The organism is Micromonospora sp. NBRC 110037 (assembly GCF_001652995.1).
Classification (GTDB): Bacteria; Actinomycetota; Actinomycetes; order Mycobacteriales; family Micromonosporaceae; genus Micromonospora; species Micromonospora chalcea.
On sequence record NZ_BBVA01000002.1, the window covers coordinates 169,140 to 225,873 of the forward strand.

Annotated in this window: 53 protein-coding genes, 1 tRNA gene and 1 pseudogene (2 of these 55 only partly in view); 34 read left to right on the forward strand and 21 right to left on the reverse strand. The window is 72.9% G+C overall.

Translation table 11 applies throughout. The features are described 5' to 3' along the window. Window positions 1-312, forward strand: the final stretch of a protein-coding gene (gene trpA, locus A4R25_RS00805) for a tryptophan synthase subunit alpha (protein WP_043329522.1). Its footprint begins 492 nt before the window's first position; the window shows 312 of its 804 coding nt (coding positions 493-804); its start codon lies off the left edge, out of view; the stop codon is at window positions 310-312. Between the two features lie 202 nt (window positions 313-514). Here trpA and A4R25_RS00810 read toward each other — a convergent pair whose 3' ends face one another. Next, on the reverse strand, window positions 515-1,066 hold the full coding sequence (locus A4R25_RS00810) for an NUDIX hydrolase (RefSeq protein ID WP_064445253.1): 552 nt from the start codon (window positions 1,064-1,066) through the stop codon (window positions 515-517). 102 nt (window positions 1,067-1,168) lie between these two features. Between A4R25_RS00810 and lgt the strand changes: the two genes are divergently transcribed. Then, on the forward strand, window positions 1,169-2,398 hold the full coding sequence (gene lgt / locus A4R25_RS00815) for a prolipoprotein diacylglyceryl transferase (protein ID WP_064445254.1): 1,230 nt from the start codon (window positions 1,169-1,171) through the stop codon (window positions 2,396-2,398). Window positions 2,399-2,409: 11 nt separating this feature from the next. Then, the gene (locus tag A4R25_RS00820) at window positions 2,410-3,597 is read left to right on the forward strand and encodes an NAD(P)/FAD-dependent oxidoreductase (RefSeq protein ID WP_064445255.1); all 1,188 of its coding nucleotides are present in this window, start codon (window positions 2,410-2,412) and stop codon (window positions 3,595-3,597) included. 17 nt (window positions 3,598-3,614) lie between these two features. Here A4R25_RS00820 and A4R25_RS00825 read toward each other — a convergent pair whose 3' ends face one another. Then, window positions 3,615-4,457: a GNAT family N-acetyltransferase gene (locus A4R25_RS00825; protein WP_064445256.1), complete on the reverse strand. Its 843-nt coding sequence runs from the start codon at window positions 4,455-4,457 to the stop codon at window positions 3,615-3,617. 145 nt (window positions 4,458-4,602) lie between these two features. Between A4R25_RS00825 and gltB the strand changes: the two genes are divergently transcribed. From gltB to A4R25_RS00840, 3 genes are all read left to right on the forward strand, one after another. Continuing rightward, window positions 4,603-9,261, forward strand: a complete 4,659-nt coding sequence (gene gltB, locus A4R25_RS00830; RefSeq protein ID WP_064445257.1) for a glutamate synthase large subunit — start codon at window positions 4,603-4,605, stop codon at window positions 9,259-9,261. Then, window positions 9,254-10,759, forward strand: coding sequence for a glutamate synthase subunit beta (locus A4R25_RS00835; RefSeq protein ID WP_064445258.1), 1,506 nt, complete (start codon window positions 9,254-9,256; stop codon window positions 10,757-10,759). Before gltB ends, A4R25_RS00835 begins: the two co-directional genes overlap by 8 nt. A gap of 145 nt (window positions 10,760-10,904) precedes the next feature. Continuing rightward, complete coding sequence (locus A4R25_RS00840) at window positions 10,905-11,432, forward strand: hypothetical protein (protein ID WP_043329534.1); 528 nt, start codon at window positions 10,905-10,907, stop codon at window positions 11,430-11,432. A gap of 52 nt (window positions 11,433-11,484) precedes the next feature. Here A4R25_RS00840 and A4R25_RS00845 read toward each other — a convergent pair whose 3' ends face one another. Then, window positions 11,485-13,020 (reverse strand): M1 family metallopeptidase, encoded by a 1,536-nt coding sequence (locus A4R25_RS00845; protein WP_064445259.1) that lies wholly within the window; start codon window positions 13,018-13,020, stop codon window positions 11,485-11,487. 195 nt (window positions 13,021-13,215) lie between these two features. Between A4R25_RS00845 and A4R25_RS00850 the strand changes: the two genes are divergently transcribed. Then, window positions 13,216-14,001: an SGNH/GDSL hydrolase family protein gene (locus A4R25_RS00850; protein ID WP_043329537.1), complete on the forward strand. Its 786-nt coding sequence runs from the start codon at window positions 13,216-13,218 to the stop codon at window positions 13,999-14,001. 66 nt (window positions 14,002-14,067) lie between these two features. Here the strand turns inward: A4R25_RS00850 and A4R25_RS00855 are convergent, their stop codons facing one another. Beyond that, a complete protein-coding gene (locus A4R25_RS00855) occupies window positions 14,068-15,522 on the reverse strand; it encodes an MFS transporter (RefSeq protein WP_064445260.1) in 1,455 nt (484 codons plus the stop codon). A gap of 182 nt (window positions 15,523-15,704) precedes the next feature. On the opposite strand from A4R25_RS00855, the gene A4R25_RS00860 reads away from it, so the two are divergent. Beyond that, window positions 15,705-16,286 (forward strand): TetR/AcrR family transcriptional regulator, encoded by a 582-nt coding sequence (locus A4R25_RS00860; protein ID WP_043331116.1) that lies wholly within the window; start codon window positions 15,705-15,707, stop codon window positions 16,284-16,286. Between the two features lie 37 nt (window positions 16,287-16,323). On the opposite strand, the gene A4R25_RS31635 is transcribed toward A4R25_RS00860, so the two are convergent. Both A4R25_RS31635 and A4R25_RS00865 read right to left on the reverse strand, forming a co-directional pair. Beyond that, window positions 16,324-16,578, reverse strand: a complete 255-nt coding sequence (locus A4R25_RS31635) for a hypothetical protein (RefSeq protein ID WP_082930966.1) — start codon at window positions 16,576-16,578, stop codon at window positions 16,324-16,326. Between the two features lie 26 nt (window positions 16,579-16,604). Then, window positions 16,605-16,940, reverse strand: a complete 336-nt coding sequence (locus A4R25_RS00865) for a hypothetical protein (protein WP_064445261.1) — start codon at window positions 16,938-16,940, stop codon at window positions 16,605-16,607. Between the two features lie 185 nt (window positions 16,941-17,125). Between A4R25_RS00865 and A4R25_RS00870 the strand changes: the two genes are divergently transcribed. Both A4R25_RS00870 and A4R25_RS00875 read left to right on the forward strand, forming a co-directional pair. Then, window positions 17,126-17,893 (forward strand): DUF5753 domain-containing protein, encoded by a 768-nt coding sequence (locus A4R25_RS00870; protein ID WP_064445262.1) that lies wholly within the window; start codon window positions 17,126-17,128, stop codon window positions 17,891-17,893. Continuing rightward, a complete protein-coding gene (locus A4R25_RS00875) occupies window positions 17,884-18,090 on the forward strand; it encodes a DUF397 domain-containing protein (RefSeq protein WP_082930880.1) in 207 nt (68 codons plus the stop codon). The genes A4R25_RS00870 and A4R25_RS00875 overlap by 10 nt, the downstream gene beginning before the upstream one ends. 207 nt (window positions 18,091-18,297) lie before the next feature. On the opposite strand, the gene A4R25_RS32075 is transcribed toward A4R25_RS00875, so the two are convergent. Together A4R25_RS32075 and A4R25_RS00885 are read right to left on the reverse strand one after the other, a co-directional pair. Next, the gene (locus tag A4R25_RS32075; protein ID WP_064445263.1) at window positions 18,298-18,507 is read right to left on the reverse strand and encodes a Fic family protein; all 210 of its coding nucleotides are present in this window, start codon (window positions 18,505-18,507) and stop codon (window positions 18,298-18,300) included. Between the two features lie 113 nt (window positions 18,508-18,620). After that, complete coding sequence (locus A4R25_RS00885) at window positions 18,621-20,030, reverse strand: alkaline phosphatase PhoX (protein ID WP_064445264.1); 1,410 nt, start codon at window positions 20,028-20,030, stop codon at window positions 18,621-18,623. A gap of 185 nt (window positions 20,031-20,215) precedes the next feature. Here A4R25_RS00885 and A4R25_RS00890 point away from each other — a divergent pair, with 185 nt between their 5' ends. The 4 genes from A4R25_RS00890 (at window position 20,216) to A4R25_RS00905 (ending at window position 24,940) form a co-directional block, all read left to right on the forward strand. Further along, window positions 20,216-22,732: an FtsK/SpoIIIE domain-containing protein gene (locus A4R25_RS00890; RefSeq protein WP_082930881.1), complete on the forward strand. Its 2,517-nt coding sequence runs from the start codon at window positions 20,216-20,218 to the stop codon at window positions 22,730-22,732. Further along, a complete protein-coding gene (locus A4R25_RS00895; RefSeq protein WP_064445266.1) occupies window positions 22,729-23,556 on the forward strand; it encodes a hypothetical protein in 828 nt (275 codons plus the stop codon). The genes A4R25_RS00890 and A4R25_RS00895 overlap by 4 nt, the downstream gene beginning before the upstream one ends. Window positions 23,557-23,702: 146 nt before the next feature. Then, a complete protein-coding gene (locus A4R25_RS00900) occupies window positions 23,703-23,966 on the forward strand; it encodes a DUF6244 family protein (RefSeq protein ID WP_013287536.1) in 264 nt (87 codons plus the stop codon). 170 nt (window positions 23,967-24,136) lie between these two features. After that, window positions 24,137-24,940 carry an alpha/beta fold hydrolase gene (locus A4R25_RS00905; protein WP_064445267.1) on the forward strand — a complete coding sequence of 268 codons (804 nt, stop codon included), beginning with the start codon at window positions 24,137-24,139 and terminating at the stop codon, window positions 24,938-24,940. Window positions 24,941-24,981: 41 nt separating this feature from the next. Here the strand turns inward: A4R25_RS00905 and A4R25_RS00910 are convergent, their stop codons facing one another. Beyond that, window positions 24,982-26,574, reverse strand: coding sequence for a GMC family oxidoreductase (locus tag A4R25_RS00910; RefSeq protein ID WP_064445268.1), 1,593 nt, complete (start codon window positions 26,572-26,574; stop codon window positions 24,982-24,984). Window positions 26,575-26,653: 79 nt separating this feature from the next. Beyond that, the gene (locus tag A4R25_RS00915; RefSeq protein ID WP_064445269.1) at window positions 26,654-27,520 is read right to left on the reverse strand and encodes an aldo/keto reductase; all 867 of its coding nucleotides are present in this window, start codon (window positions 27,518-27,520) and stop codon (window positions 26,654-26,656) included. A gap of 163 nt (window positions 27,521-27,683) precedes the next feature. Between A4R25_RS00915 and A4R25_RS00920 the strand changes: the two genes are divergently transcribed. From A4R25_RS00920 to A4R25_RS00945, 7 genes are all read left to right on the forward strand, one after another. Beyond that, window positions 27,684-28,049, forward strand: a complete 366-nt coding sequence (locus tag A4R25_RS00920) for a YciI family protein (RefSeq protein WP_043329557.1) — start codon at window positions 27,684-27,686, stop codon at window positions 28,047-28,049. A gap of 406 nt (window positions 28,050-28,455) precedes the next feature. Next, entirely contained in the window at window positions 28,456-29,904 is a 1,449-nt protein-coding gene (gene pyk, locus A4R25_RS00925; protein WP_043329559.1) for a pyruvate kinase, read from the forward strand. Then, complete coding sequence (locus tag A4R25_RS00930) at window positions 29,901-30,779, forward strand: acyl-CoA thioesterase II (RefSeq protein WP_043329561.1); 879 nt, start codon at window positions 29,901-29,903, stop codon at window positions 30,777-30,779. The genes pyk and A4R25_RS00930 overlap by 4 nt, the downstream gene beginning before the upstream one ends. Before the next feature lie 70 nt (window positions 30,780-30,849). Next, the gene (locus A4R25_RS00935; RefSeq protein ID WP_043329564.1) at window positions 30,850-31,317 is read left to right on the forward strand and encodes an Rrf2 family transcriptional regulator; all 468 of its coding nucleotides are present in this window, start codon (window positions 30,850-30,852) and stop codon (window positions 31,315-31,317) included. Between the two features lie 111 nt (window positions 31,318-31,428). Beyond that, a complete protein-coding gene (locus A4R25_RS00940) occupies window positions 31,429-32,574 on the forward strand; it encodes a sulfite exporter TauE/SafE family protein (protein ID WP_064445270.1) in 1,146 nt (381 codons plus the stop codon). 166 nt (window positions 32,575-32,740) lie between these two features. Further along, window positions 32,741-33,001 (forward strand): hypothetical protein, encoded by a 261-nt coding sequence (locus A4R25_RS30990; RefSeq protein ID WP_157538968.1) that lies wholly within the window; start codon window positions 32,741-32,743, stop codon window positions 32,999-33,001. Window positions 33,002-33,134: 133 nt separating this feature from the next. Further along, the gene (locus A4R25_RS00945; RefSeq protein ID WP_064445271.1) at window positions 33,135-35,450 is read left to right on the forward strand and encodes a cellulose binding domain-containing protein; all 2,316 of its coding nucleotides are present in this window, start codon (window positions 33,135-33,137) and stop codon (window positions 35,448-35,450) included. 167 nt (window positions 35,451-35,617) lie between these two features. Here A4R25_RS00945 and A4R25_RS00950 read toward each other — a convergent pair whose 3' ends face one another. After that, window positions 35,618-36,613, reverse strand: coding sequence for an LLM class flavin-dependent oxidoreductase (locus A4R25_RS00950; protein ID WP_187694485.1), 996 nt, complete (start codon window positions 36,611-36,613; stop codon window positions 35,618-35,620). Between the two features lie 61 nt (window positions 36,614-36,674). Continuing rightward, on the reverse strand, window positions 36,675-37,154 hold the full coding sequence (locus tag A4R25_RS00955) for an Lrp/AsnC family transcriptional regulator (protein WP_030503801.1): 480 nt from the start codon (window positions 37,152-37,154) through the stop codon (window positions 36,675-36,677). An 83-nt stretch (window positions 37,155-37,237) separates the two neighbouring features. Between A4R25_RS00955 and A4R25_RS00960 the strand changes: the two genes are divergently transcribed. After that, complete coding sequence (locus tag A4R25_RS00960; protein WP_064445273.1) at window positions 37,238-38,413, forward strand: PLP-dependent aspartate aminotransferase family protein; 1,176 nt, start codon at window positions 37,238-37,240, stop codon at window positions 38,411-38,413. Window positions 38,414-38,449: 36 nt separating this feature from the next. Here the strand turns inward: A4R25_RS00960 and A4R25_RS00965 are convergent, their stop codons facing one another. Then, on the reverse strand, window positions 38,450-39,199 hold the full coding sequence (locus tag A4R25_RS00965) for a hypothetical protein (protein WP_064445274.1): 750 nt from the start codon (window positions 39,197-39,199) through the stop codon (window positions 38,450-38,452). A 35-nt stretch (window positions 39,200-39,234) separates the two neighbouring features. Beyond that, window positions 39,235-39,308 (reverse strand) — tRNA-Leu (locus tag A4R25_RS00970). 104 nt (window positions 39,309-39,412) lie between these two features. Here A4R25_RS00970 and A4R25_RS00975 point away from each other — a divergent pair. The 11 genes from A4R25_RS00975 (at window position 39,413) to polA (ending at window position 51,960) form a co-directional block, all read left to right on the forward strand. Then, the gene (locus tag A4R25_RS00975) at window positions 39,413-40,033 is read left to right on the forward strand and encodes an ANTAR domain-containing response regulator (RefSeq protein ID WP_043331122.1); all 621 of its coding nucleotides are present in this window, start codon (window positions 39,413-39,415) and stop codon (window positions 40,031-40,033) included. A 36-nt stretch (window positions 40,034-40,069) separates the two neighbouring features. Beyond that, on the forward strand, window positions 40,070-41,314 hold the full coding sequence (locus A4R25_RS00980; protein WP_064445275.1) for a hypothetical protein: 1,245 nt from the start codon (window positions 40,070-40,072) through the stop codon (window positions 41,312-41,314). A 257-nt stretch (window positions 41,315-41,571) separates the two neighbouring features. Then, on the forward strand, window positions 41,572-42,732 hold the full coding sequence (locus A4R25_RS00985) for a branched-chain amino acid ABC transporter substrate-binding protein (protein ID WP_064445276.1): 1,161 nt from the start codon (window positions 41,572-41,574) through the stop codon (window positions 42,730-42,732). Window positions 42,733-42,837: 105 nt separating this feature from the next. Continuing rightward, the gene (locus tag A4R25_RS00990; protein ID WP_043329571.1) at window positions 42,838-43,788 is read left to right on the forward strand and encodes a branched-chain amino acid ABC transporter permease; all 951 of its coding nucleotides are present in this window, start codon (window positions 42,838-42,840) and stop codon (window positions 43,786-43,788) included. Continuing rightward, window positions 43,785-44,924, forward strand: a complete 1,140-nt coding sequence (locus tag A4R25_RS00995) for a branched-chain amino acid ABC transporter permease (RefSeq protein WP_030503807.1) — start codon at window positions 43,785-43,787, stop codon at window positions 44,922-44,924. Before A4R25_RS00990 ends, A4R25_RS00995 begins: the two co-directional genes overlap by 4 nt. After that, window positions 44,917-45,762 carry an ABC transporter ATP-binding protein gene (locus A4R25_RS01000; protein ID WP_030503808.1) on the forward strand — a complete coding sequence of 282 codons (846 nt, stop codon included), beginning with the start codon at window positions 44,917-44,919 and terminating at the stop codon, window positions 45,760-45,762. The genes A4R25_RS00995 and A4R25_RS01000 overlap by 8 nt, the downstream gene beginning before the upstream one ends. After that, window positions 45,752-46,462, forward strand: a complete 711-nt coding sequence (locus A4R25_RS01005; protein WP_043329572.1) for an ABC transporter ATP-binding protein — start codon at window positions 45,752-45,754, stop codon at window positions 46,460-46,462. The genes A4R25_RS01000 and A4R25_RS01005 overlap by 11 nt, the downstream gene beginning before the upstream one ends. A gap of 32 nt (window positions 46,463-46,494) precedes the next feature. Then, entirely contained in the window at window positions 46,495-47,400 is a 906-nt protein-coding gene (locus A4R25_RS01010) for an ABC transporter substrate-binding protein (protein ID WP_064445277.1), read from the forward strand. 4 nt (window positions 47,401-47,404) lie between these two features. Next, window positions 47,405-48,382, forward strand: coding sequence for an amino acid ABC transporter permease (locus tag A4R25_RS01015; protein WP_064445278.1), 978 nt, complete (start codon window positions 47,405-47,407; stop codon window positions 48,380-48,382). A 53-nt stretch (window positions 48,383-48,435) separates the two neighbouring features. Continuing rightward, window positions 48,436-49,188 carry an amino acid ABC transporter ATP-binding protein gene (locus A4R25_RS01020; RefSeq protein ID WP_166456915.1) on the forward strand — a complete coding sequence of 251 codons (753 nt, stop codon included), beginning with the start codon at window positions 48,436-48,438 and terminating at the stop codon, window positions 49,186-49,188. 72 nt (window positions 49,189-49,260) lie between these two features. Continuing rightward, a complete protein-coding gene (polA, locus tag A4R25_RS01025; protein WP_064445280.1) occupies window positions 49,261-51,960 on the forward strand; it encodes a DNA polymerase I in 2,700 nt (899 codons plus the stop codon). A 101-nt stretch (window positions 51,961-52,061) separates the two neighbouring features. On the opposite strand, the gene A4R25_RS01030 is transcribed toward polA, so the two are convergent. From A4R25_RS01030 to A4R25_RS01060, 7 genes and pseudogenes are all read right to left on the reverse strand, one after another. Continuing rightward, the gene (locus A4R25_RS01030; protein ID WP_082930882.1) at window positions 52,062-52,463 is read right to left on the reverse strand and encodes a MerR family transcriptional regulator; all 402 of its coding nucleotides are present in this window, start codon (window positions 52,461-52,463) and stop codon (window positions 52,062-52,064) included. A 7-nt stretch (window positions 52,464-52,470) separates the two neighbouring features. Further along, complete coding sequence (locus tag A4R25_RS01035) at window positions 52,471-53,220, reverse strand: SDR family NAD(P)-dependent oxidoreductase (protein ID WP_064445281.1); 750 nt, start codon at window positions 53,218-53,220, stop codon at window positions 52,471-52,473. 40 nt (window positions 53,221-53,260) lie between these two features. Next, the gene (locus A4R25_RS01040) at window positions 53,261-54,127 is read right to left on the reverse strand and encodes a CPBP family intramembrane glutamic endopeptidase (RefSeq protein ID WP_064445282.1); all 867 of its coding nucleotides are present in this window, start codon (window positions 54,125-54,127) and stop codon (window positions 53,261-53,263) included. Between the two features lie 44 nt (window positions 54,128-54,171). Next, window positions 54,172-54,516 (reverse strand): annotated as a pseudogene (locus tag A4R25_RS01045) (DUF3140 domain-containing protein); the annotation flags it as partial. Then, window positions 54,503-54,721, reverse strand: a complete 219-nt coding sequence (locus A4R25_RS01050) for a DUF2945 domain-containing protein (RefSeq protein ID WP_043329581.1) — start codon at window positions 54,719-54,721, stop codon at window positions 54,503-54,505. The gene A4R25_RS01050 and the pseudogene A4R25_RS01045, both read right to left, overlap by 14 nt. Before the next feature lie 41 nt (window positions 54,722-54,762). Then, window positions 54,763-55,179 carry a Uma2 family endonuclease gene (locus A4R25_RS30425; protein WP_231915474.1) on the reverse strand — a complete coding sequence of 139 codons (417 nt, stop codon included), beginning with the start codon at window positions 55,177-55,179 and terminating at the stop codon, window positions 54,763-54,765. A 160-nt stretch (window positions 55,180-55,339) separates the two neighbouring features. After that, window positions 55,340-56,143, reverse strand: a complete 804-nt coding sequence (locus A4R25_RS01060) for a class I SAM-dependent methyltransferase (RefSeq protein WP_064445284.1) — start codon at window positions 56,141-56,143, stop codon at window positions 55,340-55,342. 312 nt (window positions 56,144-56,455) lie between these two features. On the opposite strand from A4R25_RS01060, the gene rpsA reads away from it, so the two are divergent. Continuing rightward, a protein-coding gene (gene rpsA / locus A4R25_RS01065) for a 30S ribosomal protein S1 (protein ID WP_051611429.1) crosses the window boundary here: on the forward strand, window positions 56,456-56,734 show its beginning. It continues 1,251 nt past the right edge of the window; 279 of the gene's 1,530 nt are visible here — the first part of the coding sequence; the start codon lies at window positions 56,456-56,458; its stop codon lies beyond the right edge, outside the window.

The window sequence follows — 56,734 nt, forward strand, 5'->3', positions numbered from 1 at the left end:
GCCGAGCACTGCCGCGGCTTCGTCTACGCCACCGCGATCATGGGCGTCACCGGCGCCCGCGCGCAGACCTCCGAGGCGGCCCCGGTCCTGGTCTCCCGGCTGCGCGAGGTCACCGACATCCCGGTCGGCGTCGGGCTGGGCGTGGGCACCGGCGCGCAGGCCGCCACCGTCGCCGGGTACGCCGACGCGGTGATCGTGGGCAGCGCGCTGGTCCGCTGCGTGCTGGACGCCCCGGACCAGGCCGCCGGCCTGACCGCGCTGCGCAAGCTGAGCGCCGAACTGGCCGAGGGCGTCCGCAACCCGGCCCGCTGACGCCCGGCTCGCCACCTGCTTGATCGACTCCATTTCGCCGAGCTGGCGTGGTCCAGGACGCCGGGATACCGCCACTTCGCCGAACTGGTGTCGATCAAGCGCGAGCGCGACCCGGCCGCCCGAGATCTTGGTACGAAACGGCCCTCATAGGGGCCGAAACGTACCAAGATCTTCAAGGTGTCCCGCGTGAGCGGGCGGGCGGTCAGCGGCTACTGCTGTCGACCTGCTCGGAGGCGCGCTGGCCGGGCGGGGCGGGCTGCCCGTCGCCGGGCTGCCCGTCGCCGGGTGGCGTGAGCGCGTCGGCGGCGGTCGTGTGCCGCAGCACGCCGGCGCGGCCGGCGAGCGCGTCCGCGATCGCCGCGCGCGTCGTGGGGGTCAGCACGTCGGGCAGCTCTTGCGGCGGCCACCACCGAGGCAGGCACCCGGTCGCCGGTTCGCCCGCCGGTCCGGCGTCGGCCGGTCCGGCGCGGAACACGTGCACCAGCACGTCTGGGCGCGCGCCGCACCGCCCGGCCGGTGGGGCGGGCACCGGTGGACCGGTGACCCGGTAGAGGCCGACCAGGTCGGCGGGCGCCACCGCCCAGCCGGTCTCCGTGCGGACCGCCCGGACGACGGCATCCACCGGGCTCTCGTCGTGGCGCAGCCGCCCGCCCGGCAGGCCCCAGCGCCGGGCCCCCTCGGACCGGCCGCAGAGCAGCAGCCGCCCGGATGCGTCGGTGACGACAGCGGCGGCCGCCCAGGTGAGCGGGCTCATGGACAAACAGCCTACGACCGTGCAAACCAGAAGTCATCCGACCCGCGCGGCAGGCGGCCCGGGGTGCCGCACACACAGTCCGCACCGGTACCGTGTGCACCCGTGACCCTCGCCCCGATGACCCCACTGGCGGCCATGCCCAGCCCCAGCACCGCCGTCTGGCAGCTCGGTCCGGTTCCGATCCGGGCGTACGCGCTCTGCATCATCCTCGGCATCGTGGTGGCCTGCGTGGTCACCGAGTACCGGCTGCGCCGCCGCGGTGTGGCGCCGGGCGCGGTGCTCGACATCGCCGTCTGGGCGGTGCCGGCGGGCATCATCGGCGCGCGGATCTACCACGTGATCACGTCGCCGGAGAAATACTTCGGCGCCGGCGGTGAGCCGATCAAGGCGCTCTACATCTGGGAGGGCGGGCTCGGCATCTGGGGCGCGGTGGCCGGTGGCGCGGTCGGCGCGTGGCTGGCCGCCCGGCAGCTCGGCATCCCGTTCCCGGTGATCGCCGACGCGCTGGCGCCCGGGCTGCCGCTGGCTCAGGCCGTGGGCCGGCTGGGCAACTGGTTCAACAACGAGCTGTACGGCGGGCGGACCACGCTGCCGTGGGGCCTGGAAGTGCACGTGATGGACCCGGACAACCCGGGTCATGCACTGCGCGACGACGCCGGCAACCCGGTGCTCCAGCCGGGGCTCTACCACCCGACGTTCCTCTACGAGGCGCTCTGGAACATCGGCGTCGCCGCGCTGGTGCTCTACCTCGACCGCAAGCTGCGGCTCGGGCGCGGCCGGGCGTTCGCGCTCTACGTGATGGGCTACACGGCGGGCCGGTTCTGGATCGAGCTGATGCGCACCGACGAGGCGAACCTGATCCTCGGAGTACGCCTCAACGTCTGGACCGCCGTGCTGGTCTTCCTCGGCGCGCTGGCCTACTTCGTCCGGGTGCGGGGACCCCGTGAATACCTGGTGCCGGTGGGCGAACCGGCCGCCGCGCCCACCCCGTCCGGGGACGTCTCCCAGGTCGACCTCTCCGCCCGGGAGGCCGCCGCGCGGCCGGCCCCGCCCGAGGGCTACCGGGTGGTGAGCGAGGAACAGTTCGACGCGTACCGGAAGACCGGCGTGCTGCCCCCGGTGGAGCCGGCGGCCGACGACGACCGGCCGGAGACCCCCGACGGTGCCACCGACGGCGACGCGGAGCAGGCCGACCGCACGGACACCGACCCCGCCGCCACCGACGGCGCCGACGCGGACGGCACCGACGCCGACCCGGAACGGACGAACGCCGAGCGCACGAACGCGGGCCGGGCCGACGCCGCCGCGCGCCCCACCGACCGGGACAGCTGAGCGGGGGAGTCATGCGCAGCGCGGTGGTGGTCGGCGCCGGCCTCGGCGGGATGGCGGTGGCCGGCGTGCTGGCCCGCTCGGGATGGCAGGTCACGCTGCTGGAACGCGCCGACCGGGTCCGGCCGGTGGCGACCGCCGTGGTGCTCTGGCCCAACGGGGTACGCGCGCTGCGCGCCCTCGGGCTGGGCGACGGGCTGGACGCGATCGCCACCCCGCTGCCCGACGGCGGCGTGCGCCGCCCGGACGGGCACTGGCTGGTGCAGGCCCGGTCCACGCCGGCCGAGCGGATGCCGGTGGTGGTGCACCGGGAGGACCTGCACGACGCGCTCATCGCCGGCCTGGGTGACCGGGTCGAGCTGCGTACCGGCGTGAGCGTGCGGACGGTGCGCGCCGCGTCCGGTGAGCGTCCGGCGGTGGGCGACGGCCGGCACACCTACGAGGCGGACCTGGTGGTGGCCGCCGACGGCACCGACAGCGAGATCCGCCGGCAGTTGGCGCCGGAGACCTCGGTGGTCAGCTCCGGGTGCGCGGCGTGGCGGGCGGTCATCCCCTGGTACCGGGCCCCGCAACTGCCCGACGACCAGCCGCTGCAGGGGGAGACGCTGGGCGCCGGCTACCGGTTCCTGGCCGCCTCGCTCGGCGAGCGGGGCAACGCCGGGGCGTCCCGCCGGGGCGGCGTCTACTGGGTGGCCACGGCGGCGGGCGCGCCCCGCCCGGAGCCGCCCGAGGTCCAGCTCGCGCTGCTCAAGCGCTGGTTCGCGGGCTGGCCCGCGCCGATCGGCACGCTGCTGGACGCGACCGACCCGGACGACGTGGTGCAGCAGGAGATCCGCGAGCTGCGTCCGCTGCCCAAGGCGTACGGCTTCCCGGCCGGGCCGGGCGGCGTGGTGCTGCTCGGCGACGCGGCGCACGCCATGCCGCCGCACCTCGGCCAGGGCGCCTGCCTGGCGTTCGAGGACGCGGCGACGCTGGCCGGACTGCTGCGGGAGTCGCGGCTGCCGGACGCGGTGACCGCGTACGACAGGCTGCGCCGGCCCCGCGCGGCCACGATGGTCCGGCAGACCCGGCGGATGTCGGCGGTCCTGCAGGCCCGGGGCCGGCTGGCGCTGCGCGCCCGCGACGCCGCCCTCGGCACGATCAGCCCGCGCCTGCGTAACACGGCCGCCGCGGCGGCCGCCGCCTGGCAGCCGCCGTCCTGACCTCCGCCGCGGCGGCCTCAGATGACCGCGGCGGGCTCGGCGATGCAGGCGGTGCCGATCCGGCGGAACCCGACCCGCAGGTAGACCCGGGCGATGTCCTCGCTGCCGGCGCTGAGGAAGATCAGGTCGGTGCCGGCGGCCCGCAGTTCCCGAGCGAGGGTGGCGGTCACCGCCGCGCCGAGGCCGCGCCGCCGCGCGGACGGCAGCGTGGCCACCCCGGCGATCTCCGCCACGTCGCCGACCCGCATGGCCATGCCGCCGGCGAGCGCGCCTTCCTCGGGCGTGCCGGCGAGGACGGAGATGCGCCGGCCGTCGGCGACCCGGGTCGCCTCCTCCTCCAGCGCGGCCACGTCCAGCCCGGAGACGGCGGCGTCCCGCTCGGCCGGTCCGGCCTCGCCGCGCGCGGTGCCGCCGTTGGCGAAGCCGACCGCGGCGACGGCCCGCCGCAGCGCGATGTCCGCGGCGAAGCCCGCGTCGCCGGGGTCCAGCACCCGCACCGGTACGTCGCTGAACGTCCCCGGTTCGGGCAGGCGCTCCGGTTCCAGCAGCATCAGCGGCGCCTCCAGCACGCTCAGCCCGGCTGAGCGGGCCACCGCCAGCAGCTCCGGTTGGTGCTCGTGCACCCATTCGAACGCCTCCGGCAGGCCCAGTTCCTGCTGCCGGGTGCGTACCGCGTTGACATCGGCGAGGGTGGGGTGCTCGGTGGCGTCGAGCCGGGGCCGGGCGTAGAACGGCCATCCGGCGCCTTCCCGGACGAAGAGCACCAGGGCGCCGTACTCCTCGGTCCGGGCCCCGTCGCGGGGCACCGCGTCGTAGAACCGCTCCAACCGGTCGAGTACGTCAGCGCGTGCGAGATCCACCGCGCGAGACTACATGTCCCAGCATCTGGAAGTGTGATCAATCTGAACTGGCCTTGCGCCGGAAGCCCTAACGTAGACTCAATAAACCGCAGAGGGCCGACGTCGTCCCCATCATGATCCATCCTGAGTGACGACAGGAGGCCCGGTGGCCTTTCCGTACCCTCACAGCCCGCAGTCGGCCCCACCGGCGACCGGGCTCTACGACCCCGCGTACGAGCATGACGCCTGCGGTGTGGCCTTCGTGGCCGACCTGCACGGGCGGCGCTCGCACCAGGTCGTCGCGAACGGCCTCGGGGCGCTGTGCCGGCTGGACCACCGGGGCGCCCGGGGCGCGGAGCACAACACCGGGGACGGCGCCGGCATCATGATCCAGGTGCCGGACGCGTTCCTGCGCGCCACCGTCGACTTCCCGCTGCCCCCGGCCGGCCAGTACGCCACCGGCCTGGTGTTCCTGCCCGACGACGACGCGGCCGAGACCCGTGCCCGCCAGGTGGTCGACAAGTACGCGCTGGTCGAGGGCGCCGACGTGCTCGGCTGGCGTGAGGTGCCGACCGACCCGTCCGGCCTGGGCGAGACGGCGCTCGCGGCGATGCCCCGGGTCCGGCAGCTCTTCGTGGCTGCGCGCCGGCTGACCGGCTCGCCGGCCGGCCCGGCCGGTTCCCCGCTGACCGGGCTGGACCTGGACCGGGTGGCGTTCTGCCTGCGCAAGCAGGTCGAGCGGGAGACCGCCGAGCGGGGCGTGCCGGCGTACTTCCCGTCGCTGTCCGGCCGCACCATGGTGTGGAAGGGCATGCTCACCCCGGACCAGCTTCCGGAGTTCTACCCGGAGCTGACCGACGAGCGGGTGGTCAGCGCCATCGCGCTGGTGCACTCGCGCTTCTCCACGAACACGTTCCCGTCCTGGCCGCTGGCGCACCCGTACCGGTTCATCGCGCACAACGGCGAGATCAACACGATTCGCGGCAACCGCAACTGGATGCAGGCCCGCGAGGCGCTGCTGCGCAGCCCGAACCTGCCCGGCAACATCCGCCGGGTCTTCCCGGTGTGCACCCCGGCCGCGTCCGACTCGGCGAACTTCGACGAGGTCCTGGAGCTGCTGCACCTGGCCGGGCGGAGCCTGCCGCACGCGGTGCTCATGATGATCCCCGAGGCGTGGGAGAACGACCCGGACATGCGCGCCGACAAGCGCGCCTTCTACCGCTTCCACGCCAGCCTGATGGAGCCGTGGGACGGCCCGGCCTCGGTCGCCTTCACCGACGGCGAGATCGTCGGCGCGGTGCTCGACCGCAACGGGCTGCGCCCGGGCCGCTGGTGGCACACCGCCGACGGGCTGGTGGTGCTTGGTAGCGAGGCGGGCGTGCTCGACCTGGACCCGTCCACCGTGATCGCCAAGGGCCGGCTCCAGCCGGGCCGGATGTTCCTGGTCGACACCGTCAACGGCCGGATCGTCTCCGACGACGAGATCAAGACCGAGCTGGCCGCCGAGCAGCCGTACCAGGAGTGGCTGCATGCGGGCCTGATCGAGCTGGACGACCTGCCGGCCCGCGAGCACATCGTCTACACCCACGACTCGGTACGCCGCCGCCAGCAGGTGTTCGGCTACACCGAGGAGGAGCTGAAGATCCTGCTCGGCCCGATGGCCCGCAGCGGCGCGGAGCCGATCGGCTCGATGGGCACCGACACGCCCATCGCCCCGCTGTCCACCCGGCCGCGGCTGCTCTACGACTACTTCCATCAGCTCTTCGCGCAGGTCACCAACCCGCCGCTGGACGCCATCCGGGAGGAGCTGGTGACCAGCCTGGCGTCCACCATCGGGCCGGAGGGCAACCTGCTCGACCCGGGTCCGGCGAGCTGCCGGCAGATCGTGCTGCCGTACCCGGTGATCGACAACGACGAGCTGGCCAAGATCCTCTCCATCGACGAGGACGGCGACCTGCCCGGCTTCAAGGCGGTCCGGGTCTCCGGTCTCTACCGCCTGCGCGACGGCGGCGCCGGCATCAAGGCCCGGCTGACCGAGATCTGCCGGCACGTCTCCGAGGCGATCGAGGACGGCGTACGCATCCTGGTGCTCTCCGACCGGGACTCCAACGCCGACCTGGCCCCGATCCCGTCGCTGCTGCTCACCGCCGCGGTGCACCAGCACCTGGTACGCGAGCAGACCCGCACCCAGGTCGCGCTGATCGTCGAGTCCGGCGACTGCCGCGAGGTGCACCATGCGGCGGTGCTGATCGGGTACGGCGCGGCGGCGGTCAACCCGTACCTGGCCTTCGAGTCGGTCGAGGACATGATCTCCACCGGCGTGCTGGCCGGCGTCGACCGGGTCAAGGCGGTCCGCAACTACGTCAAGGCGCTCGGCAAGGGCGTCCTGAAGATCATGTCCAAGATGGGCATCTCGACCGTGTCGTCGTACTGCGGGGCGCAGGTCTTCGAGGCGGTCGGCCTGGAGACCCGCCTGGTCGACAGGTACTTCCGGGGCACGCCGAGCACCATCGGCGGCATCGGGCTGGCCGAGATCCACGCCGAGGTGGCGGCCCGGCACGCGCGGGCCTGGCCGGCGCCGGGCGCGCAGGCCACGGACCGGCTGGAGGTCGGCGGCGAGTACCAGTGGCGCCGCGAGGGCGAGCTGCACCTGTTCAACCCGGAGACCGTCTTCCTGCTCCAGCACGCCACCCGCAGCCGCCAGTACGACGTGTTCCGGCAGTACACCGCCAAGGTCGACGAGCTGGCCGCGCAGGCCGGCTCGCTGCGCGGGCTGTTCACGCTGCGCACCGGCGTACGTCCGGCGGTGCCGCTGGACGAGGTCGAGCCGGCCAGCGAGATCGTCAAGCGCTTCGCCACCGGCGCCATGTCGTACGGGTCGATCTCGGCGGAGGCGCACGAGACGCTCGCGATCGCGATGAACCGGCTCGGCGGCAAGTCCAACACCGGCGAGGGCGGCGAGGACGTCGAGCGGCTGCACGACCCGGCGCGGCGCTCCGCGGTCAAGCAGATCGCCAGCGGCCGCTTCGGCGTGACCAGCGAATACCTCGTCAACGCCGACGACCTCCAGATCAAGATGGCGCAGGGCGCGAAGCCCGGCGAGGGCGGGCAGCTACCCGGCAACAAGGTCTGGCCGTGGATCGCCCGGACCCGGCACGCCACCCCCGGTGTCGGCCTGATCTCCCCGCCGCCGCACCACGACATCTACTCCATCGAGGACCTGGCCCAGCTCGTCCACGACCTGAAGTGCGTCAACCCGGCCGCCCGGGTGCACGTCAAGCTGGTCAGCGAGGTCGGCGTGGGCACCGTCGCAGCGGGCGTGGCCAAGCTCAAGGCCGACGTCATCCTGATCTCCGGCCACGACGGCGGCACCGGCGCGTCCCCGCTCAACTCGCTCAAGCACGCCGGCACCCCGTGGGAGCTGGGCCTGGCCGAGGCACAGCAGACGCTGTTGCTGAACAAGCTGCGCGACCGGGTGACGGTGCAGGTCGACGGCCAGCTCAAGACCGGCCGGGACGTGCTGATCGCGGCGCTGCTCGGCGCCGAGGAGTTCGGCTTCGCCACCGCCCCGCTGATCGTCGAGGGCTGCGTGATGATGCGGGTGTGCCACCTGGACACCTGTCCGGTCGGCATCGCCACCCAGAACCCGGTGCTGCGCGAGCGCTTCACCGGCCGCCCCGAGTTCGTGGAGAACTTCTTCCTCTTCCTCGCCGAGGAGGTCCGCGGCTACCTGGCCGAGCTGGGCTTCCGCAGCATCGACGAGGCGATCGGGCACACCGAGCTGCTCGACGTGGCTGGCGCGATCGACCACTGGAAGGGCCACGGGCTCGACCTGAGCCGTGTGCTGCACCTGCCCGAGCTGCCCGAGGGCGCGGCCCGCCGGGGCGTACGCGCCCAGGACCACGGCCTCGACGCGGCGCTGGACAACCGGCTCATCGAGCTGGCCGGGCCGGCGCTGCGGGAGCGCACCCCGGTCCGGGTCGAGGTCGAGGTGCGCAACGAGCACCGCAGCGTCGGCGCGATGCTCGGCGGCGAGGTGACCCGCCGCTTCGGCGGCGCCGGCCTGCCCGACGACACGATCGAGTTCCTGCTGCGCGGCACCGCCGGCCAGTCGTTCGGCGCGTTCCTGCCGCGCGGCGTCACGCTGCGCCTGCACGGCGACGCCAACGACTACGTCGGCAAGGGACTGTCCGGCGGACGCATCGTGGTGCGGCCGGACGCCGACGCGCCGTTCGTCGGCGTGGACGCCGCGCCCGGCCGCCGGGCCGAGGACCAGATCATCGCCGGCAACACCATCCTGTACGGCGCGACCGGCGGCGAGGTCTACCTGCGCGGCCGGGTGGGGGAGCGGTTCGCGGTGCGCAACTCCGGCGCGGTCGCGGTGGTCGAGGGCCTCGGCGACCACGGTTGCGAGTACATGACCGGCGGCACCGTCGTGGTGCTCGGGCCGACCGGGCGCAACTTCGCCGCCGGCATGTCCGGCGGCACCGCGTTCGTGCACCGGCTCGACCGGCGACTGGTCAACACCGAGCTGGTCGACCTGTCGTCGCTGCGCGACGAGGAACGCGACCGGCTGCACGAGCTGGTCCAGCGGCACTTCGCCGAGACGGACTCGGCGGTCGCCGAGGACCTGCTCAAGCGCTGGCCGCAGGCGGTGGAGGAGTTCACCGCGGTGGTGCCCCGGGACTACCGCCGGGTCATGGAGATCATGCGGGCCGCCGAAGCCGCCGGCCGAGACGTCGACGACGCGGTGATGAGCGCCCTCTCGCCCGCGCCGGTACCGCCCGCGCCCCGGGCGGTCGCCCAGGAGGTGGCTCGTGCCTGACCCGAACGGTTTCCTGCGCTACGACCGGCGGCTGCCGGCCCGCCGTCCGGTGCCGGTGCGCATCTCCGACTGGCGGGAGGTGTACCCGCCGGCCGGTGAGGAGCTGATCCGCGAGCAGGCCACCCGGTGCATGGACTGCGGCATCCCGTTCTGCCACGACGGCTGCCCGCTGGGCAACCGCATCCCGGACTGGAACGACCTGGTCCGCACCGGCAACTGGGACGCGGCGGTGGACTCGCTGCACGCCACCAACAACTTCCCCGAGTTCACCGGCCGGCTCTGCCCGGCGCCGTGCGAGGCGGCCTGCGTGCTCGGCCTGGGCGGCCAGCAGCCGGTCACCATCAAGCAGGTCGAGGTGGAGATCGCCGACGCGGCGGTGGCCCGCGACGGCCTGCGGCCCCGGCCCGCGTCCGTGTCCACCGGCCGGTCGGTGGCCGTGGTCGGCTCCGGCCCGGCCGGGCTGGCCGCCGCGCAGCAGCTCGCCCGCGCCGGTCACACGGTCACCGTGTACGAGCGCGACGACGCGATCGGCGGCCTGCTCCGCTACGGCATCCCCGACTTCAAGCTGGAGAAGCAGCACATCGACAAGCGGCTGGCCCAGCTCACCGCCGAGGGCGTGCGGTTCCGCACCGGCGTCGAGGTCGGCGTCGACGTGACCGCCGAGCAGTTGCGCGCCGAGCACGACGCGGTGCTGCTTGCCTGCGGCGCGTTGCAGGGCCGGGACACCCCGGAGACGCCCGGCCGGGCGCTGCGCGGCGTGCACCAGGCGATGGCGCACCTGGTCGCCGCGAACCGGGTGGTGGCCGCCGCCGGGGACGGGAAGCCCGCCCCCGCGACGCTGCCCGACGGTACGCCGATCGACGCCGCCGGCAAGCACGTGGTGATCATCGGTGGTGGCGACACCGCCGCCGACTGCCTCGGCGTGGCGCACCGGCAGGGCGCGGCCGGCGTACATCAGCTCGACCTCTACCCGGAGCCGCCGGCCGAGCGGGACGCGGCGCGGGACCCGTGGCCGACCTGGCCGTGGGTGCTGCGCAACTACCCGGCGCACGAGGAGGGCGGCGAGCGGGTCTTCGCCGTCGCCGTGCAGGAGTTCGTGGACGACGGCACCGGCCAGGTCCGCGCGGTCCGGATCGCCGAGGTGACAGTGGAGAAGGTGGACGGTCGCCGCATCGTCACCGCGCTGACCGGCTCCGAGCGCGAGATCCCGGCCGACCTGGTGCTGCTCGCCATCGGCTTCGAGGGCACCGAGGAGCAGCCGCTGCTGGCCCAGTTCGGGGTGACCCGCAACGGCCGGGGCGCGATCGACTCCGGCCCGGACTGGCAGGCCACCGACGGCGTCTTCGTCGCCGGTGACATGCACCGGGGCGCCTCGCTGATCGTCTGGGCGATCGCCGAGGGACGCGCCGCCGCGGCGGCGATCCACACGTACCTGGGTGGGGTGGGCGACCTGCCCGCCCCGGTCGACCCGGCCCGCCAGCCGCTCGCCGCCAGGTGAAAGGAAGGGCCCCCTCTTAACGCCTCAGGTAGAGGAGGGGGCCCTTCTTAACACCCGCCGCCGCCGCGCGGCCGTCCGGGAAGGGTGGCCCAGGTCATGCCGGACGGGGCCCCGGCGGCACGACGACCGTCGTTAGGCTGCGGCCATGGACGTCGAGGTACGCCTGCGGCGCATCCGCCGCTGGCTCTGGCTGGTGGTGGCGGGGCTCTTCCTCAGCGGGGTGACCGCGTTCCCGCTGGAGGTCGAGGTGCGCTGGCTGCTGGCGGCGTCCGACCCGCTCGCCGGGCAGTTCCCGGCGCTGGTCGACTGGATCGAGCGGGTCCACGTCGGACTGGTGGCGGCCGGTGAGGACTACCCGTTCCTGCGGTACGGCACCGACTGGCTGGCCTTCGCGCACCTGGTGCTCGCGGTGGCGTTCTGGGGGCCGCTGCGTGACCCGGTCCGCAACGTGTGGGTGGTCCAGGTCGGAATGATCGCCTGCGCCGGCATCGTGCCGCTGGCGGTGATCTGCGGTCCGATCCGGGACATCCCCTGGTTCTGGACGCTCGTCGACCTCTCGTTCGCGGTCGGCGCGTTCCCGCCGCTCTGGTTCGCCTACCGCCACATCCGCGCGGTCGAGGCGGCGCAGCCCTGGACGGCGTCGACTGCGGCACCCGTGCCGACCGCCGGTTGACCGGCCGGCCGGGCCGCCCCCGTCGTGGGGGAGCGGCCCAGCCGGCACCCGGTCAGCGGCCGAGCAGGTCGTGCGCCGCGCGGATCTTCGTCCACGAGGCCGGCTGCGCCGGTGCGGCGCTCGTCCGCGCGGCGGCGGTCACGTCGGGGCGGCCGGGCGTGAACAGCCAGGTGGTGAACACCGCGTCGAGGTCCCGCCCGGAGATCCGCTCGGCGAGCGCCTGGAACTGCGCGACGGTGCCGTTGGCGTACTGCCGCTTGGCCGTCCAGGTGCGCAGGATGCGGAAGAACGCGGCGTCGCCGACGGCGAGCCGGATCTGGTGCAGCGCCATCGCGCCCCGGTCGTAGACGGCGTCGTCGAAGATCCCGCTCGGGCCCGGGTCGCCGGGGCGCACCTGCCAGAACTCGGAGTCGGCCGGGTAGCTGTCGTAGGCGAAGTCGAACAGCTCCTGCGCGGTGCCCTCGCCCTGCTCCTCGGACCAGAGCCACTCGGCGTACGAGGCGAAGCCCTCGTTGAGCCAGATGTGCCGCCAGTCCGCCACCGACACCGAGTCGCCGAACCACTGGTGGGCGTTCTCGTGCACCACCACGTACGGGTTGGCGCCGCGCCGCCAGAAGCCGGGGCCGTACACCGGGCGGGTCTGCGTCTCCAGCGCGAAGCCGATGCCGTCGACCGGCCCGGCCACGCCGCCCTGCGCCTCGAACGGGTACGGGCCGAACAGCCCGCTCTCCCAGTCGACGATCTCGGCGGTGCGTTCGATGCTGGCCCGCGCGGCGGGCAGGCGCTCGCCGAGCGTGGTGCTGTACGCGTTCACCACCGGCTGGCCGTTCGGCGCGACGTCGGTGACGATGTCGTACTGCCCGATGGTCAGGAACGCCTGGTACGTGGCGCCGGGCTTGACGCTGCGCCAGCTCCACCGGGTGCGGTTGCCGGCCTCGGGCAGCGGGTCGCGCGGCTGCACGCCGTTGCTGATCACCTCGACGCCGGTCGGCACCGAGACGGAGATGTCCCAGGTGGCCTTGTCCTTCGGGTGGTCGTTGCTCGGGTACCACCACCAGGCCGACTCGGGCTCGTTGACGGCGAGCGCCCCGTCGGCGGTACGGGTCCACGCGGTGTAGCCCTGGACCGTGGTCTGCGACGGCACGCCCGCGTACTTCACCACGACGGTGAGCTGCTGCCCCTTGGTCAGCGGCCGGGCCGGGGTGATCACCAGCTCGTGGTCGCCGGCTCGGGTGTACGTGGCGACCCAGCCGTTCACGCGCATCGACTCGACGGCGAGGACGAAGTCCAGGTTGAACCGGGACAGGTCCTTGGTGGCGGTGGCCAGGATCGTGGTGGTGCCGGTGAGCCGGTCGGTGGCCGGCTCGTAGCGTAGCCGGATGTCGTAGTGCCCGACGTCGTAGCCGCCGTTGCCGTAGTCGGGGAAGTAGCTGTCGCCCAGCCCGGGGCTGCCGGGCGTCGGGGTGGCCGCCGCGGGTTGCGGCCGGCCCCATCCGGCCGGGGCGGCCTGGCCGGGCGCGCCGGTCACTGTGGTGCCGGCCGCGGTGAGGGTCAGGGCGGCGATGGCCGCCGTGAGTGCGCGTCGCACGGGGGACTCCCTCCGTCGGGTGTCGTCACCGCCAAGCTAATCGACGCATGTGAACGCATCTGTCCCGTCCGGCCGATCTCGACTATTCAATTTCGGCAAATGTTTCGATAGCATTACCGACCAGTAACAGCACTGATCCCTCGGCCACGCGCGCGGTCAACGGGCTCCACCACCCTGCCCCGTGGAGGCTCTGCCATGCCCCGTCGCGTCCGTACCGTGTTCGCCGCCGTCCTGGCGGCCGTCCTCGGCGCCGTGCTCCTGCCCGGCGCCGCCCGGGCGGCCACCGTCAACTACGTCGCTCTCGGCGACTCCTACTCCTCCGGAGTGGGCGCCGGCCCGTACGACCTGTCCACCTGCCTGCGCAGCCAGAAGTCGTACGCCCCGCTCTGGGCCGCCGCCCACTCGGTCACCAGCTTCAAGTTCCCGGCCTGCGGCGGCGCGGTCACCGCCGACGTGCTCAACAACCAGGTCGGCCAGCTCAGCAGCAGCACCACGCTGGTCACCATCACCATCGGCGGCAACGACGCCGGCTTCGCCGACGTGATGACCAGTTGCCGGTTCGGCAGCACGTCGAGCTGCGAGAGCGCTGTGAACGAGTCGAAGGCGTTCGCCACCGCGACGCTGCCCGCCCGGCTCGACGCCACGTACACCGCGATCCGCAACCGGGCCCCGAACGCCCGGCTGGTGGTGCTCGGCTACCCGCGGCTGTTCGAGACCGGCTCCTGCGGCCTGCTCGCCATGAGCAGCTACAAGCGCACCATCCTCAACCAGGCCGCCGACACGCTCAACGGCGTCATCTCCGGCCGGGCCGCCGCGGCCGGGGGCACGTTCGTCGACGCGCGGCCGTTCTTCGCCGGGCACGGCGTGTGCGCCGCCGACCCGTGGATCCGTGACGTCAGCGGCGTGATCGAGGCGTACCACCCGAACGCCAGCGGCTACCGCTACGGCTACCTGGCGGCGCTGACCGCCGCCATCGGCTGACCGGCACGGCGAAGCCCCGCCCGGCACCGGCGCCGGGCGGGGCTTCCGTCCGCGTACCCCATGGGGTCAGCGGGCCGGGACCAGCTCCGGCGCCGGCGCCAGGTCCGGCACCGCCGGCCCGATCCGTCGCCGCGGCCACCGGCGGCGGCCGGAGGGTACGGCGAGCGCGGCCAGCGCCGCGGCCACCGAGATGCCGGTGAGCAGCAGGAAGCCCGCCGTGAAACCGGCCTCCCGGGGCAGCCCGCTCGGCTGCGGATTCGCAGTGATCACGGCACTGGCGAGCGCCGCGCCGATCGCGCCGCCGATGGTACGGATGTTGGCGTTCATGCCGGTCGCCGCGCCGGTCTGCCCGGCCGGCACGTTCGCCACGATCAGGTTGGCCATCGAGGCGAACGCCAGCCCGATGCCGAGGCCGACCAGGCCACCGGCGACACCGACCTGCCAGCGGGTGTCGTGCGCGACGGTCAGCATGGCGGCGGCCGCGACGTTGAACACCGCGCCGGTGCTCAGCTGCGCCTTGGCGCTGAACCGGGACTGCAGCCGTCCGGCCAGCAGGCCGGCCACGAACATGCCGACGAGCATCGGCAGCATCAGCAGCCCGGCCTGGGTGACGCTGGCGCCGAAGCCGTAGCCGGCGCTGGTCGGGATCTGCGCGAACTGCGGCAGGAAGGCGTAGACGGCGAACATCGAGGCGCCGTAGAGCAACCCCACGAGGTTCGTGGTCCAGACCGCCGGCAGGCGCATCATCCGCAGGTCGATCAGCGGGTTCGCAGCCCGCGCCTCGGTCGCCAGCCAGGCGACCGCGAGCACCGCGGCCAGCGCCAGCAGTCCGACCACCCGGCCGGAGCCCCAACCCCACGCGGCGCCCTTGCTGACCGGCAGCAGCAGCGCCACCAGCCAGCCGGACAGGAGTACGGCGCTGAGCCAGTTGATCCGGCCCGGGGTGCGTACCGGCGAGCGCGGCACGAACCGGTGCGCGGCGAGCGCGGTCAGGCCGACCACCACCAGCGGGATCCAGAACAGCCACCGGTAGCCCAGCGTGGCCACGATCGGCCCGGCCAGCACCACGCCCAGCCCGCCGCCGACTGCGACGACCGCGGAGACCGAAGCCACCGCCGAGCTGACCCGGGCGGCCGGGAACTCGTCGCGGATGATGCCGAACGACAGCGGGAAGACGGCACCGCCGATGCCCTGCACCACGCGGGCGGCGATCAACACGCCGATGCTGGGGGCGATGGCCGCCAGCAGGCAGCCCAGCGCCAGCGCGGCGAGCGAGAAGACGAGCGTCTTCTCCTTGCCGACCATGTCGCCGACGCGGCCGACGATCGGCGTGAAGACGGACGCGGAGAGCAGGTAGGCGGTGAGGACCCAGGTCACCGTGTTGGGCGAGGTGTGCAGGTCGTGCTGGATGGTGGGCAGCACCGGCGTGATCAGCGACTGGAGCATCGCGAAGAATCCGGTGCCGGCGGCCAGCACGAGGAAGGTGAGCCGGCGCGAGCCGCGCCGGGTTGAGTGGATCATGTGGGACGACTCCCCGTTCGGTACGAGACTGGTGGCCGCTCGCGCGGTCGTGCGGCGGTGGCGGCCGGAAGTCCGGAGTAAGCTATCCGGAGGGGTGGCTCCGGTCAGCAACCGGAGGCTTGCCTCCATTAACTTAGCGGAGGGCTACCTCCGGTTGCAAGACGGAAGGGGTGACGCGGGTCATGACCGACGCCGACGTGCCCGGTGAGGTCTTCTCCCGCCGCCCGAAACGGGCCGACGCCCGCCGCAACTACGACGCGCTCATCGCCGCCGCCCGTGAGGTCTTCGGCGAGCACGGCGCGGGGGCGTCCCTGGAGGAGATCGCCCGCCGGGCCGGCGTGGGCATCGGCACGCTCTACCGCAACTTCCCCCACCGGCGTGACCTGTTCGAGGCGGTCTACGTCGAGGAGGTGCGCGCGCTCAGCGCCTCCGCCGCCGACCTGGCCGACGAGCCGCCCTGGGACGCCCTCGTCGGCTGGCTGCACCGGTTCGTCGCCTACGTGGCCACCAAGCGAGCGCTGGCCGAGGAACTGGTGCACGACTCCGAGGTGTTCCGCAGCTGCCGCACCGAGATCTACGCGACCGGCGAGCCGCTGCTGCGCCGCGCCCAGGAGGCCGGGGCTGCCCGGCCCGACGCCGGCTTCGACGACGTGATCCGGCTGATCAGCGGGCTGGCCGCGTACCAGTTCCCGGACCCGGCCCAGCGCGACCGCGTCCTGGCCATCGCGCTGGACGGCCTGCGCCCGCCGGCCCGTGTGACCTGATACGTCTCGTCGCCCGGCCGTCTGTCGACGTGACGCATCAAGGGCTGCTCGGCACGGGAGGAAGTGGCGGGCGCGGCCGTGCCCAGCCGACGAATCGAGCGAACAACACTTGTGGGCTGGGAGCCTCGTACGGGTTGAGGCGATGTAGCTCGTGGGCTGCGTCATAGAGCTGCCCACACAGGTAGATCGACAGGGCGACACGATCGTTCGCGTACTCGGCGAGCAGTGCGAGTCGAGCCTCCGCGCACGGCCACGGATAAGCGCAGCGTTTGCAGATCCAGAGTGGGCGCATAGGCAGATGCGCGCGAGCGCCCGTGCTCACCCCAGCCCTCGCAGCCGCGTGGCCGCGTAAGTGCGGCTGCTGCTGGACATGCGCTCCCGAGTTGTTGATTCCAGTCGGTGCAGACCAGCCAAATACACGAAAAGTTCCCGCTTGGTGACTGCGGTGCCTCGGGCGTTGAACTCGTACGCCTCGATCCATGCCCAGCCGTCGTATGGCTGGCGATCCTCGATCTCCCGGATCACGCGAACGGTGATCGGGCGAAAGAACTGAACGCTTGCCCTGCGGTCGAGGCAGAGGAGGTCTCCCGCCTTGAGCGGGCTGTCATTCGCCGTTGCGTCGCGTCGACCCGCCCTCGGCCTGCTGTCGGGCATGAGTTTCCTCTCCTGCCAGGGGGGCTGCGTCGGGCGGCTCGCCCGACATCCCTGGTCCTGTGGCCGCCGGACGTCCGAGCACCGGCTGTGTCGCCTGGAGGTCAGCTTTGCTGAGAGCTATGGGACCAATACACAGCGTTGATGTATGGTGCCGAGACGTTCGGGACGTCCATGAGGGAGGAAGGATGAACCACGCGCTCCAGGTGGCGATGGCCGAAGCCGGTGAGACGGCGGAGAGCCTTGCAGCTCAGATCGGCGTGGATCCGAAGACGGCGGCCCGTTGGGTCTCTCCGGGACGTATTCCGCAGCCTCGGCGACATGCCCAGGTGGCGGCGCTCCTCGGCCGGGACGTCGGGGATCTTTGGCCGGACGTCCTCAAGCGCCGTGAACCGCCGTGGCTGCGTGAGTGGGTCGACTGGGAGCGGGACGCCGTGTCGATCCGCTGGTTCGAGCACACATGGGTGCCCGGGCTGTTGCAGACCGAGGCATATGCACGCGCGACGCTGACCGGCGAGGCGCTGACCGCAGCGGAAATCGATGAGCTGGTCGCCTCGCGGCTCGAACGACAGGCGATCCTCCGTCGGGACCGGCCGCCTCTGGTCGTCGCGGTCATCTTCGAGGGCGTACTGCATCAGTCGGCCTACGGCGACCGGGAGCTGATGCGGGAGCAGCTTGAGCACCTGGTCCACTGCGCAGCCCTGCCCGGTGTGCAGATACACGTCGTGCCGAGGGACATCGGCATGTATCCGGGGCTCGGTGGCGGCTTCATCCTCGCCGAACTGCCCACCGGTGAACATGTCGCGCACGTCGACAGCCAGGCGTCCGCGCAGCTACTTAATGAGGCTGCGGCCGTTGCTACGCTCAGCCGTAGGTGGGAGCGCATCAGGGGCGAGGCCCTCTCCCGAACCCAGTCACTAGACCTGATCATGGAAGCGGCAGGATCATGGACATGACCGCTGCGCGATGGCGCAAGAGCACGAAGAGCGGCAACAACGGCGGCTCTTGTGTGGAGGTCGCCGACAACCTCGCGGGCGTCGTGCTGGTCCGGGACACCAAGGACCGGGCCGGCGCGACGCTGGCCTTCGCGCCGGCGGCCTGGCAGGGATTCGTCGACCTGGCCAAGGAGATCGGCGTCAGTGAGCGTCGATGACACCAGCACCGACGCTCGGTGAAGATCTCGATGCCGAACTGGCCCGGCGGGGGATGGCGGTCTCCGCCGAGGGCTGCGCTCGCGCGGGGAGGCAACGTGCTCAGGTGGAGCAGCAGTGGCCTCGCGGTCGTCGGGTCAAGCTGCGCGAACGAATGCGTCAAGCGGCACAGGAGATATCCTCCAGGATCTATGACTGAGCAGCGTGGCTCAGCTGATACGCCGGACGACCGGATCGAGCGCTGCCGTCAGGAGGTCCGTCTCGCCGGTGTTCAGGTGCTGGACGCAAGCGTCGATGTTGTCCGCCGCGTCGAGTTCCGACCAGTCGAGCAGGTAGCCGGCCGCGGCGCCGAGCTGGCGCAGGAAGGCGCGCAGGGTCCGTCCGTTGCCCTCCCGGAACGGATGGCAGACGTTCAGCATGATCCGCCTGGCCAAGCGACCCGTGCAGCGGTGTCGAATGGGACGTCTGTCGCAGACCAGCACTGCTCGGCCGGCGGCTCCCGAGCGAGAACCGCCGGCCGCTCACCGTCCCGTCAGCGGTGCCCGTTGCCCGGCCGCCCCCACGGCCCGGTGATCGCGAACACGTACCCCGGCGACTGGATGTTGGCGAACAGCGTCCTGCCGTCCGCGCTGAACGTCGGCCCGGTGAACTCGCTGTCGTTCAGCTCGTTGCGCGCCAGCGGATACGCAGTGCCCTGCTCGGTGACGCCGACCAGGTGCGACACACCCTCGCCGTCCTCGGCCAGGATCACCCCGCCGTACGGCGACACGGTGATGTTGTCCGGCCCGTCGTAGTTGCCGTGGTCGGCGTCCGGGTCGGTGTTCACCCCGAAGATGGTCTTCAGCGTCACGGTCTGCCGGCGCGGGTCGTAGAACCACACCTGCCCGTCGTGCTCGTTGGCGCTGCCGTCGTCGTGCCGGGCGTAGCTGGCCACGAAGTACGCGCCGCCGTCGCCCCACCAGGCGCCCTCCAGCTTGCGGCTGCGGGTCACCTCCGCGTCGGTGAACTGCTTGCGTACGGACACGGTGCGCGCGTCGCGATCCGGCACCTCGACCCACTCGACCCGGTAGCGGGTGCCGGGGGTGGTGGCCTCGGACAGGTCGGCCACGTGGGTGTCGCCGCGCAGGCAGCGCATCGCTGCGAGGCTGCCGGCGGTGCCGCCGTCGGGCCGCTGGGCGAGGGCCCGCAGCGCGCCCTTGCCGGCCCGGAAACCGGGCGGCGGCGTCCACCGGAAGTACAGGCCGTTGGGCCCGCTCGCGTCCTCGGTCAGGTAGATCGAGTGCGTGTACGGGTCGACCGCGACCGCCTCGTGCGAGTACCGCCCGAGGAACGTCAGCGGCACCGGGTCGGTGTTGGCGGACCTGTCGTGCGGGTCGACCTCGAAGACGTACCCGTGGTCCTTCAGGAATCGCCCACCGGCCCGCTGTTCGGTCTCCTCGCAGGTCAGCCACGTGCCCCACGGGGTGATGCCACCGGCGCAGTTGTTGTGCGTGCCGGCCACGCTCACGTACTCGCGCAGCCGCCGCCCGTGCCGGTCCACCTCGATGGTGGTGGTGCCGCCGCGGGCGCCCGGGTCGTAGGTGAGACCGGTCAGCGCCGGCACCGGGTACGGCTCGTCGCCGCCGATCTCGTGGTTGTTCACCAGCACCGAGCCGCGCGGGCCGCGGAAGCAGCCGGTGCCGTCGGCGTCGCTGGGGGTGGGCTGCCCGGACTCCAGCAGCGTCGCGCCCGCCTGCGCGACCACCGTGTACGAGAAGCCCGGCGGCAGCGCCAGCAGGCCGGCCGGGTCCGGCACCAGGTCGCCGTAGCCGACGGCGGGACGGCACGCGGGCCGGGCCGCGGCCGGGCCGGCGATCGCCTCCAGGCTGCCGGCCACCACGATGCCGAGCCCGCCGGCCACGCCGCCGCGCAGCAGGGACCGCCGGGGAAGAGGTGAGGTCACGTCGTCGCCTTCCTGTGCGCCACGATTGCCTGGAGGAAGGCAAGCGGGGCCGGGGGAACGGTGGGCGGCGCGCCCGTCCGCCGCCGGGTGAACAGTGGACGAATCCCCGGGTGCGGAGCGCCATGTGCCGCTGCGCCGCGCGTCCGTTAGGGTTCCCTCGATCGCAAGACGTCGGAGGGCGGACGGTGGGCAGACTCGCGGCGGCGTACCGGCAGGCGGTCGATCGGCACCGGCAGGCACTGCGCCACTGGGAGGCGGCCCGGCGGCTGCTCGGCGCCGCCGGCCCGGCGCCGGTGGGCAGCCCCGAGCTGGTCGCGCGGCTGGCCCGCCTCGGCGGTGAGCTGGCCGCCGCGGTGCCCGGCACCGCCCGCGTCGCGACCCACCCCGTTCCGGTACGCCTCGGCGCGGCGACCACAGTCGACGGCGCGTTCCCGGTGCTCGTGCCGGTGGGGGCGGGCGCGCATCTGGCGCTCGATCAGGACGCCCGCGACCCGCGCGTCGGGGAGCTGCTGCGGGCGGTGGTGGTGCGGCTGCTGACCGCCGCTCCGGCCGGCGCGATCCGGGTCGTCGGCATCGATCAGGCCGCCTTCGGCGCGGCGTTCCTGCCGCTGCGCCCACTGCAGGACGCCGGGGTGCTCGCCGCGGCGGCGACCACCGAGGCGGAGACAGCAGCGCTGCTCGACGCGGCCGAGCGGCACGCCCGTACCGCCCAGCGGTCCGCGCCGGAGGAACGCGAGCTGCTGGTGGTGGTGGCCGCGTCCGTGCCGCCGCCCCGGGAGCTGGCCCGGCTCGCCGCGCTCACCCACGCCGGCCCGGCCGCCGCGGTCTGCGTGCTGCTGGCCGGTCACCGGCCCGCCGGGCCGAGCGCCGCGCCGCCGCTGGGCGCCACCACCCACCTGCGGATCACCGAGCGGTACACGCTCGTCGGTGACCCGCCCGGCCGCCCGTTCAGCGCCGACGGCAGCGGGCTGGCCGCGCCGGTGGTGCTCGACGGCGACCCGTCGCACGCCGCGGTGACCGCGCTGGCCCGCCGGTACGCCGAGACCGCCGACCAGGACGTCGTCACGTTCGCCGACCTGCTGCCCGCGCAGCGCTGGGCCGGGTCCGCCGCCTCCGGCCTGCGTACCGTGCTCGGCCGCGCCGGCCGCCGCCCGCTCGCGGTGGCGTTCGACGACGCCACGCCGCACTGGCTGATCGGCGGCCGCACCGGCGCCGGCAAGACGGTGCTGCTGCTCGACGTGCTCTACGGGCTGGCCGCCCGCTACTCCCCGGCCGAGCTGCGGCTGATGCTGCTCGACTTCAAGGAGGGCGTGAGCTTCACCGAGTTCGTGCCCACCGACCGCGACCCGTCCTGGCTGCCGCACGCCGACGCGGTGGGCATCGAGTCCGACCGCGAGTACGGCGTGGCGGTGCTGCGGGAGCTGCGCGCCGAGTTGGGCCGCCGCGCCGACCTGCTCAAGCGGCACGGGGTCAGCCGCCTGGCCGACCTGCCGCCCAACGCCCGGCCGCCCCGGATCGTCACCGTGATCGACGAGTTCCACGTGCTGTTCGCCGGCAACGACGCGCTGGCCCGGCAGGCCGTCGACCTGATCGAGGAACTGGCCCGCAAGGGCCGCTCGTACGGCCTGCACCTGGTGCTGGCCAGCCAGAGCACCACCGGCATCGAGGCGCTCTACGGCCGGGCCGAGGCCATCTTCGGCCAGTTCCCGCTGCGGATCGCGCTGCCCGGCGGGGACGCCGTGCTGGACCCGCGCAACGACGCCGCGCGCGGGCTCACCGTCGGCACGGCAGTGGTGAACACCGCCGCCGGCGCGCCCGGCGCGGACGCGGAGGTGCGGTTCCCCGACGCGCACGCCGCCTCGGCCGACCTGGCAGCGCTGCGCCACGAGCTGCACGCGGCCCGCCCTGCCGGGTCGCGCCCGCCGTCGGTGTTCCGGGGACACGAGACGCCCCGGCTCACCGACGACTCTGCGTGGACCGCGTTGACGCCGGGCGCCGACCCGCCGTACGCGCTCGTGGGCCGCGCGGTCGACGTCGCCGGCAGCCCGGCCGGGTTCGCGCTCGACGCCAGCCCGGGCCGGCACCTGGCGGTGGTCGGCACCGCCACCGTCGGCGCGGAGGTGCTCCGGTCGGCCACGCTGTCCCTGGCCCGGCAGCACGCGCCCGGCACCGCCCGGTTCCTGTTCGCGCCGCTGGCGCCCGGCACCACCGACGCCGCCGACGACCTGGCCATGACGCTGGCCGCCGCCGGCCACCCGGTCCGCCGCCTGGCCGCCGAGGCGCTGCGCGCCCAGCTCGCCGAGGCCGCCGCAGGTGACGACGCGGCCTCCGGGCGCACCTACCTGGTGGTGTTCGGGGTGGACGCCGCCGCCACGACGCTCGCCGCCTCCGACCCGGCGACGTTCCGTTCCGGGTACGACGACCTGCGCGCCGTGCTGCGCCAGGGGCCCGCGCGCGGGGTGCACGTGCTCGGCTGGTGGCGCGGGCTGCGCCGGCTCGCCGACGACCTGGGCGGCAGCGGGCAGCGCGACGACGTCACCGGCCTGGTCGCGCTCAACGTGCCCGCCGCCGACCTGGGCCTGCACCTCGGCGTGCACGACCTCGCGTACGTGCCGCGCGAGGGCCGCGCGCTGCTCGTCGACCGGCACGAGCACCGCACCGCGCTGATCGTGCCGTTCGCCGCGGGGAGTGATGTCCCATGAGTGGATTCGACGAGTACGCGGCGCTGCTGCGGGAGCTGTCCACCCGGCAGCGGGGCGGGGAGCGGGAGATCGCGGCCGAGGCGGAGCGCCGCCGTGGCCTGCAGGCCGCCGTCGACAAGCTGGGGCAGCGGCTCGTCGCCCAGGGGCAGCACCTGGACCGGCTGGGCCAGGCAATCGGCACGCCGATGACCTCGGTACCGGCGCCGGCGGTTGCGGTGGCCGCCGGACCGGCCGCGCCGGAGGCGGCAGATGCGGGCGGGCGGACGGGCGCCGGGCGGGGGGAGGACGCGGGCGGGCGGACGGGCGCCGGGCCGGGGGACGGCGTGACCGGCGGCGCAGCCGCCGCGCCGGGGCAGGCGGGCGTCGGGGCGTACCCCTCTCCGGGTGTGGCGCCGCGGGCGGGTGACCCGGCGGCGGAGCTGGCTGCGGCGGAGCGGCTCGCCGGGGAGGCCGACGGGTACGGGCAGCAGGCCGACGCGCTGGCCCGCACGCCGGTGCTGTTGCCGACCTGGTCGGCGCCGGCCCGGGCGGTCGCGGTGTACGGCGGTTGCGCGCTCGTCGGCTCGCTGCTGATGCTTGTCGCGCTGGTGGGGTCGCCGGTGCCGGTGGCCGGGCTGGACCTGGTGGCGGCGCTGTCCTGCGCCGGGGTGCCGCTGCTGTCCTTCGTGGCCGGTCAGGTCGTGCTGGCCCGGTGGGGCCGCCCGGCGCTGGCCGGCGGTGAGGCCACGACCGGGCGGTACGTGCCGCTGGGCTTCGTGATCTGCGCGCTGGTCTCCCCGTCGCTGTTCTGCGTCTACCTGCTCCTGTTCCGCCTCCTCCGCTGACCCCAGCCCCTGTCGATCATGGACTTGTGGCCCTCGGGGTGGGCTTGATGTGGCTTTTGCCGGGGCGGAAACTGCAAGATCGCGAAGGGGTGGGGGTGGGGGAGGGCGGTAGGGTTCCCGAGGGTGGGTGAGGTGGGGGAGGGGTTGTGAGCGCGGCGGAGATCATCGCGAGGCTGGCGGCGGCGGCGCAGAAGCTGGACGAGGCCAAGGCGCGCACGGCTGCCGCGGCACAGGACGCGGCGGAGGCGCGGGCGCTGGTGGCGGGCGCGCTGGAGGGGGCCACGGCCGGGCCGCTGATCGGCGTCATCGACTCCTACCGGCAGGCGCTGGCGCAGGCCGCGCAGGGCGGGGAGCCGGCCCGGCAGCACGTCCAGGAGACCATCGCGAAGGTCCAGGCGCTGGGCAACTGAGCCCGGCCCGGCTTGCCGGTTTGCGCGGTGGGCGCGACAAGTGGTTACCGCCGCGTAACTTTTCATTGACGTGTGTGAAATCGGACACGCATCATCGTGTCCACGATCGATCGGATCCCACCCGTCCCCTCCCGGTCCGACCGGGTGCCTCCCCCTCGGAGGTGCAGCCCATGCTGCTCCGAACGATCCTGGCCGCCACCACCGCCGCCACCGTCCTGCTCGTCCCGGCCGCCGCCCAGGCGGCCGCCGCCGAACCCGCCGCCCCGTCGAACACGGCCACCGTCACCACCGCCGCGCAACGGGCCGCCGCCGCGGCCGCCGACCCGGTGATCGTGGTCGGCGGCCTCAGTGGAATCTCCATCGCGTACGAGCCGATCGCCGCCCGGCTGCGCGCCGACGGCTACCGGGTCTCGATCTTCCAGTTGCCGAACCTCGGTCTCGGCGACATCCGCGAGTCCGCCCGTGCGCTTTCGACCTACGTGGACCAGGTCCGTGCCGCCACCGGAGCGGCCCGGGTCGACCTGGTCGGCCACTCCGAGGGCGGCCTGGTCAGCCGCTGGTACGTCAAGTACCTCGGCGGCGCCGCCACCGTCGACCAGTACGTCAGCCTCGGCAGCCCGCAGTACGGCACGTACGTCGCCAACCTGGTCGCGTTCCTCGGGCTGGGCAGCTGCGCCGGGGTGATCGCCTGTCAGCAGATGTCGATCGGGTCGAGCTTCCTGGCCGACCTCAACGCCGGTGACGACACGCCCGGGCCGGTTCGCTGGGCCACCGTGCGGACCTGGCAGGACGAGCTGGTCCGGCCGGTCGACAACGCGCTGCTCGCCGACGGCGCCACGAACGTCCTGGTGCAGGCGTGGTGCCCGCTGCGGGTCGTCGGCCACCTCGGGCTGGTGCTGGACGGCACCACGTACACGGTGGTGCGCCAGGTGCTCGCCGGCGCCCCGGTCCGGCCGAACTGTTTCGCGGTCTGACACCGGTGCCCGGGCCCGCCGTCGCGCGGGCCCGGGCGCTGTCAGCTCCCGTCCCGCCCGCGGATGACGTCCGCGGCCCGCCAGGCCAGCGCGCTCACCGGGGCGCTGGTCCAGCCCGCCACCATCACCGGCAGCACCGACGCGTCGACCACCCGCAGCCCGTCCACGCCGCGTACCCGCAGCTGCGGGTCGACCACGTGGTCGTCGCCGTCGCCCATCGCGCAGGTGCCGATGGCGTGGTAACCGCAGTAGCCGCGCGCCACCGCCGCCTCGACGATCTCGGCGTCGGTGCGGACCGCCGGGCCGGGCACCGTCTCGGCCCGGATCCGCTTCGCGATCGGCCCGGTGGCGAAGAACTCCCGCATCCGGCGGAACAGGTCCGCCGCCACCCGCCGGTCGTGGTCGGTGGTGAGGTAGTTCGCCACGACAGCCGGCGGCGTACGCGGGTCCGCGTCGGTGATCGTCAGACTGCCCTCGCTGTCCGGCCGGGTGACGGTGCCCAGGCACATCAGTCCCGGTTCCCGTTCCAGTTCGAGGGCCTTGCCGGGCCGGGGCGGGGCGGCCGAGAACGGCGCCATCAGCAGGTGCGCGTCCGGGCGGTCCAGCTCCGGCCGGGACTTGACGTGGGCCGCCACGTCCAGCACCGGCAGGGCGAGCGGGCCGCCCCCGGTGAGCAGCCAGCGCAGCGTGGCCCGGGCCTGCCCGAGCGGGCTGCCGATGGTCATGTTGTGGCCGCCGGGCTCGGCGAGGCGGTACTGCAGCACCATCGACCGGTGCTCGCGCAGCCCCGCGCCGACCCGGGGCCGGTCGAGCAGCACCGGCACGCCCGCGGCGCGCAGCGTGTCCGCCGGCCCGATGCCGGAGACCTGCAACAGGTGCGGGGTGGCCAGGGCGCCCGCGGCGAGGATCACCTCCCCGGCCGCCCGGCGCTCGACCTCCCGGCCGCCGTGCGCCACCCGTACGCCGACCGCCCGGCCGCCCTCGACCAGCACCCGCAGCACGACGGCGCCGACCTCGACGGTCAGGTTGGGCCGGCGCCGCACCGGGTGCAGGAACGCGTTCGCGGCGCTGACCCGCCGTCCGCCGTGGATGGTGGCGGTGGGGTAGCCGATCCGCTCGTCGTCGTCGGCGTCCAGGTCGTCGGCCCGGCGCCAGCCCAGCTCGGCGCCGGTGGCCACCATCTCCTCGGCGAGCGGGTCGGTGCCGGTGGCGATGGACAGCCGCACCGGCCCGCCCGCGCCCCGGTGCGGCGCGGGGCCCAGCGGGTGGTCCTCCAGCCGCGTGAACACCTGCCGCATGGCCGACCAGCCCCAGCCCAGCGGGTCGAGGGCGTCCCAGTCGCGGGCCGCGCCGCGGCTCCAGATCATGCCGTTCACCGACGTCGAGCCGCCGATCATCCGGCCGCGCTGCCAGATCTCCTGGCGGCCCGGCCCGGTGGTGGCCGGGTAGTGCCAGGCGGTGCGCTCGTCGTCCATCAGCCGGGAGAACGCCTTTGGCACCCGCACGTACGGGCTGCGGTCCCAGCCGCCCGCCTCCAGCAGCAGCACCCGCGTCCCCGGATCCTCGGTTAGCCGGTTGGCCAGCACGCACCCCGCCGCGCCGGCCCCCACGATGACATAGTCGAACTCCTCCACAGCGGACCCCCACTCGTGAGAATCCTTCTGACGGTAGTTGCTCGATCACGTTCCGCGAAAGGGCTGGACGGCGGCCGACTCAGGCCGCCTTGGCCAGCGCCTCGAACTCCTCGTCGGTCAGTTCCACCTCGGCCGCCGCCACGTTCTCCTCCAGGTGCGCCACCGACGACGTACCGGGGATCGGCAGCATCACCGGCGAGCGGCGCAGCAGCCAGGCCAGCGCGAGCTGCGCCGGAGTGGCGCCGTGCGCGGTCGAGATCGCGTCCAGCGGGCCGCCGGGGCGGGCGAGGTTGCCGGTGGCGATCGGGAACCACGGGATGAACGCCAGGTCGTGCCGCTCGCAGTGCGCCAGCACGTCCTCGGCGCCGCGGTCGGCCAGGTTGTAGAGGTTCTGCACGGACACGATCGGGACGATCTCCCGGGCCGCCTCGATCTGCTCGACGCTGACCTGCGACAGCCCGATGTGCCGGATCTTGCCCTCCTGCCGCAGCAGCGCCAGCTCGCCGAGCTGGTCGGCCAGCGGCACCTTCGCGTCGATGCGGTGCAGCTGGTAGAGCGGGATGCAGTCCAGGCCCAGGTGGCGCAGGCTCAGCTCGCACTGCTGGCGCAGATACTCCGGGCGGCCCACCGGCCGCCAGTCGTCCGGGCCGGAGCGGGTCAGCCCGGCCTTCGTCGCGATGACCAGGTCGTCGGCGTACGGGTGCAGCGCCTCGCGGATCAGCAGCTCACTGACGAACGGCCCGTACGAGTCGGCGGTGTCGATGAACGTGACGCCCAGCTCGTACGCGCGGCGCAGCACCCGTACCGCCTCGGCCGGGTCCTTCGGGTCGCCCCACACGCCGGGGCCGGTGAGCTGCATCGCCCCGTAGCCGAGGCGGTCGACCCGCAGGTCACCACCGATCCGGTAGCTGCCGGACGCCTTGGCGGGCTGGGTGCTGGTGGCCATCGCGGTCCTCCTGTGCTCGTACGCGGTCGCGGGCGGCGCGCGCCCCGACCCCTGGACATTCCCCGAATCGTGGCGGCGAAGCACTGATAGTTGCGGCGAGCGGCCCCGGCGCACCGGACCGCCGTGCGAGGCTGGGCGCAACGGTGGTCAGCAGGAGGTGCGCATGGGCACGACGCCACGGCTCGACTTCGCGCTGGACACGTACGAGTGCATCGTGCTCTACCCGGGGCCGTCCGGCCGGGCCCTGCCGGAGGAGACCGTGCAACGGCTGCAGGCCGAGCATCTGCAGCACATGCGGGCGCTGCAACGGCGCGGCATCGTGCTCGTCGACGGCTCGGTGGACGGCCCGGCCCGGGAACCGGACCCGCCGATCGGCTTCGGCCTGGCCCGCACCGGCTCGGTGGACGACGTGCGCAGCGTCATGGAGGCCGACCCGGCGGTACAGGCCGGGCTCTACCGGGTCGAGGTGCTGACCTTCCTCTGCCCGGCCGGCTCGCTGGAGTTCCCGCTGGTCAAGACGGAGAGCTGACGGCCGGCGCGGTCTCGTCGCCGTTCTCGGCGATCGCGCTGCACCAGTTTCCACGGCGCCGCGAGCCGGGTCCCGCTGGAGCGGACCGCGTCCGGGCTGCGCGCCGACCACCTGCTCGCCGAGATCATCGCGGCCCGGCCGCCCGGCGGCTGCCCGAACCTGCCCCCGGCCGGTCCGGCGGGGCCGCGCCACGGCGAGGGCGGACGGCATCCACGGGAGCACCCGGCCGGCACGTGACGGCGAGGGGTACCATTTCCGCCGCGCGGTCGCCGATGCCCGCCACACACGACGTTCCGGTGCGGTACGCCAACCGCCCGCCCGCGCGGTACACGCGCGTCGTTGGACAACTGTTCCGCTGTCCGCAAGGGGTCGGCCGGGAGGCCGATCCGGAGGAGAGACTAGCCTGATGGGCGTGACACGCCGCGCGAAGATCGTCTGTACTCTCGGCCCCGCCACCTCGTCCCCGGAGCGTATCCGAGGGCTCGTCGAGGCGGGCATGAACGTGGCGAGGCTCAACTTCAGCCACGGCAGTCACGCCGACCACGAATCGGTCTACCGGCTGGTCCGGGAGGCCGCCGAGGCGTCCGGCAAGCCGGTCGCGGTGCTGGCCGACCTCCAGGGGCCCAAGATCCGGCTGGGCCGGTTCGCCGACGGCCCGCACGAGTGGCGCACCGGCGACTCGGTCGTGATCACCGGTGACGACGTCGTCGGCTCGAAGGAGCGCGTCTCCTGCACCTACCGCAAGCTGCCGCAGGAGGTGAAGCCGGGCGACCGGCTGCTGATCGACGACGGCCGCGTCGCGGTCGAGGTCAGCGACGTCACCGGCAACGACATCCGGTGCCTGGTCACCGAGGGCGGCCCGGTCTCCAACAACAAGGGCGTCTCGCTGCCGAACGTGGCGGTCAGCGTCCCGGCCCTGTCCGACAAGGACGCGGAGGACCTGCGCTTCGCCCTCGGCCTCGGTGTCGACCTGGTCGCGCTCTCGTTCGTCCGCTCACCCGAGGACATCAAGCTCGTCCACTCGATCATGGATGAGGAGGGCGTGCGCCGCCCGGTCCTGGCCAAGGTCGAGAAGCCGGAGGCGGTCGACCACCTCGAGGCGATCGTGCTGGCCTTCGACGGCGTCATGGTCGCCCGCGGCGACCTCGGCGTCGAGCTGCCGCTGGACCAGGTGCCGCTCGTGCAGAAGCGCGCCGTGCAGCTCTGCCGGGAGAACGCCAAGCCGGTCATCGTGGCCACCCAGATGCTCGACTCGATGATCGAGAACTCCCGCCCGACCCGCGCCGAGGCCTCCGACGTGGCCAACGCGGTGCTCGACGGCGCGGACGCGGTGATGCTCTCCGGCGAGACGAGCGTCGGCAAGTACCCGGTGCTCACCGTCAGCACCATGGCCAAGATCGTCACCACCACCGAGGCCGGCTCGATCGCCGTCCCCCGGTTGCAGCACGACCCGCGTACGCACGGCGGCGCGCTCACCGTGGCCGCCTCCTCCATCGCCCGGGCCATCGGCGCCAAGGCCATGGTGGCGTTCTCGCAGACCGGCGACACCGTCAAGCGGCTCGCCCGGCTGCACTGCGACCTGCCGCTGCTGGCCTTCACGCCGGTGCCGGAGGTGCGCAACCAGCTCGCGCTCTCCTGGGGCGTGGAGACGTTCCTGATGCCGTTCGTCCAGCACACCGACGACATGTTCCGCCAGGTCGACCAGGCGCTGCTGGGCCTCAACCGGGCCAACCCGGGCGACTACGTGGTGATCGTGGCGGGCAGCCCGCCCGGCACCCCCGGCTCCACCAACACGCTGCGCGTGCACCAGCTGGGTTCGCTCGTGGACGCGGCCTCGGCGCGAGCGCTCCAGTGAGTGCTGCGGCGACCGGGCAGGCGGCGGTCGACCAGCTGCTGGAGGTGCTCGACCTGGACCGTACCGGGGAGATGACCTTCCGGGGGATGAGCCCGCCGGTGGGCCCGCAGCGGGTCTACGGCGGGCAGGTCGCCGGCCAGGCCCTGGTCGCCGCCGGCCGCACCGTCGACGCGGAGCGGGCCGTGCATTCCCTGCACGGCTACTTCGTGCGCCCCGGTGACCCGGCCGAGCCGATCGAGTACCAGGTGGAGAACGTCCGCGACGGCCGGTCCTTCTCGGTGCGCCGCTCGGTGGCGTTGCAGCACGACAAGCCGATCTTCTTCATGTCGGCGTCGTTCCAGCGACAGGACGAGGGGCTGGACCACCACGCCCCGGTGCCGCCGGACGTGCCCGGCCCGGACGACGTGCCGACCATGACCGACCGGCTCTCCCGCTACCCGGAGCGGCTCGGCATCTGGGGGATGATCCCGCGCCCGATCGACGTGCGCTACGTCGGCGAGCCCGGCTGGGTACGCCCCGGCGACCGCCCGGCCGAACCGCACCAGCGGGTGTGGATGCGGCTGGACGGCAAGCTGCCGGACGATCCGCTGCTGCACGCGTGCGCGCTGACGTACGCCTCCGATCTGACGCTGCTGGACTCGGTGCTGTCGGTGCACGGCGAGGTGTGGGGCCCGGGCGGCGTGGTCGGCGCGAGCCTCGACCACGCGCTGTGGTTCCACAGGTCGTTCCGCGCCGACGAGTGGTTCCTGTACGACTGCTGGAGCCCGTCCGCGTCGGGCGGCCGTGGCCTGGCCACCGGCCGCATGTTCACCGCCGACGGGCGGCACATCGCCAGCGCCGTGCAGGAGGGACTGCTGCGCCGCGTCGGCGGCTGAGCGGCGGGTGATGATCGTCCGGGCGCGGGTCGGCGGGGCGGCCCGCACCCGAGCGGACTAACCTGGCCGTATGCGTCTTTCCGCCCGGGTCGACTATGCCCTCCGCGCGGCCGCTGAGCTGGCCTCGGTCGCGGACGGGACCGCCGAGCGGAGCCGCCCGGTGACCGCCGAGCAGATCGCCCGGTCCCAGGACATCCCGCCGAAGTTCCTGGAGAGCATCCTGCTCCAGCTTCGCCGGGGCGGCATCGTGCACGCCCAGCGTGGCCCCGAGGGCGGCTACTGGCTGGCCCGGCCGGCGAGTGAGATCTCCCTGGCCGAGGTGATCCGCGTCATCGACGGGCCGCTCGCGCACGTGCGCGGCCAGCGTCCGGAACAGCTCGGCTATCAGGGCGCGGCCCGCGCGTTGCAGGACGTCTGGATCGCGTTGCGGGCCAGCGAGCGGGAGATCCTGGAGCTGGTCACGATCGCCGACGTGGCCTCCGGTGAGCTGCCCGGCCGGGTCAACGAACTGGCCGCCGACCCGCGCGCCTGGAGCTGACCGCGCCGTCCGGCGCGTCCTACCAACCGGATGGGGGACTTGACCGGGACCACCTTCGTGCCGCATTGTCGGCCAAGTCGATAGGAGATACCGAAAAGTCAGGGGGCGCTCGTGCGCAAGCTGCTGGTCCTCGCCCTCGTCGGGCTCGCCGCGCAACTGGTCGACGGCTCGCTCGGCATGGCGTACGGGCTGACCTCCTCGACGCTGCTCCTGTTCGCCGGTGTCGCGCCGGCCGCCGCGTCGGCCTCGGTGCACCTGGCCGAGATCGGCACCACGCTCGCCGCGGGCGTCTCGCACTGGCGCTTCGGCAACGTCGACTGGCGGGTCGTCGGCCGGATCGCGCTGCCCGGCGCGATCGGCGCGTTCGCCGGGGCGACGTTCCTCAGTTCCATCTCCACCGAGGCCGCCGCGCCGTGGATGGCGGCCATCCTGTTCACGCTCGGCGCGTACCTGCTGGTGCGGTTCTCCCGGCCGCTTCGGGCCACCCGCGCCGCCGGCCGGCTGCGGAGCCGCTTCCTCGCCCCGCTCGGCCTGGTCGCCGGCTTCGTCGACGCCACCGGCGGCGGAGGCTGGGGCCCGGTCGCCACCCCGGCGCTGCTGGTCTCCGGCCGGATGGAACCCCGCAAGGTCATCGGCTCGGTCGACACCTCCGAGTTCGTCGTGGCCGGCGCGGCGAGCGTCGGCTTCCTGATCGGCCTGGGCACCGAGGGCTTCCTGCTGCCCACGGTGGCCGCGCTCCTGATCGGTGGCCTGATCGCCGCCCCGATCGCGGCCTGGCTGGTCCGCATCGTTCCCGCTCAGCTGCTCGGCGCCGTGATCGGCGGCGTGATCGTGCTGACCAACGCCCGCACGCTGCTCAGCGCCGGCGGCGTGAGCGGCTCGGCGCCGGTGGTGGTGTACGCGCTGCTCGGTGTCGCCTGGGTGGTCGCCATTGTCCTGGCGGTGCGGGCGCTGCGCCGCACCCGCCGCGCCCGCGCCACCGTCGAAGCGGCGCTGGCCTCCACGCCGCCGGCCTCCGCGTCGCCGGCCTCCGCGTCGCCGGCCTCCGCGTCGCCGGCCTCCGCGCCGCCGGTCGAGGCCGCGCCCGTCTCCGCGTCGCCCGCGGAGGCGGGGGAGCCCGCTCGGCCGGGGGAATCCGTCGGGTCGGCAGAGGCCGCGAAGTCGGGGCAAGTCCCGGAGCCGGTGGTCACCGCCGAGACCTCCGAGCCTGCCGAGGCCGCGGAGTCGCGGAAGCTCGCCGCCGCCGTCGAGGGCTGAGCCGCTCGCGTTCCCGGGCCGCGCCATCGCCCAGGAGTGTTCTGTCTCGGCGTGTCGCGCGCCGTAGAGACATGTCCTGCTGACCGATATACCTCAGAGTCATAATTATGACTCTGAGGTATATCGGCTTTCAGGCATCTCTTCTCGTCGGCGTCGGCGTCGGCTGTTGGCCGCCGCGCTCCTGCGCCGCCACTCCATCGCGCCGTTTCGCCGCCCCGCCCGGCCCCGCGCCGCCCCGCCGCGCCGCGCCGCCCGCGCCGCCGCGCCGCCCGCGCCGCCGCGCTGCCCGCGCCGCCGCCCCACCCGCGCCGCCGCGCTGCCGCGCCCACGCCGCGCCGCCGCGCTGCCGCGCCGCCCCGCCCGCGCCGCGCCGCCGCGCTGCCCGCCCCGCGCACGCCGCCGCGCTTGTGGGGGTGTCCGGCGGTGACCTAGGCTGACGGAGCGCGGAGCCGAATCATCGACGTCGATGCGTTGACGTCGCCCGTCGCGTCAGGGCACGTATCCGCCGGTCCGGGCAGGCCGGCGTCGTCGCGTGCCTGACATCCGCGAAAGGCATCCCCGTGCACCTCACCACCCCACGCCGCCGGCTCGCGCTGCTCGCCGCGGCCTCGGCGCTCACCCTGTCGGCCGGCGCGCTCACCACGATGACCGCCGCGGCGGCGGCCGCCGGCTGCCGGGTCGACTACCGGATCACCAACCAGTGGAGCGGCGGATTCGGCGCCGACGTGACAGTGACCAACCTCGGCGACCCGGTCAACGGCTGGACCCTCGGCTGGAGCTTCGCCGCCGGCCAGCAGGTCGTCCAGGCGTGGAACGCGACGGTCAGCCAGTCCGGCGCGCAGGTGAGCGCCCGCGACGCCGGCTACAACGCGGCCATCGGCACCGGCGGCACCGCGAACTTCGGCTTCAACGGCTCGTGGAACAACGCGTCGAACCCGGTGCCGGCCGCGTTCACGCTCAACGGCACCGCCTGCACCGGCGCGCCGTCCACCAGCGCGCCGCCGTCGACGCCGCCGCCGCCCACCACGCCGCCACCCACCACGCCTCCGCCCAGCACACCGCCACCCACCACGCCTCCGCCCAGCACACCGCCACCAACCACGCCCCCGCCCACCGACCCGCCGGCCGGGGCGAAGCAGATGGAGAAGCTCGACCGAGGGCTGGTCAGCGTCCGCTCCGGCAGCGGCAACCTCGTCTCCTGGCGGCTGCTCGGCACCGAGACCACCGGTGTGGCGTTCAACCTCTACCGAGGTGGCACAAAGGTCAACGCCAGCCCGATCACCGGCGCCACCACGTACCTGGACAGCGGCGCGGCGGCCGGGTCGGCGTACACCGTGCGGGCCGTGGTGAACGGCGCCGAGCAGGCGGCGTCGGCCCCGGCGCTCCAGTTCGCCAACGGCTACCTGGACGTGCCGATCCAGCCGCCGCCCGGCGGCACCACCCCGGCCGGGGAGGGGTACAGCTACTCGGCGAACGACGCGAGCGTCGGTGACCTCGACGGCGACGGCCGCTACGAGTTCGTGCTCAAGTGGGACCCGTCGAACGCCAAGGACAACTCGCAGTCCGGCTACACCGGCAACGTCTACGTCGACGCGTACACGCTCACCGGCACCCGGCTGTGGCGCGTCGACCTGGGCCGCAACATCCGCGCCGGCGCCCACTACACCCAGTTCCAGGTGTACGACTACGACGGCGACGGAGACGCCGAGGTGGCCATGAAGACCGCCGACGGCACCCGCTCCGGCACCGGTCAGGTGATCGGCAACGGCTCGGCCGACCACCGCAACTCCAGCGGTTACGTGCTCGCCGGCCCGGAGTACCTGACCATGTTCGACGGCCGCACCGGCGCGGCCCTGTCCACAGTCGACTACGACCCGCCGCGCGGCACCGTCTCGTCCTGGGGCGACTCGTACGGCAACCGGGTCGACAGGTTCCTCGCCGGCACCGCGTACCTGGACGGGCAGCGCCCCTCGCTGATCATGGCGCGTGGCTACTACACCCGGGCCGTCGTCGCCGCCTGGGACTTCCGCGACGGCACGCTGCGCAAGCGCTGGACGTTCGACTCGAACGCCTCCGGCAACGGCGCCGCCGCCGGCCAGGGCAACCACCAGCTCTCCGTGGCCGACGTCGACAACGACGGCCGTCAGGAGATCGTGTACGGCGCCGCCACCATCGACGACAACGGCCGGCTGCTGTACTCCACCGGCAACGGCCACGGCGACGCGCTGCACGTCGGCGACCTCGACCCGTCCCGCGCCGGCCTGGAGGTGTTCAAGGTCGACGAGGACGGCAGCAAGCCCAGCTCCTGGATGGCCGACGCGCGTACCGGGCAGATCATCTGGCAGACCGCGCCGAACGGCGACAACGGCCGCGGCGTCTCCGGCGACGTCTGGGCCGGCAGCCCGGGCGCGGAGTCCTGGTCGTCGGCCGTCGACGGGCTGCTCAACACCCGGGGCCAGAACGTCGGGCGCAAGCCGTCGTCGGCGAACTTCCTGATCTGGTGGGACGGCGACCCGGTCCGGGAGCTGCTCGACGCCACGAAGATCGACAAGTACGGCACCGGCGGGGAGACCCGGCTGCTCACCGGCAGCGGCGTCGCCTCGAACAACGGCACCAAGTCCACCCCGGCGCTCTCGGCGGATCTGCTCGGCGACTGGCGGGAGGAGGTCGTCTGGCGCACCTCCGACAGCACCGCGCTCCGGATCTACAGCACGCCGGTCACCACCGGCCTGCGGCTGCCGACGCTGATGCACGACCCGCAGTACCGGGTGGCGGTGGCCTGGCAGAACACCGCCTACAACCAGCCGCCGCACCCGGGCTTCTACCTTGGCGACGGCATGAGCACCCCGGCCGCGCCGAACATCTACCTGCGCTGAAACGACAGGCACCGGGTCGCCGGCCGCGGAATCCGCTCCGCCGGCGACCCGGTGCACCACACCGCAGCATTCCCGACCCGTCCCGACCGGGAATGCCGTACCACCACCGGGGACAAAGTTATGCGTCCCGCGCGACGCTGCGGTGACGTGGCTATGAAGAGCGTGTTTCAGCCCTCCCGGCGCAGCCCGCCCGCCACCTTCTCGGCGATCAGCTCGAACGAGCGGACCCGGTCCGCCACGTCGTACACCATCGTGGTGAGCATCAGCTCGTCCGCGCCGGTGCGCTCCAGCAGCTCCCCGAGCTGCCGGGCCACCGTCTCCGGCGAGCCGGTCGCCTGGCCGTCGCGGCGCTGGGCGACGAACTCCCGCTCGAACTCCGAGTACGGGTACGCCGCCGCCTCCTCCGGCGTGACCAGCGGCTCCGGGCGCCCCGAGCGCAGCTTCAGGAACGACAGCCCGGCCGGCCCGGCCAGCCACTCGGCCCGCTCGTCGGTCTCCGCGCAGACCGCGTTGACCGCCACCATCGCGTACGGCCGGTCCAGCCACTGCGACGGCCGGAAGTTCTGCCGGTAGAGCTGCAACGCCGGGATCGTGTTCTGCGAGCTGAAGTGGTGCGCGAACGAGAACGGCAGCCCGAGCAGGCCGGCCAGCTGCGCGCTGAACCCGCTCGACCCGAGCAGCCACACCTGCGGCGACTGGCCGCGGCCCGGCGTCGCGGTGATCGGGCCCGGCTCGGCGCCGGAGAAGTAGTTCATCAGGTCGGCCAGCTCACGCGGGAAGTGCTCCGCGGACAGGCCCTCCATGGTGCGGCGCAGCGCCAGCGCGGTCACCTGGTCGGTGCCGGGCGCCCGGCCGATGCCCAGGTCGATCCGGCCCGGGTGCAGGGCCTCCAGGGTGCCGAACTGCTCGGCCACCACCAGCGGCGCGTGGTTAGGCAGCATCACCCCGCCGGAGCCGAGCCGGATGGTGCTGGTGTTCGCCGCCAGGTGCGCGAGCAGCACCGCCGGCGCGGAACTCGCGATCGCGGGCATGTTGTGGTGCTCGGCCACCCAGAACCGGCGGTAGCCCAGTTCCTCGGCGCGGCGGGCCAGCTCCGTGGTGTACCGCAGCGCCTCACCGGCGTTGCCGGTCGCCGCCACCGGGGCAAGATCAAGAACAGACATGGGTACGTCGATCACAGCGTGGTGCAACAGGTCACGTGCCGGAATTGTTCCGCCGGGTGCGCTACCCCATACCCCGGGCCTGCTCGAAGATCAGGCTGGTCTGGGTGTGCTGCACCGCCGGATCGACAGCCAGGTGATCGAGGACGAAGTCCCGCAGCGCGTCACCGGAGGCGGCCCGCACGTGCAGCACGTAGTCCTCCGCGCCGGCCACGTGGAACACCGACACCACCCCTGGTAGCCGCACCGACCGGGCCCGGAACGCGTCCACGGCGGCCCGCTCGTGCGCCGTCAACCGCACCGACACCAGCGCCTGCAACGGCAGCCCCACCGCCGCCGGGTCCACCTCGGCGTGGAACCCGCGGATCGCCCCGCACTCGCGCAGCGCCCGGGTACGCGTCAGGCACGTCGACGGCGCCACCCCGACCCGCTCGGCCAGCGCGTTGTTCGGCAGCCGGCCGTCGGCCGCCAGTTCGGTGAGGATCGCGCGGTCGACGTCGTCCAGGCCGGCGAACGGCCGTACATCATTCGGTGCGGCAGGCATGTGACCATCCTTCACCGAATCGCCGCTGGGCGAAAGCGTGATTTCCAGAATCTTCTTCGCCGCTATTGCCTCTAGTCATCGTCATGTTCGACGCTTCCGGCATGACTTCCGTGGACACCGCAGCCGTACACGCCGGGCGCGCCGACCTCGCCGGGCTCGGCGTCCACGTCCCGCCGATCGACCTGTCCACCACCAACCCGCTGCCCTCGGTGGCCGGCGGCGGTGACGACTACGAGACGCTCGCCACCGGTGGCACCCTCCCGGCCGGCGGCAGCGCCGTCTACCAGCGCCTCTGGAACCCCACGGTGGCCCGGTTCGAGACCGCGCTCGCCCAGCTCGAAGGCACCGCCGAGGCCGTCGCCTTCGCCAGCGGCATGGCCGCGCTCACCGCCGCCCTGCTCGCCGCCACCCGCGACGGCAACCGCCACATCGTCGCCGTCCGCCCCCTCTACGGCGGCACCGACCACGTCCTCGCCACCGGCCTGCTCGGCACCGAGGTCACCTGGGCCACCCCCGCCGACGTTGCCGCCGCGATCCGCCCCGACACCGCCCTGGTCGTGGTCGAGACCCCGGCGAACCCCAGCCTCGACCTGGTCGACATCGCCGCACTCGCCGACGCCGCCGGTGACGTCCCGCTGCTCGTCGACAACACCGTCGCCACCCCGGTGCTCCAGCAGCCCGCCCGCCACGGCGCCGCGCTCGTGCTGCACAGCGCCACCAAGAGCATCGGCGGCCACGGCGACGTCCTCGCCGGCGTGATCGCCTGCGCCCCCGAGTGGGCCGCCCGGCTGCGCCAGGTCCGCGCCGTCACCGGCGCCGTCCTGCACCCGCTCGGCGCGTACCTGCTGCACCGCGGCATCCAGACCCTCCCGCTGCGCGTCCGCGCCCAGCAGGCCGGTGCCGAGAAGCTCGCCGCCTGGCTCGCCGGGCACCCCGCCGTCGAGCGCGTCCACCACCCGTCCCTGCACGACCCGGCCGGGCTGGTCGGCCGGCAGATGTCCGGCACCGGCAGCCTGCTCGCCTTCGAGGTACGCGGTGGCGCGCCCGCCGCGGCCGAGGTCGCCGGCGCCTGCGAACTGATCACCCACGCGGTGTCGCTCGGCGGCGTCGACACGCTGATCCAGCACCCGGCCTCGCTCACCCACCGGCCGGTCGAGGGTGACGCGAAGCCCTGCGGCGGGCTGCTGCGCGTCTCGGTCGGCCTGGAGGACCCGGAGGACCTGCGGGCGGACCTCGCGCGGGCGCTGGCGCGGATCTGACGCCTGCCGGTCGGCCGGGTCGGCGGCGCGGGCCGGTCACGACTTGGGGCCGACGTGCTGGTCGAGGGCGGCGACCGCCTCCCGGCGGGCCACCGACAGGGAGTTGGGGCGGTTCATCCGCCAGGCGATGCCGAGCCGGTCGAGGGCCTGCTGGCACAGGCCCATGATGTCGGCCGACTCGTTGTGGAACATGTAACGGGGATAGACGTACTCCTTTTCCCGGACGACGACGCGGTTGGCGAAGCGGCACCCGTCGGAGTGGAAGAGGCCGCGCAGGAAGTCGCCCGCCTGAGCCTCGACGATGGGGCGCTGCCAGTCCGCCAGGACGATCGGGCGTTGGTGCTTCTTGCCGGGTCCGTGCTGTGGGAACAGGCACGGCCAGTGCTTGCCGTAGCTCTGCACGCTGACGCAGCCCGGATGTTGGACGCGCTGGACCTTCGCCGCCAGGACCCGCCGCATGACGTCGTCGCAAGCCTCGATCAGCCCGGGCCAACTGTCACTGCAGGAGATCCGGAGCACCGGCACCCGCGCCCTGGTCACGAGATGCCCGTCGCCCAGGTAGAGCCCGAGGAGATAGGCATAGGCCGCCGGATCTGTCGGAACGCGGACACCCTCGCGGCAGCGGAAACACCGCAGCGCGGTGCCGTGCTGCCTCGACTCCGGCCGATCCCTGCACCAGTGCCAGACGGTTCGGTAGTTGAGGCCCACTGCGCGGGCCGCCTCCGCGACGGTGGCCCCGGACAGGAAGGCCTGACGTGCTCGCGCGCGTATCTCGGGTGGATGCACGCGGACATCTTCGAACGCGCGTACGACAGTTTCGGTGTCCCCGGTGGGATTCGAACCCACACTGTCGGAGGTTTGAGCTCCGTTTCTCTACCGGTTGGAATACGGGGACAGGCTCGCGCGACGCTCTCGCGTCGTGCCATAGGTTACCTACTACGCTAGGGGCGGCGACACCCGGCAGGGCGGGTGTCGGGCTCGAACCGGTGGGAGTGGCTCGTGGGCGAGATGCAGGCGGACGCCGAGCGCAAGCGCGTTCTGATCGCCGAGGACGAGGCGCTCATCCGGCTGGACCTGGCCGAGATGCTCGTCGAAGAGGGCTACGAGGTGGTCGGCGAGGCCGGCGACGGCGAGACCGCCGTCAAGCTCGCCGAGCAGCTCAAGCCGGATCTGGTCATCCTCGACATCAAGATGCCGATCATGGACGGGCTGGCCGCCGCCGAGCGGATCGCCGGCGCGCGCATCGCCCCGGTGATCATCCTGACCGCGTTCAGCCAGCGTGACCTGGTGGAGCGGGCGCGGGCGGCCGGCGCGATGGCGTACCTGGTCAAGCCGTTCCAGAAGAGCGACCTGGTGCCGGCGGTCGAGATCGCGCTGTCCCGCTACTCGGAGATCGCCGCGCTGGAGTCGGAGGTCGCCGGCCTCACCGACCGGCTGGAGATCCGCAAGACCGTGGAGCGCGCCAAGGGCGCGCTGATGACCACGTACGGCATGACCGAGCCGCAGGCCTTCAAGTGGATCCAGCGCACCGCGATGGACCACCGGATGACCATGAAGGAGGTCGCCGAGCGGATCCTCGCCGAGACCGCCGGCGGCGAGGTGGAGCAGCCGGCTTCCTGACCTGCCGGAAGGTGCCCGATCGATAGGATCGGGTCCATGCCTTCCGTGCGCGTCCGGCCGGCGCTCGCCGCCGTGACCGCTGCCGCGTCGCTCGTGGCGGCCTGTCACGCCACCCCGCGGCCGCTGCCCGTGCCGGCGCCGGTGCGTCCGGAGTGGCGGGCCGTGGAGCTGGCCCTTCCCGCCGGCGCCGCAGGTCGCCCGGTGCCCCGCGATGCCGCGCGCTGTGCCGGCCGCTGGTACGTGGTGGGTGGGCTGGTCGACGCGGCGGGGGAGACCCGGCCGGCGGTGTGGTCCTCATCGGACGGCGTGACCTGGTCGCCGATCCCGGTACGCGGGCAGACGTTCTACGGCCGTCAGCACGTGCTCTACGCGGTCGCGTGCCGCGACGACGGGATGGCGGCGCTGGGTGCGAAGACCGGTGGTGTGCACGGCAATCCGCGTACCGGGACGTGGGTCTGGCGTCCGGGTGGGCCGGTGCGGGAGGTGCCGGCGGCGTTCGAGTTGTTCGGTGGCCCGCGCGCGGTGAGCGCGTCGCGGCTGGCGGCCGGGCCGGGTGGGTGGTTGGTCGCCGGGTCGCGCGCGGACGGCGCGTCGGTGTGGGCGTCGCCGGACGCCGAGGGGTTCGTACTGCGTGAGGGCGTGGCGGAGCTGGCCGGTGACGGCCGGGGCCGGACGGCGGCGTACGACGTGGCGGCGGTGGGCTCGGGTTGGCTGGTGGTGGGGTCGTTGCTGCCGCCCGGCGGTACGGCCCGGGTTCCGCTCGCGTGGTCCTCGGCCGACGGCCGGGTGTGGCGGCGCGCGGCGTTGCCGGTGCCGGCGGGCGCCGCCGGGGCGGCGGAGCGGGTGGTGCCGGCCGACGGCGGGCCGGTGGTGCCGGCCGACGGCGGGCCGGTGGTCCTCGGGCCGGTGGGTGACCGGTTCGCGGTGTGGCGCGGGTGCGACGACTGCGGCTCGCCGTCGGCCGGTTCGGCGGGTGCGGCGCAGGGGTGGCGGCGGGTCGGCGGGTTCGGTACGGCGGGTCCCGGGGTGTCGTCGGTGGACGCGCTCGCGGCGGCGGGTCGGCGGCTCGTCGCGGTGACCGGTGACGGGGCTCAGCGACGGCTCTGGATGTCGCGTGACGGCGGCGCGTCGTGGCTTCCGGTGATCACTCCGGTGCCGGTGCCGGACGGTGGCGACGCGGCGCTGGCGGTGGCCGTCGGCGACGACGGGCTGTTCGTGGTCGCCGACGATGGGAAAACGTCCCGTGCCTGGTGGGGGGCGTTGCCGGCCATCGATCGGTAGCGGGTGATCGCCGATGGGCCCGTTACCGAGGAATAGTTGGTGAAAGCCTTTCCCCGCCTACGGTTCTTACGGCGATCGGCTTGAATCCGCCACCGCGTGTAACGGTTCGGTCAACCCCGCTTTCCAGGTCTTACGCCACCGCTTCCGGTGGGATAACGTCCCGGCCCAGACCGGCGACGACGGTCTTGGTTCGTCCACCCCGCAAGGGCCAATCAGCGGCGGGTGGTTCGGATCATGGACGGAGGAGGGTTCGGGCCTTGAGGCAGAAGCTCGCACGCGTGATCGGCGGGGTCGCCATGCTGGCGCTCGTCGCCGGTGGCACCGCTTGTTCCAGCGGCAGCGACGATGAGGGTTCCGGGGGCAGCGCCTGCGGGAGCAAGATCGCTTTCTTCGGCGCGCTGACCGGTAGCTCGGCCGCGCTGGGCATCAACGAGAAGAACGGCGTCAAGCTGGCCGTCGACAAGTACAACAAGGAGAACCCGGACTGCAAGGTGGAGCTCGCCGAGCTCGACTCGCAGGGCAGCCCGGACCAGGCGCCGGGTCTGGCCCAGAAGGCGATCGACGACACCAAGATCCTGGGTGTCGTGGGTCCGGCCTACTCGGGCGAGTCCGAGGCCGCCGGTCCGCTGTTCAACGAGGCCGGTCTGGTCACCATCACCCCCTCCGCGACCCGTCCCAGCCTCGCCGAGCAGGGCTGGAAGACGTTCTTCCGCGCGGTCGGCAACGACCTGAGCCAGGGCCCCGCCGCCGGTAACTACATCAAGAACGTGATGAAGGCCGACCGGGTCTACGTCATCGACGACCAGTCCGCGTACGGCGCCGGCCTGGCCGACGAGGTCAAGAAGGTTCTCGGCGCCTCGGTCGTGGGCAGCGACAAGGTCCAGGGCGAGGGCAAGCAGGTCGAGTTCTCCGGTGTGGTCACCAAGGTCAAGGCCGCCAACGTGAAGGCGGTCTTCTACGGCGGTTACTACCAGGAGGCCGGCCTGATCCGTAAGCAGCTCACCGCTGCCGGGGTCACCGCTCCGCTGGTCGCCGGTGACGGCGTGAACGACGGCGCGTACATCACCTCCGCCGGTGCGGCCGCCGCCGAGGGCACCATCCTCACCTGCCCCTGCGCTCCGTCCACCGAGGCGCGCGGCACCTTCGCCGCCGACTTCAAGGCGCTCAACGGCACCGACCCGGGCACCTACAGCGACACCGCCTACGACGCGGCGAACATCCTGCTGGCGGGCATCAAGGCCGGCAAGAGCAGCCGCGCCGACCTGCTGGAGTTCGTGAAGGGCTACAGCGGCGAGGGCGTTGCCGCCAGCTACAAGTTCGTCGAGGGCGGCGAGCTCGACCCGGCGCAGGTCAAGGTCTGGGCGTTCAAGGTGCAGGGCGGCAAGGTCGTCCCGGACCAGGAGATCCCCAAGTCCTGATCGTTCGATCGCTGGACTGGCGATTGAGTAGTGATCGCGGGTGCGGCCGGGAGCTGGCTCCCGGCCGCACCCTCTTTTTCTCTTGAGCGACGGAGCGTCCCTCCCTTGGACTTCGACGGATTGTTCTCCAACTTCGGGGAACTCACCACGACCGGCTTGACGCAGGGCGCCATCTACGCCCTGGTCGCGCTCGGCTACACGCTTGTGTACGGCGTGCTCAGGCTCATCAACTTCGCCCACTCCGAGGTCTTCATCGCCGGCGCGTTCGCCGCGATCTGGACCTGGAACGGATTCGGACTCGACCAGAACTCGCAGGTCAGCGGCCTCGGCTCGATCCTGTTCTACCTGCTGGTGGCGATGATCGTGGCGGCCATCGCCTCGGCGGGCACCGCGACGGTGATCGAACGGGTGGCGTACCGGCCGCTGCGCAAGCGCAACGCGCCGCCGCTGGCGTTCCTCATCACCGCCATCGGCGCCTCGATCGCCATCTCCGAGGCGTTCGGCGTCTACACCCGGCGTCGGCCGGAGGGCGCGCCGATCCTGGTCAGCTCGGAGCCGCTGTTCCACATCGCCGGGGTGCCGATCGACGCGGTGCAGCTGCTCACGATCGGTTCCGCGCTGGTGATGATGTTCGCGCTGGACCAGTTCATCAACCGCAGCCGTACCGGCCGCGGCATCCGGGCGGTGGCCCAGGACGCCAACACGGCGGCGCTGATGGGCGTCAACAAGGACCGCATCATCCTGATGGTCTTCATCGCCGGTGGCACCATGGCCGGCGTCGCGGGCCTGCTCTACGACGTGCGGATCCAGACGCTCACCTACAGCGTCGGCTTCCTGCTGGGCCTCAAGGCGTTCACCGCCGCGGTGCTCGGCGGTATCGGCAACCTGCGCGGCGCGCTCGTCGGCGGGTTGCTGCTCGGCGTCGTGGAGAACTACGCCGCGGGCCTGTTCGGCAGTCAGTGGAAGGACTTCGCCGCGTTCGCGGTGCTGGTCGTGCTGCTGATGTTCCGGCCGACCGGTCTGCTCGGCGAATCACTGGGGAGGGCACGCGCATGACGACCACCATCGACCCGCCGGAGCGGCGGGAGACGGCGGCGGACAAGCTGCGGCAGGGCCGGCACGCGATCTCGGAGCGCTGGCACCACGCGCCGCGCTGGGTCCGCTGGGTGCTGCTGGTCGCGGTCATCGCGTTCTTCTACGCGCTGCCGAACAAGGAGTTCTACCAGTACCTCGGGCCGATCCCGACGCCCGGCGCGAACTTCACCCAGGTGATGTTCACGGTCTCGATCTACGTGCTGCTGGCGGTCGGCCTCAACATCGTGGTCGGCTTCGCCGGTCTGCTCGACCTCGGCTACTTCGGCTTCTTCGCCGTCGGCGCGTACACGGTGGCGGTGCTGACCTCGCCGAGCAGTGACCTCAAGACGCTGTGGCCGTGGCTGGCGGTGGTGCCGATCGCGATCGGCCTGACCATGGTCTCCGGCGTCATGCTCGGCACGCCGACGCTGCGTCTGCGCGGCGACTACCTGGCGCTGGTGACGCTCGGCTTCGCCGAGATGATCCGGATCGCTGCGGTCAGCTCCGAGTTCCTCAAGGGACAGCGCGGCTTCAACCAGATTCCGCACCCGCCCGGCCAGTACGCCGACGGCCGGCCGTGGTTCGGCGTGCTCGACGCCCGCCCGTACTACTGGCTGGTGCTCACGCTGATCATCCTGGTGGTGATCGGGGTGCGGAACCTGACCCACAGCCGGGTCGGCCGGGCCTGGATCTCGATCCGTGAGGACGAGGACGCGGCCCAGCTCATGGGTGTGCCGACGTTCAAGTTCAAGCTGTGGGCGTTCGCCTCCGGCGCGGCCATCGCCGGTCTGGCCGGCGCGTTGTTCGCCGGTAAGCAGAACTTCGTCAACTCGCAGAACTTCGAGCTGCTCAACTCGATCATCATCCTGGCCGCCGTCATCTTCGGCGGCTCGGGCAACATCGTCGGCGCGATCGTCGGCGGCGGCCTGGTCGCGTACATGATCGAGCGGTTCCGCGGCATCGAGCTGTTCGGCATCGAGCTGTACGAGTACCGGTTCCTCTTCTTCGGTCTGGTGCTCGTGGTGATGATGATCTTCCGGCCGCAGGGCCTGATCCCGAACCGGCGACGAGCGGCGGAGTTCAAGGACCGCCGCAAGGAGGTGATCGTCGGTGAGTGACACCGAGCAGACCCCGGCAGTTCCGGCCCAGGCGGCGGCCCCCGCCGTCGAGACGGTCGACAAGCGGGAGCCGTTGCTGGAGGTCGACCACGTCACGCTGCGCTTCGGCGGTGTGGTGGCCCTCAACGACGTGGACTTCACCCTCTACAAGGGGGAGATCCTCGGTCTGATCGGACCGAACGGCGCCGGCAAGACCACCTGCTTCAACGCGATGACCGGTATCTACCAGCCCACCGAGGGGCAGATCCGGTTCCTGGGCCAGAAGATCAGTGGCAAGAAGCGCCACCAGATCACCCGGATGGGCATGGCCCGTACGTTCCAGAACATCCGTCTCTTCCCGGAGATGACCGCGCTGGAGAACGTCCAGGTCGGCGCGGACGCGCACCACAAGACCAGCGTGATCGCCGCCCTGCTGCGCCTGCCGCGGCACTGGAAGGAGGAGCGCGAGGGCCGGGAGAAGGCCGAGCGCCTGCTGGAGTTCGTCGGCATCAGCAACCGGATGCACGAGTTCGCCCGCAACCTGTCCTACGGCGAGCAGCGCCGGCTGGAGATCGCCCGCGCGCTGGCCACCGACCCGAAGCTGCTCTGCCTGGACGAGCCGGCCGCCGGCTTCAACCCGGCGGAGAAGGAGGAGCTGCTGCAGCTCATCCGGCAGATCCGGGACCAGGGCGTGACGGTGCTGCTGATCGAGCACGACATGCGCCTGGTGATGGGCGTGACCGATCGGATCGTGGTCCTGGAGTTCGGAAAGAAGATCGCCGAAGGGCTGCCCGCCGAGGTGCGGGACAACCCGAAGGTGGTCGCGGCGTACCTGGGGGTGCCGGACGATGCTGCTTGAGATCGAGGACGTGAGCCTGCTCTACGGGCGGATCCAGGCGCTGCACGGCATCAGCCTGACCGTGGACGAGGGGGAGATCGTCGCGCTGATCGGCGCGAACGGCGCCGGCAAGTCCACTACCATGCGGGCGATCTCCGGCATCCGGCCGGTCGCCTCCGGCACGATCAAGTTCGCCGGTGAGGACATCACCAAGCTCCGCGCCGACCTGCGGGTCCGGCGCGGGCTGTGCCAGGCGCCCGAGGGCCGGGGCATCTTCCCCGGCATGACGGTGCTGGAGAACCTCGACATGGGCGCGTACACCCGGCGCGACAAGGCCGGCATCGCGCAGGACCTGGCCCGGGTGCTGGACCTGTTCCCGCGGCTGGCCGAGCGGCGCAAGCAGGCCGGCGGCACGCTCTCCGGCGGTGAGCAGCAGATGCTCGCGGTCGGCCGGGCGCTGATGAGCCGGCCGAAGCTGCTGCTGCTCGACGAGCCGTCGATGGGCCTCGCGCCGATGCTGATCCAGCAGATCTTCACGATCATCACGGAGATCAACCAGCAGGGCACCACGATCCTGCTGGTGGAGCAGAACGCCCAGCAGGCGCTGGCGCGCGCCCACCGGGCGTACGTGCTGGAGACCGGCCGGATCGTCAAGAGCGGCACCGGCGCGGACCTGCTGCACGACCCCTCGGTCAAAGAGGCCTACCTCGGCGTGGCCTGACCGACCGACCCCTCGCAATAAGGAGTACAGCCATGTTCCACCCCAACCCCGGACGGCGGGCGGCGCTCGGCGTCGCCGGTGCGGCCGTCCTGCTGCTCTCCCTCGCCGCGTGCGGCGAGGAGGAGAGCACCGAGCAGCCCGGTGGCGGCCCCAGCGTCTCGTCGTCGGTCGACGCCGCGCTGGCCGCGAAGGTCCCGGACGCGATCAAGTCGGACGGCAAGATCGTGGTGGGCACCGACTCCACCTACGCCCCGGCGGAGTTCCTGGACACGGACGGTAAGACCGTGATCGGCTTCGACGTCGAACTGTTCACCGCGGTGGCGGCCAAGCTGGGCCTCAAGGCGGAGTTCGTCTCGGCGCCGTTCGGCGACATCATCAACGGCGTCAACTCGGGCAAGTACGAGGCGGGCGTCTCGTCGTTCACCATCAACGACGAGCGCAAGGGCCAGGCCAACATGGTCAGCTACTTCCAGGTCGGCACGCAGTGGGTGACCAAGAAGGGCAACCCGGCCGGGGTCGCGCTGGACAACGCCTGCGGCAAGAAGATCGCGGTGCAGAAGGACACGGTCCAGGTCGAGGACATCCAGAAGCGCTCCAAGGCGTGCACCGACGCCGGTAAGCCGGCCATCACCGTCGACCAGTTCCCGGGCCAGGACGCCGCCACCGCCGCCGTCGTGTCCGGCAAGGACGACGCGATGCTGGCCGACTACCCGGTCGGCGTGTACGCGGTGACGCAGTCCAACGACGCCCTGGAGCTGCTGGACAAGCAGTACGAGGCGGCGCCGTACGGCTACGTGCTGGCCAAGGAGCAGACGCAGCTGGCCGAGGCGGTGCGTGACGCCACCAAGGCCGTGATCGCCGACGGCTCCTACAAGCAGGTGCTCGACAAGTGGAAGGTGGGAGACGGCGCGATCACGGACCCCGCGATCAACCCGTGACGACATGACCACCGAGGAAGCGACAACCGCACGGGCACGGCCGGAACCGATCAAGGCCGTGCCCGTGCGGCACCCCGGACGATGGGTCGCGGTGGCGGTGCTCTCCGTCCTGGCCGCGATGTTCGTCCACCTGCTGGTGACCAATGAGGCCTTCAACTGGTCCTTCATGGTCGACAAGATGTTCCGGCCGCCGATCATCGAGGGCCTGCTGCGCGGCACCGTGCTGATGACGGTCAGCGCGATGCTGATCGGTGTCACGCTCGGCGTGGTGATCGCGGTGATGCGGCTGTCGGACAACCCGATCCTGCGCGGCGTGGCGTGGCTCTACACCTGGTTCTTCCGGGCCGTGCCCCGGCTGGTGCTGCTGGCCGTCTTCGGCAACATCGGCATCCTGTGGAGCCGGGTCGAGTTCGGGGTGCCGTTCGACACCCAGATCGGCCAGCTGTTCGGCATCGACAACCTGCAACTGCGGCTGTTCGGGTTCTCCTCCCGTGACATCCTCACCGGGTTCATGGCCGGTCTGCTCGGCCTCGCGCTCTCCGAGGCCGCGTACATGGCGGAGATCGTCCGGGCCGGCATCCAGTCGGTCGACCCCGGCCAGACCGAGGCCGCCCAGGCGCTCGGCCTGAGCCGTTCCCAGTTGCTGCGCCGGGTGGTGCTGCCGCAGGCGATGCGGGTGATCATTCCGCCGACCGGCAACGAGACGATCGCCATGCTCAAGGACACGTCCCTGTTGCTCTACGTGCCGGTGAGCGTGGAGCTGTTCTTCCAGCTCGACGCGGTCGGCAAACGGACGTTCCAGATCTTCCCGATGTACGTCGCGGCCTGCCTGTGGTACCTGTTCCTGACCAGCATCCTGCTCGTCGGGCAGTACTACCTGGAACGCCACTTCGGCAAGGGCTACGGCGTGACCGGACGGGCCCGGCTGAAGCTGCGGGGGATGACTGCCGAGGCCGGCGGCGGCGCGGGGGTGGTGAAGTGACCGAGCTGATCGTGCCCGCGCAGGCCACCGCGTCGGCCGCCGAGTCCGGGCTGATGGTCCGGGCCGAGCAGGTGCACAAGTCGTTCGGGCCGCTGGAGGTGCTCAAGGGCATCGACCTGGAGGTCCGCTCCGGCGAGGTGTGCTGCCTGCTCGGGCCCTCCGGCTCCGGCAAGTCGACGTTCCTGCGCTGCATCAACCACCTGGAGAAGATCGACGCCGGCCGGATCTGGGTGGACGGCGACCTGATCGGCTACCGGGAGCGCGGCGGCAAGCTGTACGAGATGCGCGACCGGGACGTGGCCGCGCAGCGCCGCGCCATCGGCATGGTGTTCCAGCGGTTCAACCTGTTCCCGCACATGACCGTGCTGCAGAACGTCATGGAGGCCCCGGTGCTGCTGCGCCAGGCCAAGAAGACGGAGGCCCGGGAGCACGCCGCGCAGCTGCTGGACCGGGTGGGACTGGGCGACAAGCTCGGCGCGTACCCCGGTCAGCTCTCCGGCGGCCAGCAGCAGCGGGTGGCGATCGCCCGGGCGCTGGCCATGCGGCCGAAGCTGATGCTGTTCGACGAGCCGACCAGCGCGCTCGACCCGGAGCTGGTGGGCGAGGTGCTGGACACGATGAAGGACCTGGCCCGCGACGGCATGACGATGATCGTGGTGACCCACGAGATCGGCTTCGCCCGCGAGGTGGGCGACCACCTCGTGTTCATGGACGGCGGCGTGGTGGTCGAGCAGGGGGACCCGCGCGAGGTGATCTCGGCGCCGAAGCACGAGCGGACCAAGGCGTTCCTGGCCAAGGTTCTCTGACCTCGGCCTCCGGTGCGGCGCGCGCCGCACCGGAGGCCGGAGTTGTCGGGCGTACGGACTAGAGTCGCAGCCGTGACAGCTACGACGCCGCGCCTGCTCCTCGTCGACGGACATTCCCTGGCATACCGGGCGTTCTTCGCCCTGCCTGTGGAGAACTTCTCCACCACCACGGGGCAGCCGACGAACGCCGTCTACGGCTTCACCTCGATGCTGATCAACGTGCTGCGCGACGAGCAGCCGACGCACATCGTGGTCGCGTTCGACGTGTCCCGCCGTTCCTTCCGCACGGAGAAGTACTCCGAGTACAAGGCCGGCCGCAGCGAGACCCCCACCGACTTCAAGGGCCAGGTCAGCCTGGTCAAGGAGGTCCTCGCCGCGCTGCGCGTGCCGGTGGTCGAGAAGGAGGGCTACGAGGCCGACGACGTCATCGCCACGCTCGCCTGCCAGGCTCGCGACCAGGGCATGGACGTGCTGATCACCACCGGCGACCGGGACGCGTTCCAGCTCGTCGGCGAGCGGGTCACGGTGCTCTACCCGCGCAAGGGCGTCTCCGACCTGGCCCGGATGGACCCGGCCGCGGTCGAGGCGAAGTACGGCGTCACCCCTGATCGCTACCGCGACCTGGCCGCGCTGGTCGGCGAGACCAGCGACAACCTGCCCGGCGTGCCCGGCGTCGGCCCGAAGACCGCGGCCAAGTGGATCAACCTGTACGGCGGCGTCGAGGGCGTGGTGGCCCGCGCCGACGAGATCAAGGGCAAGGCCGGCGACAGCCTGCGCGAGCGGCTCGCCGACGTGATCCGCAACTACGAGATCAACTGCCTGGTCTCCGACCTGGAGCTGCCGGTACGCCCCGAGGACGCCCGCTGGCAGGGCTGGGACCGCGAAGCGGTGCACCAGGTCTTCGACACGCTCCAGTTCCGCATCCTGCGCGACCGGCTCTACCAATACCTGGAGGCGGTCGAGCCGGAGGCCGAGGCGGGCTTCGACCTGGACGGCGCGGTGCTCACCGAGCCGGGCGCGCTCGCGGGCTGGCTCGACACGCACGCCCCGGCCGGCACGCCGGTCGGCCTGGCGGTCACGCTCGACACCGGCCCGAACCGCCGCCACACCGCCACCGTGACCGGGATGGCGCTGGCCACCGCCGCCGGCGCGGGCGCCTGGTTCGACCCGAGCCGCCTGGAGGCCGGCGACGAGACCGCGCTGGCCGGCTGGCTGGCCGACGCCGACCGCCCGAAGGTGCTGCACGACAGCAAGCCGGCGGTGCTGGCGTTCGCCGCGCACGGCTGGGGGCTGGAGGGCATCGCCCGCGACACCCAGATCGCCGCCTACCTGGCCCGCCCCGACCAGCGCTCGTACGACCTGACCGACCTGGCGCTGCGCTACCTGCACCGGGAGCTGCGCGTCGACGCTCCGGAGACCGGTCAGCTCACGCTCGACGGGTTCGGCGACGAGGGCGCGGCCGAGCAGAACCTCATGCTCCAGGCCCGCGCCACGCTCGACCTGGCCGACGCGATCGACGCCGAGCTGTCCCGCGACGGCGAGCAGTCGGCCCGGCTGATGGCCGGCGTCGAGCTGCCGCTGATGCGGGTGCTCGCCGCGATGGAGCGCACCGGCATCGCCGCCGACACCGACTACCTCTCCGAGCTGGAGGCGCACTTCGCCGCCGAGGTGAAGGCCGCCGCCCAGAGCGCGTACGAGGTGGTCGGCCGCGAGTTCAACCTCGGGTCGCCGAAGCAGTTGCAGGAGATCCTCTTCACCGAGCTGGGCCTGCCCAAGACCAAGCGGATCAAGACCGGCTACACCACCGACGCGGACGCGCTCCAGTGGCTCTACGCCCAGACCGAGCACCCGCTGCTGCACCACCTGCTGCGCCACCGCGACGTGGCGAAGCTCAAGTCGACTGTCGACGGCCTGCTCAAGTCCGTTTCCGACGACGGCCGGATCCACACCACGTTCAACCAGACGGTGGCGGCGACCGGGCGGCTGTCGTCCACCGAGCCGAACCTGCAGAACATCCCGATCCGCACCGAGGAGGGGCGGCGGATCCGCCGCGCGTTCGTCGTCGGCGAGGGCTACGAGTGCCTGCTCACCGCCGACTACAGCCAGATCGAGATGCGGATCATGGCGCATCTGTCCTCCGACGACGCGCTGATCGAGGCGTTCAACTCCGGGCACGACTTCCACGCGGCCACCGCGTCCTCCGTCTTCACCGTCGAGGTCGGCGAGGTCACCGCCGACCAGCGCCGCAAGATCAAGGCGATGAACTACGGCCTGGCGTACGGGCTCAGCGCGTTCGGCCTGTCCCAGCAGCTCGGCATCAGCGCCGAGGAGGCGCGCGGGCTGATGGAGAACTACTTCGCCGGGTTCGGCGGGGTGCGTGACTACCTCCAGGAGGTGGTGGCCCGCGCCCGCCAGGACGGCTACACCTCCACCATCCTGGGCCGCCGCCGCTACCTGCCCGACCTGGTCAGCGACAACCGGCAGCGCCGGGAGATGGCCGAGCGGATGGCGCTCAACGCCCCGATCCAGGGTTCGGCGGCCGACATCATCAAGGTCGCGATGCTGCACGTCGACGGCGCGCTGCGCGAGGCCGGGCTGCGGTCCCGGATGCTGCTGCAGGTGCACGACGAGCTGGTTTTCGAGGTCGCGCCGGGCGAGCGGGAGACGCTGGAGGCGCTGGTGCGCAAGCAGATGGGCGAGGCGTACCCGCTGTCGGTGCCGCTGGAGGTGTCGGTGGGCGAGGGCCGCGACTGGAACAGCGCCGACCACTGACACCCCGCCGCCGTCCCACCCGCGCCACCACCCGCCCGCCCCGGCGGTGATCAAGGAGTTTGTGTCCCCGAACGGGCTCTGGCGTGACACAAACTCCTTGGTCACCTCACAGGAGGCGACGGCGGCGAGAGGAGGGGCGAGTGCGCAGGGGCGGCGGCCTGGAGGGCGGCGGCCAGGCGGTCGCGGACGGCCACCTGGGCCGCGATCCGGGCGTCCAGCACGGCCAGCCGCTCCCGGCCGACCCGCAGCCCGGCCACTGACGGCGGCGCGGACGCCACGTCCCCGTCCAGGCAGGGCAGGAAGACCCGCACGTCGTCGAGCGTCAGCCCGGCGTCGAGCAGGTGACGGATGTTGCGGACCCGGGTGACCACCGCGTCGTCGTACTCGCGGTAGCCGTTCGTGGCCCGGGCCGAGGCGATGAGCCCGTGTTCCTCGTAGTGCCGCAGGGCACGCGGCGTGCAGCCCGTCGCCTTCGCCACCGCGCCGATCCGCACCGCCGTCACCGTCCTCTCACGCGACCACCGCGCCCCCGTCCACCGGCAGCACCACACCGGTGACGAAGCCCGCCTCCGGCTCGCACAGCCGCCGGATCGCCCAGGCTACGTCCTCCGGGCGGCCGATCCGGCCCGCCGGGGTGTGCGCGAGTTGCCAGTCCCGCACCGCCGCTCGACCTTCGGAGGACAGGCCACTGTGCACGCCGATCGGCGTGTCGATCGCTCCGGGCGCCACGGCCACCACCCGGACGCCGCGCGGCGCGAGTTCCACCGCCCAGCTGCGGGTCAGCGAGTCCAGCGCGGCCTTGCCGGCCGCGTACACCGAACTGCCCGGCCAGGCGCGCAGGCCGACCGACGTGGTGACGTTGACCAGCACACCGCGTGTCGCGGCGAGCGCCTCGACGGCGGCGTGCGCCAGCCGGACGGGCGCGAGGAGGTTCGTCTCCAGTTGCCGCCGGGCGGCGTCCTCGTCCAGATCCGCCAGCGGCCCGCCGCCGGCCACGCCCGCGTTGTTGACCAGGACGTCCAGGCGGCCGTACCGGTCGAGCGCGGCGCTGACGATCCGGCCGGGCCCGTCGGGCGCGGTGACGTCGGCGGTCAGTGGCGTGATGTCCGGCCGGCCGGCGGCGGTCTCCGACAGCGGCGCGGCGCGCCGGCCGACGGCGACGACGGCGTACCCGGCGGTGGCGAGGGTGTGTGCGGTGGCCCGGCCGATGCCGGTGCCCGCACCGGTGACCACGGCGGCCCGTGGTGTGCAGCGTTCCATGCCGGCATCGTCCGACCCTGCCGCCTGCGGCAGGGTCAAGTCAGAGGCCGAGCAGGACGGGCATCGCGTTTACCGCGCCGTGCACCACGAGCAGCGGCCACATGCGGCGGTACCGCGACCACAGGTAGCCGAGGAACAGCCCGGCGACCCCCTGGTTCACGATCACCGACGCCAGGTCGACGGCGGGACGGCCGCTGCCCTGGATGGCCACGTGCCAGACCGCCCACACCAGCGACGCGAGCACGATCGCCGGCCAGCGTCCCAGCAGCGACTCCCACCGGGTCTGCAGCCACCGCCGGTAGAAGACCTCCTCCAGCAGCGCGTTCACCGCGAAGGCCACCAGCAGCGTGACGACCAGATCGACCGGCCCGACGGTCCGCCCCCAGTCGCTCGCCGGCACGGCCAGCGGCGTCGCGTAGCTGAGCGCCAGCCACACCGCCACCGGCAGCGCCGGACCCCACCGGTGGGCGGCGTCCGCCGGGGCCGGGCCCGGCGACCACCGTGGCGGCCGGCGGCGCGCGGCCAGGAACACCACGAGGGGTACGCCGAGCAGCAGCGCGAGCTTCAACACCGTGTACGCGGGTTCGCCGCCCAGCAGCGGCATGACGGCGGCGAACGCGATCCCGGCCAGCAGCAGCGGCACCGCCTCGCGGTACGGCGCGACCGGGTCCGGCCACCTCGGGTCGGGCGCGGGCGGGATCAGCCGGATCAGCGCGATCCCGGCCAGCGCCGGGATCCAGCGGCTCCACATCGGCACGGTGCCGTCGTGGTCGGCGCTGTACCTGACGCCGGTGTTGCCGGTTGCCACCAGGAAGACTGCCGCGACGGCGATCAGGCCGAGGCCCGCCAGGAGGACCACCCGTCCGGCGCGGGGATGACGGCCGGCGGTCGGGACGTCTGTCGTCATCGCCGGCACGGTACCAACGCGCGGCGAACGACCCGGGCGGCTCAGCCCTTGAGCGGGTCGTGCCCCCAGTTCATCAGCGACCAGCGCCACCTGGTGTCCCGCACGTCCCCGGACGGCCGCTGGGCGAGGTGGCGGTGGACGTACCCGATCACCTTGCGCATGTGCTTGTAGTCGGCGGCGGTCAGGTCGGCGCGCTTGCGGCGCAGCAGGTCGACGATGCGCCGGCCGGAGTCGTGCCCGACCGACTCGCCGCCGGCGGTGCCCTTCTTGTGCCAGCCGACGTGCTTGGACTCCTCGGTCTCCAGCCAGCGGGACAGCTCACCCGGCTTCATGTTCACCGCGTCGGTGAACTCCCGGTACGTCTGCTGCAGGTCCTCAGCGCGACTCATGGCGCAGCACCTCCGGGCGGTGGGCGACGTCGCGGCCCGAGTCGTCGTTGGTGATCCGGTACTGCGGCTGCTCCGGCGAGGCGTTCACGGTGTGCCCGCGGACGTGGGTGCGCTCGGTCAGCTTCTCCTTGACCACCCCGTACGCCCGGCCGCTGTGGCTGGCCCAGGAGACGTGGTCCCCGGCGTGGAACTCCTTCTCGGCCATGCCGCCCGGTTACCCGCGGCGGCTACCGAGTAACGGCGTCGTCAGGGCCGGATCTCCGCGATCGGCAGCTTGATCGCGAAGGGCTCGGGCAGCTCGATCACCTCGCTGCTGTCGTCCACCAGCTCGTACTGCCGCTCGCCGCCCGGGCCGATCCGGTCACCGAGGCGGTACGCGTGGAGGTGCACCGGATCCTGCTCGATCCGCCAGTAGAAGGGGATCCCCGCGGCGGCGTACTCGCCCGGCTTGGCGAACCGGTCGACGCGCCGGGTGCCGGGGGAGACGATCTCGACGGCCAGGACGACGTCCGCCGGTAGCAGGAGGGACCTGTCGCTCGGCAGCCCGGCGTGGTGGAGCAGGACGTCCGGTCGGCGGCTGGCGTCGACGTCCAACCCGATGCTCACTGCCTGGGTCGCACGCAGATACGCCGGCGCGTGGGATCGCAGCCACCAGGTCAGCAGGCCGGCAGCGTCAGCAGTTCCTCCACCATGTGGTCGGCACGCTGTTGCCGAAGCGGGTCCGGACGCCATGGAGAGGATGGTGTCGCGATCGGCTCGGCGGTCACCAGGGCAACGTAGGGGCGCTACCGCCGCCCCGATCGCACCGCGCGTCCGTCCGGCGTCAGCGGGCCGGTTTCTCGGCGACGAAGATCGCCGTGCCGGGGAACAGCCGGCCGCGCAACGGGCTCCACTGCCCCCAGATGCCCTCGTGCCCGGCCGGCCACTCCGGCTCCACCAGGTCCAGCAGCCGGAACCCGGCGCCGACCAGCTCCCGGATCCGGTCGCCCAGGGTGCGGTGCTGCTCGACGTACGTGGCCACGCCGTGCTCGTCCTGCTCGACGTAGGGGGAGCGGTCGAAGTACGAGTGCACGGCGGTCAGCCCGCCCTCGCCCGGGTCGTCCAGGAAGATCCAGCGCATCGGGTGGGTGACCGAGAAGACCCACCGGCCGCCGGGGCGCAGCACCCGGGCCACCTCGCGCATCGCCGCCGCCGAGTCGTCCACGAACGGGATCGCGCCGAACGCGGTGCAGACCGTGTCGAACGCGGCGTCGGCGAACGGCAGGGCGAGCGCGTCGGCCTGCACCAGCGGCACGCGTACCCCGGTGCGTTCGGCGGCCTCGGCGGCGTGCCGCAACATGCCGGCGGACAGGTCCAGCGCGACCGGCCGGGCGCCCTGGGCGGCGAGCCAGCGGGCGGCGGCGGCCGCCCCGGCGCCGAGTTCGAGGATCCGCCGGCCGGCCACGTCGCCGAGCAGCCGCGCGTCGGCCTCGCGCAGGCCCTCCGGGCACCAGACGAAGTCGGCGTCACCGAGGAACGCGCCGTGCTCGGCCTGGTACGCGTCGGCGTCGGTGTCCCACCAGCCGCGGTTGGCCCGGCGGATCTCACCGGCGTCGACCCGTCGGCGGGTCACCCTGTCGTCGTCCACCCGTCCACGCTAGGTCCGGCGGCGTCCGGCCGGTCGGGTGGGGTGGCGGTTGGGACGGGTGTGACGGACGAGACAGCTGTGGCCCCTTACCGCGCAAAATCTCCGCTTTCGCAGCGGATGAGTTCGCGCGGACCCGGGAGGGCTTGCACGCTGTGGTAATGCAGCGGGTAGGCTAGACGATGCGCTCGCGGATCGTGTGCCTCGGCAGGGAGCAGGTGCGCGGTCACCGGAGCCACTAATGATCTTCTCGCGTCGATCGTTCGGTGTGCCCGGCGACGGATCCGTTGGCGCGGCAGAGTCACCGCGACACCCATGCCCGCTGTGACAACCCATCCGACCGGAGCAACCGCCCACATGACGAGCAGCATCGAGGCCACCTCGAGCGCCAACAAGGTCACCCACGACGACCTCGGCTCTGAGGAAGCTTTCCTCGCCGCGATCGACGAGACCATCAAGTACTTCAACGACGGCGACATTGTCGAAGGCACCGTCGTCAAGGTCGATCGGGACGAGGTCCTGCTCGACATCGGCTACAAGACCGAGGGTGTCATCCCCTCTCGGGAGTTGTCGATCAAGCACGACGTGGACCCG

What these genes read in the sequence shown, in the direction of transcription:
- A4R25_RS00810 (WP_064445253.1), bottom strand. Translation starts at nt 1,066, where the DNA reads ATGAGCCCGCTCACCTGGGCGGCCGCCGCTGTCGTCACCGACGCATCC.
- A4R25_RS00820 (WP_064445255.1), top strand. Translation starts at nt 2,410, where the DNA reads ATGCGCAGCGCGGTGGTGGTCGGCGCCGGCCTCGGCGGGATGGCGGTG.
- A4R25_RS00840 (WP_043329534.1), top strand. Translation starts at nt 10,905, where the DNA reads ATGGACGTCGAGGTACGCCTGCGGCGCATCCGCCGCTGGCTCTGGCTG.
- A4R25_RS00850 (WP_043329537.1), top strand. Translation starts at nt 13,216, where the DNA reads ATGCCCCGTCGCGTCCGTACCGTGTTCGCCGCCGTCCTGGCGGCCGTC.
- A4R25_RS00855 (WP_064445260.1), bottom strand. Translation starts at nt 15,522, where the DNA reads ATGATCCACTCAACCCGGCGCGGCTCGCGCCGGCTCACCTTCCTCGTG.
- A4R25_RS00860 (WP_043331116.1), top strand. Translation starts at nt 15,705, where the DNA reads ATGACCGACGCCGACGTGCCCGGTGAGGTCTTCTCCCGCCGCCCGAAA.
- A4R25_RS31635 (WP_082930966.1), bottom strand. Translation starts at nt 16,578, where the DNA reads ATGCGCCCACTCTGGATCTGCAAACGCTGCGCTTATCCGTGGCCGTGC.
- A4R25_RS00865 (WP_064445261.1), bottom strand. Translation starts at nt 16,940, where the DNA reads ATGCCCGACAGCAGGCCGAGGGCGGGTCGACGCGACGCAACGGCGAAT.
- A4R25_RS00870 (WP_064445262.1), top strand. Translation starts at nt 17,126, where the DNA reads ATGAACCACGCGCTCCAGGTGGCGATGGCCGAAGCCGGTGAGACGGCG.
- A4R25_RS00875 (WP_082930880.1), top strand. Translation starts at nt 17,884, where the DNA reads ATGGACATGACCGCTGCGCGATGGCGCAAGAGCACGAAGAGCGGCAAC.
- A4R25_RS32075 (WP_064445263.1), bottom strand. Translation starts at nt 18,507, where the DNA reads ATGCTGAACGTCTGCCATCCGTTCCGGGAGGGCAACGGACGGACCCTG.
- A4R25_RS00895 (WP_064445266.1), top strand. Translation starts at nt 22,729, where the DNA reads ATGAGTGGATTCGACGAGTACGCGGCGCTGCTGCGGGAGCTGTCCACC.
- A4R25_RS00905 (WP_064445267.1), top strand. Translation starts at nt 24,137, where the DNA reads ATGCTGCTCCGAACGATCCTGGCCGCCACCACCGCCGCCACCGTCCTG.
- A4R25_RS00915 (WP_064445269.1), bottom strand. Translation starts at nt 27,520, where the DNA reads ATGGCCACCAGCACCCAGCCCGCCAAGGCGTCCGGCAGCTACCGGATC.
- A4R25_RS00920 (WP_043329557.1), top strand. Translation starts at nt 27,684, where the DNA reads ATGGGCACGACGCCACGGCTCGACTTCGCGCTGGACACGTACGAGTGC.
- pyk (WP_043329559.1), top strand. Translation starts at nt 28,456, where the DNA reads ATGGGCGTGACACGCCGCGCGAAGATCGTCTGTACTCTCGGCCCCGCC.
- A4R25_RS00935 (WP_043329564.1), top strand. Translation starts at nt 30,850, where the DNA reads ATGCGTCTTTCCGCCCGGGTCGACTATGCCCTCCGCGCGGCCGCTGAG.
- A4R25_RS00950 (WP_187694485.1), bottom strand. Translation starts at nt 36,613, where the DNA reads ATGTCTGTTCTTGATCTTGCCCCGGTGGCGGCGACCGGCAACGCCGGT.
- A4R25_RS00955 (WP_030503801.1), bottom strand. Translation starts at nt 37,154, where the DNA reads ATGCCTGCCGCACCGAATGATGTACGGCCGTTCGCCGGCCTGGACGAC.
- A4R25_RS00960 (WP_064445273.1), top strand. Translation starts at nt 37,238, where the DNA reads ATGTTCGACGCTTCCGGCATGACTTCCGTGGACACCGCAGCCGTACAC.
- A4R25_RS00980 (WP_064445275.1), top strand. Translation starts at nt 40,070, where the DNA reads ATGCCTTCCGTGCGCGTCCGGCCGGCGCTCGCCGCCGTGACCGCTGCC.
- A4R25_RS00995 (WP_030503807.1), top strand. Translation starts at nt 43,785, where the DNA reads ATGACGACCACCATCGACCCGCCGGAGCGGCGGGAGACGGCGGCGGAC.
- A4R25_RS01005 (WP_043329572.1), top strand. Translation starts at nt 45,752, where the DNA reads ATGCTGCTTGAGATCGAGGACGTGAGCCTGCTCTACGGGCGGATCCAG.
- A4R25_RS01010 (WP_064445277.1), top strand. Translation starts at nt 46,495, where the DNA reads ATGTTCCACCCCAACCCCGGACGGCGGGCGGCGCTCGGCGTCGCCGGT.
- A4R25_RS01015 (WP_064445278.1), top strand. Translation starts at nt 47,405, where the DNA reads ATGACCACCGAGGAAGCGACAACCGCACGGGCACGGCCGGAACCGATC.
- A4R25_RS01020 (WP_166456915.1), top strand. Translation starts at nt 48,436, where the DNA reads ATGGTCCGGGCCGAGCAGGTGCACAAGTCGTTCGGGCCGCTGGAGGTG.
- A4R25_RS01035 (WP_064445281.1), bottom strand. Translation starts at nt 53,220, where the DNA reads ATGGAACGCTGCACACCACGGGCCGCCGTGGTCACCGGTGCGGGCACC.
- A4R25_RS01040 (WP_064445282.1), bottom strand. Translation starts at nt 54,127, where the DNA reads ATGACGACAGACGTCCCGACCGCCGGCCGTCATCCCCGCGCCGGACGG.
- A4R25_RS01050 (WP_043329581.1), bottom strand. Translation starts at nt 54,721, where the DNA reads ATGGCCGAGAAGGAGTTCCACGCCGGGGACCACGTCTCCTGGGCCAGC.